At 68.9% G+C, this 56,102-nt stretch carries 49 protein-coding genes and 2 tRNA genes; 19 read left to right on the top strand and 32 right to left on the bottom strand.

The window, feature by feature from the left end:
* Positions 1 to 177: 177 nt before the first annotated feature.
* Both B0F77_RS41315 and B0F77_RS41310 read left to right on the top strand, forming a co-directional pair.
* The gene (locus B0F77_RS41315; protein WP_245849331.1) at positions 178 to 1,308 is read left to right on the top strand and encodes a L,D-transpeptidase; all 1,131 of its coding nucleotides are present in this window, start codon (positions 178 to 180) and stop codon (positions 1,306 to 1,308) included.
* A gap of 74 nt (positions 1,309 to 1,382) precedes the next feature.
* Complete coding sequence (locus tag B0F77_RS41310; RefSeq protein WP_086668516.1) at positions 1,383 to 2,558, top strand: tetratricopeptide repeat protein; 1,176 nt, start codon at positions 1,383 to 1,385, stop codon at positions 2,556 to 2,558.
* On the opposite strand, the gene B0F77_RS41305 is transcribed toward B0F77_RS41310, so the two are convergent.
* The gene (locus B0F77_RS41305) at positions 2,517 to 4,004 is read right to left on the bottom strand and encodes a hypothetical protein (RefSeq protein ID WP_086668515.1); all 1,488 of its coding nucleotides are present in this window, start codon (positions 4,002 to 4,004) and stop codon (positions 2,517 to 2,519) included. The two genes, B0F77_RS41310 and B0F77_RS41305, sit on opposite strands and share 42 nt — an antisense overlap.
* Positions 4,005 to 4,196: 192 nt before the next feature.
* On the opposite strand from B0F77_RS41305, the gene B0F77_RS41300 reads away from it, so the two are divergent.
* Positions 4,197 to 6,185, top strand: a complete 1,989-nt coding sequence (locus B0F77_RS41300; RefSeq protein ID WP_245849329.1) for a PQQ-dependent sugar dehydrogenase — start codon at positions 4,197 to 4,199, stop codon at positions 6,183 to 6,185.
* A gap of 1 nt (position 6,186) precedes the next feature.
* Here the strand turns inward: B0F77_RS41300 and B0F77_RS41295 are convergent, their stop codons facing one another.
* The 3 genes from B0F77_RS41295 to orn all read right to left on the bottom strand — a co-directional run bounded on the left by B0F77_RS41295 (position 6,187) and on the right by orn (position 8,710).
* Positions 6,187 to 7,812, bottom strand: a complete 1,626-nt coding sequence (locus B0F77_RS41295) for an ABC-F family ATP-binding cassette domain-containing protein (protein ID WP_086668514.1) — start codon at positions 7,810 to 7,812, stop codon at positions 6,187 to 6,189.
* 153 nt (positions 7,813 to 7,965) lie between these two features.
* Positions 7,966 to 8,038, bottom strand: a tRNA-His gene (locus B0F77_RS41290).
* A gap of 66 nt (positions 8,039 to 8,104) precedes the next feature.
* A complete protein-coding gene (orn, locus tag B0F77_RS41285; protein ID WP_086668513.1) occupies positions 8,105 to 8,710 on the bottom strand; it encodes an oligoribonuclease in 606 nt (201 codons plus the stop codon).
* A gap of 72 nt (positions 8,711 to 8,782) precedes the next feature.
* Between orn and B0F77_RS41280 the strand changes: the two genes are divergently transcribed.
* Positions 8,783 to 10,303 (top strand): helicase HerA-like domain-containing protein, encoded by a 1,521-nt coding sequence (locus B0F77_RS41280; protein WP_086668512.1) that lies wholly within the window; start codon positions 8,783 to 8,785, stop codon positions 10,301 to 10,303.
* Here B0F77_RS41280 and B0F77_RS41275 read toward each other — a convergent pair.
* A complete protein-coding gene (locus tag B0F77_RS41275; protein ID WP_086668525.1) occupies positions 10,235 to 11,494 on the bottom strand; it encodes an MFS transporter in 1,260 nt (419 codons plus the stop codon). The two genes, B0F77_RS41280 and B0F77_RS41275, sit on opposite strands and share 69 nt — an antisense overlap.
* A 77-nt stretch (positions 11,495 to 11,571) precedes the next feature.
* On the opposite strand from B0F77_RS41275, the gene B0F77_RS41270 reads away from it, so the two are divergent.
* Positions 11,572 to 12,507, top strand: coding sequence for a GlxA family transcriptional regulator (locus B0F77_RS41270; protein WP_086668511.1), 936 nt, complete (start codon positions 11,572 to 11,574; stop codon positions 12,505 to 12,507).
* Here B0F77_RS41270 and B0F77_RS41265 read toward each other — a convergent pair.
* The 3 genes from B0F77_RS41265 to B0F77_RS48335 form a co-directional block, all read right to left on the bottom strand.
* On the bottom strand, positions 12,486 to 14,039 hold the full coding sequence (locus B0F77_RS41265; protein WP_245849327.1) for a PH domain-containing protein: 1,554 nt from the start codon (positions 14,037 to 14,039) through the stop codon (positions 12,486 to 12,488). The two genes, B0F77_RS41270 and B0F77_RS41265, sit on opposite strands and share 22 nt — an antisense overlap.
* Positions 14,036 to 14,518 (bottom strand): PH domain-containing protein, encoded by a 483-nt coding sequence (locus B0F77_RS41260; protein ID WP_425435800.1) that lies wholly within the window; start codon positions 14,516 to 14,518, stop codon positions 14,036 to 14,038. Before B0F77_RS41260 ends, B0F77_RS41265 begins: the two co-directional genes overlap by 4 nt.
* Before the next feature lie 123 nt (positions 14,519 to 14,641).
* Positions 14,642 to 14,797, bottom strand: coding sequence for a hypothetical protein (locus tag B0F77_RS48335; RefSeq protein WP_158102972.1), 156 nt, complete (start codon positions 14,795 to 14,797; stop codon positions 14,642 to 14,644).
* 28 nt (positions 14,798 to 14,825) lie between these two features.
* Here B0F77_RS48335 and B0F77_RS41255 point away from each other — a divergent pair, with 28 nt between their 5' ends.
* The gene (locus B0F77_RS41255) at positions 14,826 to 16,064 is read left to right on the top strand and encodes a helix-turn-helix domain-containing protein (protein ID WP_158102971.1); all 1,239 of its coding nucleotides are present in this window, start codon (positions 14,826 to 14,828) and stop codon (positions 16,062 to 16,064) included.
* 237 nt (positions 16,065 to 16,301) lie between these two features.
* Here B0F77_RS41255 and B0F77_RS49420 read toward each other — a convergent pair whose 3' ends face one another.
* From B0F77_RS49420 to B0F77_RS41240, 3 genes are read right to left on the bottom strand one after another with little or no spacing between them, the layout of a single operon-like run.
* Positions 16,302 to 17,630, bottom strand: a complete 1,329-nt coding sequence (locus tag B0F77_RS49420; RefSeq protein ID WP_211294289.1) for a helix-turn-helix domain-containing protein — start codon at positions 17,628 to 17,630, stop codon at positions 16,302 to 16,304.
* A 29-nt stretch (positions 17,631 to 17,659) separates the two neighbouring features.
* Positions 17,660 to 19,159 carry an AMP-binding protein gene (locus B0F77_RS41245; RefSeq protein ID WP_169731059.1) on the bottom strand — a complete coding sequence of 500 codons (1,500 nt, stop codon included), beginning with the start codon at positions 19,157 to 19,159 and terminating at the stop codon, positions 17,660 to 17,662.
* A 53-nt stretch (positions 19,160 to 19,212) separates the two neighbouring features.
* On the bottom strand, positions 19,213 to 19,413 hold the full coding sequence (locus B0F77_RS41240) for a hypothetical protein (protein WP_086668509.1): 201 nt from the start codon (positions 19,411 to 19,413) through the stop codon (positions 19,213 to 19,215).
* Between the two features lie 176 nt (positions 19,414 to 19,589).
* Between B0F77_RS41240 and B0F77_RS41235 the strand changes: the two genes are divergently transcribed.
* Positions 19,590 to 20,777, top strand: a complete 1,188-nt coding sequence (locus tag B0F77_RS41235; protein ID WP_086668508.1) for an NAD(P)/FAD-dependent oxidoreductase — start codon at positions 19,590 to 19,592, stop codon at positions 20,775 to 20,777.
* Here the strand turns inward: B0F77_RS41235 and B0F77_RS41230 are convergent.
* Positions 20,774 to 21,247 carry a MarR family winged helix-turn-helix transcriptional regulator gene (locus B0F77_RS41230; protein ID WP_245849326.1) on the bottom strand — a complete coding sequence of 158 codons (474 nt, stop codon included), beginning with the start codon at positions 21,245 to 21,247 and terminating at the stop codon, positions 20,774 to 20,776. The two genes, B0F77_RS41235 and B0F77_RS41230, sit on opposite strands and share 4 nt — an antisense overlap.
* An 82-nt stretch (positions 21,248 to 21,329) precedes the next feature.
* Here B0F77_RS41230 and B0F77_RS41225 point away from each other — a divergent pair, with 82 nt between their 5' ends.
* From B0F77_RS41225 to B0F77_RS41215, 3 genes are all read left to right on the top strand, one after another.
* The gene (locus B0F77_RS41225; RefSeq protein ID WP_086668506.1) at positions 21,330 to 21,911 is read left to right on the top strand and encodes an FMN-dependent NADH-azoreductase; all 582 of its coding nucleotides are present in this window, start codon (positions 21,330 to 21,332) and stop codon (positions 21,909 to 21,911) included.
* A gap of 10 nt (positions 21,912 to 21,921) precedes the next feature.
* Positions 21,922 to 22,314, top strand: a complete 393-nt coding sequence (locus B0F77_RS41220; protein ID WP_086668505.1) for an NUDIX hydrolase — start codon at positions 21,922 to 21,924, stop codon at positions 22,312 to 22,314.
* A 62-nt stretch (positions 22,315 to 22,376) separates the two neighbouring features.
* Positions 22,377 to 24,227, top strand: coding sequence for a glycoside hydrolase family 97 protein (locus B0F77_RS41215; RefSeq protein ID WP_086668504.1), 1,851 nt, complete (start codon positions 22,377 to 22,379; stop codon positions 24,225 to 24,227).
* On the opposite strand, the gene B0F77_RS41210 is transcribed toward B0F77_RS41215, so the two are convergent.
* Positions 24,228 to 25,364 carry an MFS transporter gene (locus B0F77_RS41210; RefSeq protein WP_086668503.1) on the bottom strand — a complete coding sequence of 379 codons (1,137 nt, stop codon included), beginning with the start codon at positions 25,362 to 25,364 and terminating at the stop codon, positions 24,228 to 24,230. It lies immediately after the preceding gene.
* Between the two features lie 149 nt (positions 25,365 to 25,513).
* On the opposite strand from B0F77_RS41210, the gene rox reads away from it, so the two are divergent.
* From rox to B0F77_RS41185, 5 genes are all read left to right on the top strand, one after another.
* On the top strand, positions 25,514 to 26,941 hold the full coding sequence (gene rox, locus B0F77_RS41205; RefSeq protein WP_086668502.1) for a rifampin monooxygenase: 1,428 nt from the start codon (positions 25,514 to 25,516) through the stop codon (positions 26,939 to 26,941).
* 119 nt (positions 26,942 to 27,060) lie between these two features.
* Positions 27,061 to 28,011, top strand: coding sequence for a tetratricopeptide repeat protein (locus tag B0F77_RS41200; RefSeq protein ID WP_086668501.1), 951 nt, complete (start codon positions 27,061 to 27,063; stop codon positions 28,009 to 28,011).
* A complete protein-coding gene (locus B0F77_RS41195; RefSeq protein WP_086668500.1) occupies positions 28,011 to 28,337 on the top strand; it encodes a hypothetical protein in 327 nt (108 codons plus the stop codon). Before B0F77_RS41200 ends, B0F77_RS41195 begins: the two co-directional genes overlap by 1 nt.
* Positions 28,338 to 28,417: 80 nt before the next feature.
* On the top strand, positions 28,418 to 30,538 hold the full coding sequence (gene secD / locus B0F77_RS41190) for a protein translocase subunit SecD (RefSeq protein WP_342746900.1): 2,121 nt from the start codon (positions 28,418 to 28,420) through the stop codon (positions 30,536 to 30,538).
* An 86-nt stretch (positions 30,539 to 30,624) separates the two neighbouring features.
* Positions 30,625 to 31,788, top strand: a complete 1,164-nt coding sequence (locus B0F77_RS41185) for a lactate 2-monooxygenase (RefSeq protein ID WP_086668498.1) — start codon at positions 30,625 to 30,627, stop codon at positions 31,786 to 31,788.
* On the opposite strand, the gene B0F77_RS41180 is transcribed toward B0F77_RS41185, so the two are convergent.
* From B0F77_RS41180 to B0F77_RS41165, 4 genes are read right to left on the bottom strand one after another with little or no spacing between them, the layout of a single operon-like run.
* Positions 31,785 to 32,564: an ESX secretion-associated protein EspG gene (locus tag B0F77_RS41180; RefSeq protein ID WP_086668497.1), complete on the bottom strand. Its 780-nt coding sequence runs from the start codon at positions 32,562 to 32,564 to the stop codon at positions 31,785 to 31,787. The genes B0F77_RS41185 and B0F77_RS41180 overlap by 4 nt on opposite strands.
* Before the next feature lie 9 nt (positions 32,565 to 32,573).
* The gene (locus B0F77_RS41175; protein WP_086668496.1) at positions 32,574 to 33,863 is read right to left on the bottom strand and encodes a PPE domain-containing protein; all 1,290 of its coding nucleotides are present in this window, start codon (positions 33,861 to 33,863) and stop codon (positions 32,574 to 32,576) included.
* A gap of 5 nt (positions 33,864 to 33,868) precedes the next feature.
* On the bottom strand, positions 33,869 to 34,441 hold the full coding sequence (locus B0F77_RS41170; protein ID WP_086668495.1) for a DUF3558 family protein: 573 nt from the start codon (positions 34,439 to 34,441) through the stop codon (positions 33,869 to 33,871).
* A gap of 16 nt (positions 34,442 to 34,457) precedes the next feature.
* Positions 34,458 to 34,877 (bottom strand): hypothetical protein, encoded by a 420-nt coding sequence (locus tag B0F77_RS41165; protein WP_086668494.1) that lies wholly within the window; start codon positions 34,875 to 34,877, stop codon positions 34,458 to 34,460.
* Positions 34,878 to 35,025: 148 nt separating this feature from the next.
* On the opposite strand from B0F77_RS41165, the gene B0F77_RS41160 reads away from it, so the two are divergent.
* Positions 35,026 to 35,853 carry a prenyltransferase/squalene oxidase repeat-containing protein gene (locus tag B0F77_RS41160; protein ID WP_086668493.1) on the top strand — a complete coding sequence of 276 codons (828 nt, stop codon included), beginning with the start codon at positions 35,026 to 35,028 and terminating at the stop codon, positions 35,851 to 35,853.
* Here B0F77_RS41160 and B0F77_RS41155 read toward each other — a convergent pair.
* From B0F77_RS41155 to B0F77_RS41140, 4 genes are all read right to left on the bottom strand, one after another.
* Entirely contained in the window at positions 35,835 to 36,476 is a 642-nt protein-coding gene (locus B0F77_RS41155; protein ID WP_245849324.1) for a helix-turn-helix domain-containing protein, read from the bottom strand. The two genes, B0F77_RS41160 and B0F77_RS41155, sit on opposite strands and share 19 nt — an antisense overlap.
* A 49-nt stretch (positions 36,477 to 36,525) precedes the next feature.
* Positions 36,526 to 36,597 (bottom strand) — tRNA-Val (locus B0F77_RS41150).
* Positions 36,598 to 36,652: 55 nt separating this feature from the next.
* Positions 36,653 to 38,029 carry a carbohydrate-binding protein gene (locus B0F77_RS41145; RefSeq protein WP_086668492.1) on the bottom strand — a complete coding sequence of 459 codons (1,377 nt, stop codon included), beginning with the start codon at positions 38,027 to 38,029 and terminating at the stop codon, positions 36,653 to 36,655.
* Between the two features lie 124 nt (positions 38,030 to 38,153).
* Positions 38,154 to 39,794: a bifunctional 3'-5' exonuclease/DNA polymerase gene (locus B0F77_RS41140; RefSeq protein WP_425435799.1), complete on the bottom strand. Its 1,641-nt coding sequence runs from the start codon at positions 39,792 to 39,794 to the stop codon at positions 38,154 to 38,156.
* A gap of 195 nt (positions 39,795 to 39,989) precedes the next feature.
* Between B0F77_RS41140 and B0F77_RS41135 the strand changes: the two genes are divergently transcribed.
* Complete coding sequence (locus B0F77_RS41135; RefSeq protein WP_086668490.1) at positions 39,990 to 42,392, top strand: tetratricopeptide repeat protein; 2,403 nt, start codon at positions 39,990 to 39,992, stop codon at positions 42,390 to 42,392.
* Here the strand turns inward: B0F77_RS41135 and B0F77_RS41130 are convergent.
* Positions 42,379 to 43,302, bottom strand: a complete 924-nt coding sequence (locus B0F77_RS41130; RefSeq protein WP_086668489.1) for a proline dehydrogenase family protein — start codon at positions 43,300 to 43,302, stop codon at positions 42,379 to 42,381. The genes B0F77_RS41135 and B0F77_RS41130 overlap by 14 nt on opposite strands.
* Before the next feature lie 83 nt (positions 43,303 to 43,385).
* Positions 43,386 to 45,011 carry an L-glutamate gamma-semialdehyde dehydrogenase gene (pruA, locus tag B0F77_RS41125; RefSeq protein ID WP_086668488.1) on the bottom strand — a complete coding sequence of 542 codons (1,626 nt, stop codon included), beginning with the start codon at positions 45,009 to 45,011 and terminating at the stop codon, positions 43,386 to 43,388.
* A 163-nt stretch (positions 45,012 to 45,174) separates the two neighbouring features.
* Here pruA and B0F77_RS41120 point away from each other — a divergent pair, with 163 nt between their 5' ends.
* The gene (locus B0F77_RS41120; protein WP_245849322.1) at positions 45,175 to 46,704 is read left to right on the top strand and encodes a PucR family transcriptional regulator; all 1,530 of its coding nucleotides are present in this window, start codon (positions 45,175 to 45,177) and stop codon (positions 46,702 to 46,704) included.
* Here B0F77_RS41120 and B0F77_RS41115 read toward each other — a convergent pair.
* The 8 genes from B0F77_RS41115 to B0F77_RS41080 are packed head-to-tail and all read right to left on the bottom strand — an operon-like array spanning position 46,686 to position 52,681.
* Positions 46,686 to 47,303 carry a YidC/Oxa1 family membrane protein insertase gene (locus B0F77_RS41115; protein ID WP_086668487.1) on the bottom strand — a complete coding sequence of 206 codons (618 nt, stop codon included), beginning with the start codon at positions 47,301 to 47,303 and terminating at the stop codon, positions 46,686 to 46,688. The two genes, B0F77_RS41120 and B0F77_RS41115, sit on opposite strands and share 19 nt — an antisense overlap.
* Positions 47,304 to 47,342: 39 nt before the next feature.
* The gene (locus B0F77_RS41110) at positions 47,343 to 47,627 is read right to left on the bottom strand and encodes a DUF6412 domain-containing protein (protein WP_086668486.1); all 285 of its coding nucleotides are present in this window, start codon (positions 47,625 to 47,627) and stop codon (positions 47,343 to 47,345) included.
* 10 nt (positions 47,628 to 47,637) lie between these two features.
* Positions 47,638 to 48,282 (bottom strand): hypothetical protein, encoded by a 645-nt coding sequence (locus tag B0F77_RS41105; protein WP_086668485.1) that lies wholly within the window; start codon positions 48,280 to 48,282, stop codon positions 47,638 to 47,640.
* Positions 48,279 to 48,824: an RNA polymerase sigma factor gene (locus tag B0F77_RS41100; RefSeq protein ID WP_086668484.1), complete on the bottom strand. Its 546-nt coding sequence runs from the start codon at positions 48,822 to 48,824 to the stop codon at positions 48,279 to 48,281. The genes B0F77_RS41105 and B0F77_RS41100 overlap by 4 nt, the downstream gene beginning before the upstream one ends.
* A 46-nt stretch (positions 48,825 to 48,870) precedes the next feature.
* Positions 48,871 to 49,458: a nucleoside/nucleotide kinase family protein gene (locus B0F77_RS41095; protein WP_086668518.1), complete on the bottom strand. Its 588-nt coding sequence runs from the start codon at positions 49,456 to 49,458 to the stop codon at positions 48,871 to 48,873.
* Positions 49,455 to 49,997 (bottom strand): ribonuclease FAU-1 family protein, encoded by a 543-nt coding sequence (locus tag B0F77_RS41090; RefSeq protein ID WP_086668483.1) that lies wholly within the window; start codon positions 49,995 to 49,997, stop codon positions 49,455 to 49,457. Before B0F77_RS41090 ends, B0F77_RS41095 begins: the two co-directional genes overlap by 4 nt.
* Positions 49,975 to 51,249, bottom strand: coding sequence for an FAD-dependent oxidoreductase (locus tag B0F77_RS41085; RefSeq protein ID WP_086668482.1), 1,275 nt, complete (start codon positions 51,247 to 51,249; stop codon positions 49,975 to 49,977). Before B0F77_RS41085 ends, B0F77_RS41090 begins: the two co-directional genes overlap by 23 nt.
* Positions 51,250 to 51,307: 58 nt before the next feature.
* Positions 51,308 to 52,681 carry a GAF domain-containing protein gene (locus B0F77_RS41080; RefSeq protein ID WP_245849321.1) on the bottom strand — a complete coding sequence of 458 codons (1,374 nt, stop codon included), beginning with the start codon at positions 52,679 to 52,681 and terminating at the stop codon, positions 51,308 to 51,310.
* A 179-nt stretch (positions 52,682 to 52,860) separates the two neighbouring features.
* Between B0F77_RS41080 and B0F77_RS41075 the strand changes: the two genes are divergently transcribed.
* Complete coding sequence (locus B0F77_RS41075; RefSeq protein WP_086668480.1) at positions 52,861 to 54,198, top strand: aldehyde dehydrogenase family protein; 1,338 nt, start codon at positions 52,861 to 52,863, stop codon at positions 54,196 to 54,198.
* Between the two features lie 36 nt (positions 54,199 to 54,234).
* Here the strand turns inward: B0F77_RS41075 and B0F77_RS41070 are convergent, their stop codons facing one another.
* The gene (locus tag B0F77_RS41070; RefSeq protein WP_281252613.1) at positions 54,235 to 55,737 is read right to left on the bottom strand and encodes a beta-N-acetylhexosaminidase; all 1,503 of its coding nucleotides are present in this window, start codon (positions 55,735 to 55,737) and stop codon (positions 54,235 to 54,237) included.
* Positions 55,738 to 56,102 lie beyond the last annotated feature (365 nt).

Below are 56,102 nucleotides of genomic sequence, written 5' to 3'. Positions count from 1 at the left end.
CGTAACGATCCGGCCACTTGAGCAACTTCGGGGCACCTCCTGTCGTCACCTAGACGGGGGACGCCAAAACGACTTCGTGCAGGCAGTCTCGGGACGGGCGACAAGCAGATCGGAAGTACGTCGATGGGGATGTGGGGCAGGCGCGGTCGTGGGGTGGTCACAGCGGGAATCGCTGTGATGCTGATCGCAGGCTGTTCGGGGGGCGGCGGGAACGCGGGCGGGAGCGGGGGTCCTTCGTCCAGTGCTCCTCCTCCGCCCAAGCCCGTCACGCTGACGCTGGCGTTGAACAACGGCGTGGCCGACGTGTCGCCGGGGTTGCCGGTCATCGCGACGGCGGCGGACGGGAAGCTGACCGAGGTCAAGCTGACCAACCCCGACGGCAAGGTCGTCGAGGGCAAGATGAACGCCGAGTCGACGCAGTGGACCAACACCGAGCCGCTCGGGTACGCGAAGACGTACAAGCTGAGCGCCACGGCGACCGGTGCGGACGGCAAGGCGGAGACCAAGGAGTCGACCTTCACCACGGTGAAGCCGCGGACGCTGACCTACGTGTCGACGAACCCGATGGACGGCAGCACGATCGGTGTGGGGCAGCCGCTCGCCTTCTACTTCGACGAGCCGGTGGCCGACAAGGTCGCGGCCGAGAAGATGCTGGAGATCACCACCGAGCCCAAGGTCGAGGGCGCCTTCTACTGGTTCAACAAGAAGGAGGTGCACTGGCGGCCGCAGGAGTTCTGGAAGCCGGGCACCAAGATCACGATGAACATCAAGGTCTACGGCAAGCACATCGGTGACGGCATCTACGGCCAGGAAGACCGCACCATCACGACCACGGTCGGCGACTCGGTGATCTACGAGGCGGACGGTCAGACGCACCAGGTCAGCGTCAAGGTCAACGGCCAGGTCGTGCGGACCATGCCGACCTCGATGGGCAACGCGGCCAACACCACTCCCATCGGCACGTACGTGCTGATGGAGAAGCACGACCGCATGATCATGGACTCGACCACGTACGGCCTGGCGCTGGAGAACGGTGGCTACAAGACGCCGGTCAGCTGGGCGTACCGGATGTCGAACAGCGGCATCTTCTTCCACCAGGCCGAGTGGTCCATCGGTGACCAGGGCCGCCGCAACGTGAGCCACGGCTGCCTCAACCTCTCGCCGGAGAACGCCAAGTGGGTGTTCGACAACAGCAAGCAGGGTGACGTGGTCGTCGTCACCAACTCCGGTGGCCCGCCCCTGGAGGCGTGGGACGGCTTCGGCGACTGGCAGGTGCCGTGGGCGCAGTGGGTCCAGGGCAACCGGTGATCTCTTCCGCCGCGTACAGTTGACCACTCGTCACTGTGCGCGGCGGGCCTGCGGGCTCCCACCGGGAGGCGGGGGTGCCCGTGAACCTCTTGGACAAGACCTACGCGAAGCTTCCTGATCCTGTCGCACAGCTCTACCGCCGGCTGGGTGCCGCGGGACTGCAGGACTTCGAACTTGATCTGGCGTCGAAGTTGTTCGGAGAGCCCGCGAAAGCGGCTCTGAGCGTGCTCGTCGGCGCCCACCTCCTGACAGAGCAGGGCACGCGGTACCGGTTCGGCCGGCTCATCGCCGAGCACGCGCAGAACGCCGCGACTGCCGGCGACGCGAACGCTCCCGATGTGGCGCTGCAATGGTTCCTCGAACGGATGGCGTTCGCCGACCTCGCCATCACCGGGGGAACGAGACTTCTGCTCGGCGGTCAGCCGGCGACCGGGAGCAACCCCTTCACCTCCAGCGCCGATGCGATCGAGTGGGTGGAGGCCGAGCGTCAGAACCTGCTCCCGCTCCTGCGCGGCTCCTCCCACCACGAGGTGGTGTGGAAGGTCGCGGAGCTGATGACCTCCTTCTACTACAACCGCAGATACGTTCTCGAGTGGGCGACCGTCACCCAGCTCGGCCTCCACGCCGCACGCAGATGCGGACACGTGGACGCGACGGCGCGCCTCATGACCACCTTCTCCCGGCCGTTGCTGGAACTTGGTGAGCTGTCGCTGGCCAAGGCGGCACTGGACGAGGCGGTCCTGCTGGCGAACGGTGACGAGGTGAAGGCGTCCGCGCACGAGTTCCGCGGCCGCTACTTCGACAAGATCGGGCAGTACTCCGACGCGATCGCCGAGTACCAGTTGGCCCAGCGCCTCAACGGGCCGAACTCGCGCGGGTATGCGGTGGCGACGCTGTTCCTCGGCACCTCGCTCGCCGCCGCGGGCGAACCGGGCGCGGCGGAAATCCTGCGAAAAGCGTTGGCGCTCCTGCAAGACGACCCGCGGTTGCATGCGCGCGCACTGGCAACGCTCGGCACGGTGTTGCGCGCCAAGGCGGTCGCTGCGTTGAAGGAGGCCATCGCGGCGTTCGAGGAGGGCGGCTGGCAGTCGCTGGAGGCGGGCGCCAGGGTGGATCTCGCGAAGATGCTCGACGGGCGGGAGTCGGCAGCACAGCTGAGGCTCGCGCAGAGCCTGTACGCGCAGTTCGGCAGCCCCAAAGCCGCTGAACTAGAAGCGTTGCTCGCGGAGATGGGAGGCGTGGACGGCTGACGCCGCACGTGACACGTCGTGGTCTCGTGACGTGATGCGGCGACCGTCGCGCAGCGCGATCAGGCAGCCGGACTCCGTCGCTACCGCGATGACGGCCGCGTTGTGCGTCTGCAACGCGTGTTCCAGCCACGCCTCGGGTGAGGCAATGGGGCGTGAACGCACGAACACGGCCGCACCGTGCCGCAGATGGAGGTCGAGTTCCTCCTCGTCCACGGCGAGGAACCGGATGGTGCTCCCAGATCCGCCCGCCGGTCCGGTGTGAGCCGCCGCGGGAAACCTGATCAGCTCATCGTCCTCCACGTGCACGACGTGGCTGCGCACCGCGACGTGTTCGGCATCGGGCATGGGCAACGCTTTCGCCGGAAGTGCTTGCTCGCCGGTCGCCGGAAGCCCGAGAAGGCTGTGCAGCAGGCCTCGCAGCCGAACTCCCCAGGTTCCGGTCGTCGCGAAGAGACGGCGTGTGATGTCGAACGTCTCCGCTTTCGCGAGCTGTGGCAGGAGGTCATGGTCGTGGTCGAGGCGAGGGGCCACCTCACCGAAGCCGGCCAGTGCCGTGCCGGGCGCCACCTCGGACGTGCCGAACGCGCCGAGGAGAATCGGCACACCGTGCGCCGCCGCGTACAGGGTCACCGAACCGTGGTCGCCGATCACCACGTCGCTCGCGACCACGGCCTGCTGCCAGCCGTTCTCCGGCGCGAGCAGGATCAGGCCCGCGTGGAGGGCTCGCCGCAGTCTGCGCCGGACCTCGTGTGCGCCGTCCTCGGCCCAGATCGCCGGATGCAGAGCGCACGCCACGCGATAGTGGTCGTACGGCAGTTCGGCGAGGAGACGCTCCGGCAGGTGGGGATCTTCCCCGAACAGCGAATGCTCCCCCCAGGTCGAGGTGACCAGCACAAGACGTTCGGTGACACCGAGTTCCTCGCGGTAGCGAGGCCGGAGTTCTCTGCTCGCGGACATCGCGTCGTGGCACGGGTCGCCGGCGAGGAACGTTTCAACGCTGCTGAGGTGGTGGGCCGGATGCGAGACGACGTGGAGCACACGGTGACGGTCGCGGCGTGCCGCGGGTACGAGACCGGAAAGGCGGGTGCCTGAACTCGTCGAGTCGGGAACCTGTTTGTGGAAACCGATACCGTGAGGAATCACGACCACCGGGACGTCGCGCAACTGGGTGAGGTCCACGTTCTCGCTCGCGGTGAGGACCGCGTGGTACTCCTCGCGGATCGCGATGTGCCAAGGCGTCACGCGGATGCCCAGCCGATCGAGCAGCGACGTCGCCCCGGGGCTGACGGAGGTCGGGTCGGTCGTGTAGATCACCCGGATGCGGTCGTCGAGGAGGGCTGTGGCGTCCAGCAGACGAATCGCCGACGTGAGGGTGCGGGAGACAGCGAGGATCACGCGGTCGGGCCGCGTTGTCCGCCAGCGGGTGGCGTCGTAGTCCGTGCTCATTCGGGCGTTGCCACGATTCGAGGGCTGCCGGAAACCGGAGGCGAGTTCGAACCGGGGGAGTATGGCCGCACGATCATCGCGCTTCTTCCCATCAGTACGCGTGCGGTGGCCATGCTACCTGGCTCTGGCGGCCTGAAAACGTTTGTGAAAGGCTGATGCCGCCACCGCCGCCCGACCCATCCGGGAGGCATCGTGGCAACGCTGCGAAGACTGCTCGCGGTCGTCAGCGCCCTGGCGCTGACGGCGGTGGCGGCACCATCAGCCCAGGCAGACGACGTGCTGCTGTCGTTCGCCAGACCCGCGACGGCGTCGAGCGAGAGCAACGCCCGGCACGTCGCCGGCAAAGCGACCGACCTCGACCGCAGGACCACCTGGCGCAGCGAGAACGGCGGCCGGCAGTGGATCTCGATCGACCTCGGCTCGATGTCCACGATCAACCGGGTCGTGTTGCGCTGGGGCTGGCTCTGCGCGCGGAAGTACGCCGTCCAGACGTCGCCGGAAGGCGTGTACTGGCGTGACGTGTTCAGCACCGAGAAGGGCGACGGCGGCGACGACAACCTTGAGTTCACCGGTTTCGGCCGCTGGGTCCGGGTGTCGCTGACCAAGCCGTGCTTCCGGGACTACGAGCTCAGGGAGTTCGAGGTCCACGGCACGCCCGGCGTCGTCGACACCGCACCGCCCAGCGCCCCCGGAACGCTTTCGGTGAAGTCCTTCACCGCCACCTCGGTGAACCTGCAGTGGGGCCCGGCGAGCGACAACGTGGCCGTCACGAGCTACGAGATCTACCAGTCCGGCCAGTACGTGAAGACGGTCGACGGGCTCTCCAACAACGTCACGCGCCTCAGCCCGAGCACCACGTACTCCTTCTACGTCAACGCGAAGGACGCCGCGGGCAACATTTCGCAGGCGAGCAACTCGATCACGGTCACCACGCCGGCCGCCGTCGTCGACACCGAGCCGCCGACCGCGCCCGTCGACGCGATCGTCCAGAAGGTCACCGCCAACAGCGTCTCGCTCGCCTGGGGAGCGGCGAGCGACAACGTCGGCGTCGCGAGCTACGCGGTCTTCTCGAACGGCGTCCAGGTCGGCACCACGACCGGCCGGCAGACCACGATCGCCGGCCTCAAGCAGCAGACGGACTACGAGTTCACGGTGAAGGCGGTCGACACCTCCGGCCGGAGCGGGCCGTTCACCGCGCCGGTCAAAGCCAGTACCCGCAAGGGACACGACACCGTCGGCGAGGTCACCAAGATCGCGGACGACACGGATGTCCCGTGGGGCCTGGAGTTCCTGAGGGACGGCACGGCGTTCTACGCCCAGCGCGACACCGGCGACATCATCCAGATCGCCAAGGACGGCACCAAATCCGTCGCCGGACGCGTCCCCAACGTGGTCAGCACCGACGGTGAGGGCGGCCTGCTCGGCATCGAGCAGAAGGACGGCTGGCTCTACGCCTACCACACCAGTCCGACCGACAACCGGCTCGTGAGGTTCAAGCTGGTCAACGGAAAGCTGGACGCGCATCAGGTCCTGCTGACCGGCGCGCCCCGCAACAAGTTCCACAACGGCGGCCGGCTCCGGTTCGGCCCGGACGGCAAGCTCTACATCGCCACCGGCGACGGGCAGGTCGGCGCCAACGCCCAGGACCTGAACTCGTTGGGCGGCAAGGTGTTGCGCGTCAACCCGGACGGCAGCGTGCCGCGTGACAACCCGTTCCCCGGCAAGTACGTCCACAGCTACGGTCACCGCAACGTGCAGGGTCTCGCGTTCGACTCGAAGGGCCGCCTGTGGGAGGCCGAGCTCGGCAACTCGGTGATGGACGAGATCAACCTGATCAAGCCCGGCGGCAACTACGGCTGGCCCGCCTGTGAAGGCACGTCCGGCGAGTGCGGCGAACCATCGTTCATCGCGCCCAAACACACCTGGGCGGTGTCCCAGGCTTCGCCCAGCGGACTGGCCATTGTGGACGATGTGTTGTATCTGGCGGCGTTGCGCGGCCAGCGGCTGTACCGAATCCCGATCGGCGGTGAGCCCCAGGTGTTCTTCGAGGGCGCCTACGGACGCCTGAGAACGGTCGAGAGGACACCACAAGGCGACCTCTGGCTCACGACGTCCAACGGGGACAAGGACTCCATCCCCAACAACAGCACGACCCAGCTCTACCGGATCGACCTCAGATAGCTCAGGACACCGTCACCTGGCCGCCGGAAACGGTCAGGCGACGGTTCACCTGCACGGCCTCCAGCATCCGCCGGTCGTGCGTCACCAGCAGCAACGTGCCGGGGTAGTTCTCCAGCGCCTGCTCCAGCTGCTCGATCGCCGGCAGGTCGAGGTGGTTCGTCGGCTCGTCCAGCACCAGCAGGTTCACCCCGCGGCCCTGCAGCAACGCCAACGCCGCCCGCGTCCGTTCACCCGGGGACAACGACGCCGCCGGGCGCATCACGTGCGCGGCCTTCAGCCCGAACTTGGCCAGCAACGTCCGCACGTCGGCCGGGTTCATCTCCGGCACGGCCTCCTCGAACGCGTCCACCAGCGGCAGGTCGCCCAGGAACAGGCCGCGGGCCTGGTCCACCTCGCCGACCACGACGCCGGAGCCCAGAGTCGCGTAGCCGGAGGACAACTCCGCCCTTCCGAGCAGTGCGGCGAGCAGCGTCGACTTGCCAGCGCCGTTCGCGCCGGTGATCGCGACCCGGTCCGCCCAGTCGATCTGCAGGTCGACCGGGCCGAGCGTGAACGAACCGCGTGACACCACCGCTGCCCGCAGGGACGCCACCACCGCGCCGGAACGCGGGGCCGCGGCGATCTCCATCCGCAGCTCCCACTCCTTGCGGGGCTCGTCGACCACGTCGAGGCGTTCGATCATGCGGTCGGTCTGACGGGCCTTCGACGCCTGCTTCTCGGTCGCGTCGGCACGGAACTTGCGGGCGTTCTTGTCGTTGTCGCCCGCCTTGCGCCGGGCGTTCATCACGCCCTTCTCCATCCACGACCGCTGCATGCGCGCACGGGCCTCCAGCGAGGCCTTGGTGTCCGCGAACTCCTCGTAGTCGTCACGGGCGTGCTGACGGGCCCGCGCGCGCTCTTCGAGGTACGACTCGTAGCCGCCGCCGTACAGCTTCACCTGGTTCTGGTGCAGGTCGAGCTCCAGCACACTGGTGACCGTGCGGGCCAGGAACTCGCGGTCGTGCGACACGAGCACCGTGCCCGCGCGCAGCCCTGTGACGAACTTCTCCAGCCGCTCCAGGCCGTCGAGGTCCAGGTCGTTGGTCGGCTCGTCGAGCAGGAAGATGTCGTAGCGGCTGAGCAGCAACGACGCCATGCCCGCCCGCGCCGCCTGGCCACCGGACAGCGAGGTCATCAACGCGTCGAGGCCCACGGTCAGGCCGAGGTCGGCGACGACCTCCAGCGACCGTTCCTCCAGGTCGGCGCCACCCAGCGCGAGCCACTGGTCCAACGCTTCCGAGTAGCCCTCGTCGTTGCCGGCGGTCAGTGCCTCGGTAGCGACGTCCAGCGCGGTCTGAGCTGCCGCGACACCCGTGCGGCGAGCCAGGAAGTCCCGCACGGTCTCGCCTTCGAGACGCTCCGGCTCCTGCGCGAGGTGGCCCACGTTCGCGGACGGCGGTGACAACGAGACACGGCCGGACTCGGCGGGGATCAGGCGGGCCAACGTCTTCAAAAGCGTCGACTTGCCGGCGCCGTTCACTCCCACGAGCCCGATGACGTCGCCGGGAGCGACCACGAGATCGAGTCCGGAGAACAGGACACGATCACCGTGACCTGCGGCGAGATCCTTGGCGACGAGCGTGGTCATGAGCACTCACTCCGGCAGGCAGGCGTGGGCCGTGGTGGATCAGATCGGGGGTCCGGGGGCGTCCCCCGGCTGGGGTCTGGGGGCTTGGCCCCCAGAAAATAGACGAAGCCGGATTATGTCTGCGCTTTTTGCAGACATAATCCGGCTGTCCAGGGTGAGTGACGGGACTTGAACCCGCGACACCTGGGATCACAACCCAGTGCTCTGCCAGCTGAGCTACACCCACCATCACCGGTCCGTGACCGGCGAGGAAAGCATAGCAACGAGAGCTACCGATATTGAAATCGGGGGTTCAGTCGGCCTTTTTGAGCAGCTCAGCGGCCACGGCCTGGGCCTGTTCCGTCGACGGACCTGGCTGCGGCACGAACGCCGTGCGCCGGTAGTACGCGAGCTCCCGGATCGACTCGATGATGTCCGCGAGCGCCCGGTGCGCGAGTCCCTTGCCCGGCTGCGCGTAGTAGATGCGCGGGTACCAGCGCCGGCACAGCTCCTTGATCGACGACACGTCGACCATGCGGTAGTGCAGGTGCGCGTCCAACGCCGGCATGTCGCGGGCGATGAAGCCCCGGTCGGTCGCGATGGAGTTGCCGGCCAGGGGCGCGGTCCGGGGATCCGGGACCCACTCCTTGATGTAGGCCAGCACGGCGGACTCGGCCTCCTCCAGCGACACCGCGGAGGCGCGCACCTCCTCGGTCAGGCCCGACTTGGCGTGCATCTCCATGACGACCTCAGGCATCGAGGCGAGCACGTCGTCGGAGGCGTGGATCACTATGTCCACGCCCTCGCCGAGCACGTTGAGCTCGGCATCCGTGACCAGTGCCGCGATCTCGATCAGAGCGTCCTTGCCCAAGTCGAGTCCGGTCATCTCGCAGTCGATCCACACCAGACGATCCATCACGCCCCGAACATTACTGCGCGAGGCCTCAACTTCGAGTGGCGGCGTGCAGCAACCTGGTTACGCTCCTCGTGCATGACGGCTCAAGCTGAGATCGCTGCTGGATACGCCTCCGAGAGCGCGGCCATCGAACTTGGGTCCGTCCTGGTCGACGGAACCGTGGAGTCGACCGCGCACGTCCGCATCCCGTTGTCCATGGTCAACCGGCACGGACTTGTCGCCGGCGCAACGGGAACCGGCAAGACGAAGACGCTGCAGCTGCTCGCCGAACAGCTGTCGAACAACGGCGTGCCGGTGCTGATGGCGGACGTCAAGGGCGACCTGTCCGGTCTGTCACGCGAGGGCCAGCGCAGCGACCGCACGGACACCCGCGCGAAGGACACCGGCGACGACTGGCAGCCGCAGGGCTACCCGACGCAGTTCCTGTCGATCGGCACCGGCGGCATCGGCGTGCCGCTGCGGGCGTCGGTCACCAGCTTCGGGCCGATCCTGTTGTCGAAGGTGCTGGGCCTGAACGACACCCAGGAGTCGACCCTCGGCCTGATCTTCCACTGGGCGGACTCGAAAGGTCTGCCGCTGCTCGACACCAAGGACCTGCGCAGCGTCATCCAGCACCTCACCAGCGACGAGGGCAAGGAGGACCTCAAGGGCATCGGCGGCGTCTCCAGCTCGACGGCGGGCGTGATCCTGCGGGCCCTGGTGAACCTGGAGGCGCAGGGCGGCGACAGGTTCTTCGGCGAGCCCGAGCTCGACCCGGCCGACCTGATGCGGGAACGCGACGGCAAGGGCGTCATCAGCCTGCTCGAACTCGCGGAACTGCAGGGCAACCCGCAGCTGTTCTCGACGTTCCTGATGTGGTTGCTGGCCGAACTGTTCGAGACGCTGCCGGAGGAGGGCGACGTCGAGAAGCCCAAGCTCGTCTTCTTCTTCGACGAGGCGCATTTGCTGTTCGCCAACGCGTCCAAGGCGTTCCTCGACCAGATCACCCAGACCGTGAAGCTCATCCGGTCCAAGGGAATCGGCGTCTTCTTCTGCACGCAGCTGCCGACCGACATCCCGAACGACGTGCTGTCGCAGCTCGGCGCGCGCGTCCAGCACGCACTGCGCGCGTTCACCCCGGACGACCAGAAGGCGTTGTCCCGCACGGTGAAGACGTATCCGAACACCCCGCACTACGACCTGGAGAAGGCGCTCACGTCACTCGGCATCGGCGAGGCGATCATCACCGTGCTGAGCGAGAAGGGCGCGCCGACGCCGGTCGCGTGGACCAGGCTCCGGGCGCCGCGGTCGTTGATGGACACGATCGGCAACGACGCGATCAAACAAGCCGCACAAAGCTCGGATCTCCACGGCAAGTACGCGGAGACCGTCGACCGCGAGTCGGCCTACGAGCAGCTGATGCGGAAAGTCGCGCCACCGCAAGAAGAACAACAAGCCCCGGAAGCTCCTCCGCAAAGGCACGAGAAGGAGGAACCGGGGCTCGTCGAGAAGGTGCTCGGCAACAGCGCCGTGAAGTCGTTCCTGCGGTCAGCCGGCAGCGCCCTGGCTCGCGAGATCACGCGGGGCATCTTCGGGACGTCGCGCAAGCGACGCTGACAGCACGGCCGCGCCGAGGCAGAGGGCGCCCGCGACGTACCAGGCCAGGTCGTAGCTGCCCAGGTGGTCGCGGGTGAGCCCGGCCGCGGACGCCGCCAGGGCCGCCCCGAGCTGGTGCGACGCGAACACCCAGCCGAACACGACGGGCCCGGACATGCCGAAGTACTGCCGGCACAACGCCACCGTGGGCGGCACGGTCGCGACCCAGTCCAGGCCGTAGAAGATGATGAACACCAGCATCGACGGGTGCGCGGACGCACCGAACAGCTGAGGCAGCAGCATCAGCGAGAGGCCGCGCAACGCGTAGTACGCCGCCAGCAGCAGCCGCGAGTCGACTTTGTCGGTCAGCCAGCCGGACACGATCGTGCCCACGATGTCGAACACGCCCACCAACGCCAGCAGCCCGGCCGCGGTCGTCGTCGGCATGCCGTGGTCGTGCGCGGCGGGGATGAAGTGCGTGCCCACCAGGCCGTTCGTGGACGCACCGCAGATGGCGAACCCACCGGCCAGCAGCCAGAACGGCCGGGTGCGCGCGGCCGAACCCAACGCCGTCAGAGCGCGACGGGCCGCACCACCGGACGGCGGCGGGGGAGTGTCCTCGGTCGCGCCGAGCGGCAACAACCCCACGTCACGCGGGTACTCGCGCAGGAAGAACGCCGCCAACGGCACCACGGCCAGCGCGGCGATGCAGATGACCAGCGAAGCGGGCCGCCAGCCGTAGCTCTCGGACAGCCACGCCACCGTCGGCAGGAACACCAGCTGGCCCGCCGCGCCACCCGCCGTCAGCACGCCCGTGACCAGGCCGCGGTGCCGCACGAACCACCGTCCGGTGATCGTCGCGACGAACGCCAGCGCCATCGAGCCCGTGCCGAGACCGACCACGACACCCCACAGCAGCACCAGCTGCCACGAGGCCGTCATGAACACCGTGAGCCCGCTGCCGATGGCGACCATCGTCAACGCGCAGGTCACCACGACCCGCACGCCGAACTTGTCCATCAGCGCGGCCGCGAACGGCGCGGTCAACCCGTACAGCAACAGGTTGATCGAGATCGCGAGCGAGATCGTGCCGGTCGTCCAGCCGAACTCCGCCCGCAACGGCTCGATCAACGCACCAGGTGCCGCGCGGAACGACGCGGCACCCACCAAGGCGATGAAGGACACCCCAGCGACAACCCAGGCCCAATGCAGTCTCACGGCGACAAGCCTCCGTGATGTCGCATTCGCCGACCAGTGGCCCGATGGCCAACATGTGAAAGAATCGGGCCATGCACCGGATCGCCGTGCTCGCCCTCGAACAGTCCGTCGCGTTCGACATCGGCAGCTCCACGCACATGTTCGCCCGGCTCGCGGACCGCTACGAGGTCGTCGTCTGCTCGCCGGACCGCCGCCCGATCCCCACGACCGGCGGCTTCACCATCACGCCCGAGCACGGCTTGGAGGCGCTCCAAGACGCGGACACGGTCCTCGTGCCGGGCACCCACTACCGGCCGGCGCGCGAGGGCAGGCTCGAACCCGCCGTCCTGGAGGCGCTGACGACGACGAACGCCCGGCGGATCATGTCGATCTGCACCGGAGCGTTCGTGCTCGCCGCGGCCGGGCTGCTCGACGGCCGGCCGGCGACCACGCACTGGGGCACCACCGACCAGTTCCGCGCGCTGTACCCGAAGGTGCGGCTCAACCCGGACGTGCTGTTCATCGACGACGGCGACATCCTCACCTCGGCGGGGGTCGCCGCCGGCATCGACCTGTGCCTGCACGTCATCAGGTCCGACCACGGCAGCGAGGTGGCGAACTGGATCGCCCGCTACTGCGTGGTCCCGGCGTGGCGGCAGGGCGGCCAGTCCCAGTTCGTCGACCGCCCGGTGCCGAGCTACCCGGACACCTCCACCGCACTCGCCCGCGAATGGGCCTTGGAGCGCCTCCAAGAACCGCTCGACCTCTCCGCGATGGCCGGTCAGGTGCGGATGAGCGTGCGCACGTTCACCCGCCGGTTCCGCGCGGAAACCGGCATGTCCCCGGGCCAGTGGCTGACGCAGCAGCGCGTCGACCGCGCCCGGCACCTGCTGGAGTCCACGGACCTGCCGATCGACCAGGTCGCGCGGCACGCGGGGTTCGGGACGGGAGCGGCACTGAGGCAGCAGCTGGCGGCGTCGATCGGGGTGTCGCCGAGCGCCTACCGTCAGACGTTCCGCTCCGCCTGACCGTCCACAGTGGATTTTTCTGGGGACTCGATCAGGAACGGCCGCAGCAGGTCCGGCACGGCCTCGTCGGCCAGCGCCAGGCCGTCGGACTCGCCGACGTCCGTCACGTGGTAGACGCCCGCGCCCGCCGCGGTGGTCGCGCCGATCGTCATCAACCCGCTGCGGCGCTGGAAGAACGACCGCTGGATGCGCCAGCCGATGATGCCGGTGCGCTGCAACGCCACGGTGGACCGGACGAGGGAGTTGTTGCGCGTCACCAGGTAGCGGTCGTCGAGCGCGTTGCCGAGCGAGCGGTAGTTGTCCCAGCCGACCAGCGCGGCGAACGGCAGGATCACCACCGGGATCGGCCACGCCCACGACGGTGCCCAGATCGCGAGGCCGACCGCGATCACCACCCACGGCACCACGTGCCGGATCACGCTGCGGCGCAACGCGGCGAACGGGTGCTTGCGGAGCTTGCGCAGGGTCGGGTCGTCGTGCACCTTCAGCACGTCCTGCGAGACCTGGTGCGCCACGGACAACGGCGCGGGCGGCAGCAGGAGGTTGCTCTCGCCCTTCGAACCCAGGCCCGTCGTCACCGCGGCCAGCTTCGCGCCCTTGCCGGCCCGCACCAGCAGCGGTTCCTGGATGTCGACGCCGCGCAGCCGTTGCTCCTCCACCGAGACCGACCGGGTGGTGAGCAGACCCCGTTGCACGCGCAGGGTTCCGTCCGGCTCACGGGTCAGCCGGTAGTTCCAGAACTGCAGGATGTAGAGCGGGATCGAGAGGATCAGCCCGAGCACCACCAGGGCGATCACGAACGCGCCGATCAGCGTGAAGCTCGGGTGCTCGAACAACCACTCCGACAGGTCCTGGATCGGGTGCAGGCCCAGGTCGTCCGCGTAGTTGGACAGCACGCCGAACACGGCACCGATCGCGACCAGTCCCGACAACGAGAGCGGCGCGAACTTCAGCCACTTCAGGTCGAGCTGCGAGATGACCTCGGACTCCGCGACCACCGGTTCCGCGTGCGGCTCGTCGGGCGAGGCCGACTTCGGCGTGACTGTCTTCTGCAGCAACAACAACCGCAGCCGCTCCGCCTCCTCCGACGTCACCGCGTCGAGCGTGAGGCCGTCGGTGCCGGGGACGTCCTGCTGCCCGGTGCCGATCCGCACCGCCGACAGCCCGAAGATCCGGTGGCCCGGCTTCGAGGTGAGGTCGACCGTCCTGATGCGATCACGCGGCACCGCGAGCTGCTTGCGGGTCAGCAGGCCGGTGTGCAGCTCGACCTGGTCGTCGGTGATGCGGTACTTCGTGGTGCGCCAGATGAGATAGCTGAACGCGAGGATCGCCGCGACCGTGACACTGCTGGCGATGAGGCGCCACTTCTCGCCGTTGCCGGTGAACAGCAGCACGAGAATCGGCACCAGCATCGCGATGCTCTCGTTGAGCGGCCGCACGATCAGCATGCGCACGTGCAGGCGGTGCCACTCCGACAGCGGCTCGGTGAACTCCGGTGCGGCGGGCAGGCCGGCGGGGACTTCGGCGGTCACGTGGCATCACCCGGCGTGGCCTGCGTGGTGTTGGTCAGCTCGACCACGAGCCGTTGTGCGACCTCGTGGTCCAGTCCCTCGATCTCCACCGGACCGGCGGCCGACGCGGTCGTCACCGTGACCGTCGCGAGGCCGAGCAACTGCTGGAACGGCCCGCGTTTGGTGTCGATGGTCTGGATCCGCGACACCGGGGCGACCCGCCACTCCTGGTTCAGCCAGCCAGAGAGGGTGTAGACGGCGTCCGGCGTGGTCTCCCAGCGGTGCACGCGGTAGCGCCAGCTCGGCTCGACCGCGGTGTGCACGAGGCCGACGACGAGCGTGGCGATCATGAGTGCGAGCTCCCACGTGGGCGGCTCGGGCACCAGCAGGAACACGACGAGTTGGGGCACGAACAGCACGAGCCAGAACACGGCGGCCTGCATCGTCCACAGCAGGACCGACTTCGGACTCACCTGGTGACGAGGCGTGCGCAGTTGCAGAGTCACCCCACAAGGGTGCCTCACCTGCGACCGGAGATGTGGCCAGGTGTGCCAATTGGTGGGCCGGTGGCGAGGTGGTCCTGCTTGCGAGGGAGGCAGGACCACCTCAACCGGGCAGAACGATCAGCGTCCGGCGCAGGGCGCCACGTACGGCGGTGTGAACGGCATCGGGCCGCTGTTGTTGTGCTCACCGGCCGACGCGGGTGCCACCGCGATCGCCACAGCGGCCAAACTGAGGATCACTGCGGCGACGGTTCGAGCGATAGTGTTCAACTTCATTAAGGGGCTCCTTCGATAGGTGGCGGCCGTGGATGAGGGCAGGAAGTCGTTGACCAGGTTCGGTGCGCGCCTGCGGGCGGTTCGGCTGCAACGCGGTTTGTCGCAAAAGGACCTGGCGTGCCCCGGTGTCTCCATGAGCTACGTGTCGCGGCTCGAATCCGGCGAACGGGTGCCGTCGCCCACCGTCGTGCGCAGGCTCGCCGAGGTGCTCGGCGTCGACCCGTCCGAGCTGATGGTCGACGAGGATCGCACCGCGATGCAGGACGAGGCGCTGGCGTGGTGCGAGGCGCTGCTCGCCTACCACGACGGCGACCTGGTGATGGCCGTCGACCTGCTGGAAACGCTGGGAAAGCGGTCGGACGAGGAGATGTTCGGCTGGTGCGTGCGCTGGACGCGCCTGGTGATGCTCGCGAGGCACCGAGACCACGAGGGTCTGCTGCTGGCGGCGGCGAAGCTGCGCAAGTCGTGGTCTCCCGGTCCGGCGGTGGACGCGCTCGTGGAGATCCTGCGCGCTTCCTCGTTGCGGCGCCTCGGCCGGACGGCCGAATCCGTCAGGGCGGCGAGTGAAGCCGTTGAGCTGGCAAGCGGTGACGGCGAACGGGTGCGCCGCGTCAACACCCGCGCGCTCATCGCGTTGTGCGCGGAGCTGACCGCGGCGGGACGTCTGGCGGACGCCGAACAGGTCGTGGACCAGCTTTCCCTGCGGCTGCCCGAACTCGGGCGCGACCGGCTCGCGATTTCCACGTGGTGGGCGCGGGCCAAGGTCGCGGACCGCCTGGGCGACCGGACCGAAGCGGCGCACTGCATCCGGGAAGCCGTCGAGATGCTCGACGACTTCGACGGCGATCCCGAGTACCGCTGCCGCGTTCGCCTTGCCGGTGCGTCCATCGCGTTGCGCACGCCCGGCGCGAACCTCGACGACGTCGTTTCGTTGCTGGACAAGGTGGAGACGACGGTCGCGGCGATGCGCCGGCAGGACGGTCTTCTCGCGCACGCTCGCGCGTTGCGCGCGGAACTCGCTCTGCGAGACGGAGAAGTCGACCGGGCACGGGAACTCGCGGAGAGCGCGCTCGCGACCGGGCAGCTGGACGCCGAGCAGCAGCTGCGGTGCCACCTGCTGCTCGTGCGGGCGGCGGACGAGGCCGACCCGGACGGCAGCGTCAGCGCGCGCACCGCGCTGGCCGCGCTGCTGGAGCACATCAACCCCGAGGGCGTTGATCCGCTCCTGTGGCGGGACGTGGCCCGGATCGCGCTGCGCAAGCACTGAGCGTGCTCGCGCTGGGCGCGCGGCAGCAGGCGCTGGGCGACGTTGCCCGCTCATGACCGCCCCTCGCTCGTTAACTGGACACCTTGTTAACGGAGCATGACACAGACCAGTTACCCGTCACATCACCCAATTCCACTTCGCCGATGTGGGTAAAACACCCAAGAACCGGCAGTACCCCGTCGGCGGCAAGCGGCCGAACGGGCGATGGAAAGCCGGTCTGGTCGGAGCAGTTGTCAATCAGTTGACAATAGATGACTCGGTGTTGGTCAAGCTCATCCACCACACGATGGCTCCGGCCCGCCCGTTGACGTCAAGGGTCGTGTAGATCCGCTGGAGGTGGTTCTGCACGGTTTTGGGGGACAGTCCGAGCGTCTCCGCGATCATCGCGGTGCTCGCTCCGGCGGCCACGAGCCGCAACACCTCGATGCCGCGCTTGGTGAGCCCCGCCCGCAACGCGCGGGCGATCCGGGTGTTCGTGTGCTCGGCGGTTCCGGTGTCGTGCAACTCGCCGGGGTGCGGGACACGCACCACGGCGTTCTCGCGCTTGGGCTCGAAACGCCTGTGCGCCAACTGTTCCACGAGCCGCGACGACAGGTCGTGCTCGCGCATGCGCAGGAGATCACGGCCCTCCTGCAACTCCCACAAGCGGTACTGCTCCAACTGGAGCCGCGCGTGCCGCAACGCCCGTTCGAGGTCCCCGGATCGTTCGTACGCCTCGCTCAGCTGTTGGTGGGCGTCCACGGCCACTTCCCGCGCCAGGCAGCTCATGGCGAGTTCGGCGGCCTGGGTCAGCTGGCCGATCTGCTCCGGGTAGCGCCCCCGTGCCCCGCTCAGCCTGGCGCGCGCCATCAGCGCCTCCGCCCTCGCCACCGGGCGGTTCCTTCCGGCAAGCAACTGGTCAGCGCGCTGCCAGCTGCGGTGCGCACGGTCAAGTTCACCCAGATCGATGCGCACGTGTGTCAGCAGTACGTTGACCATCGCCATCCGCACCGGATCGCCGACCTGCTTCCACCGGTCGCGCACCTGTGCGCACAAGGCTTCCGCGCGCCGGAGCTTGCGCACGCAGGGTTCGCCGTCGAGGCTGCAGCGGCTCTCCTGAGTGCGGATCATGCAATGCTCGTGGTACTGCATGCGCATCACTCGTGCCTGTTCGAACAGCACCGAGCCGATCAGTTCGTTGTCCCCGGTGAGCTCGGCCAGCCCGAGGGCTCTGGCGAACGAGTTGAAGCTGCGTTCCCGCGAGTCGAGCCGCAGTTCCACCACAGCACGGGAAAAGCTGCACCGCGCCTGCAGTCCGATGTGGCGGTTCGCCGCCGCGATCTCCTGCACGCGGTCGATGGTGTCGAGGGCGCTGGGCCACAGTCCGCGCTTGCCGAGCGCCACGGACTGCGCCAGCACGCCTTCCGCCACGCCCTCGACGTCGTCCAGCCAGGCGAACGCGGCGACGGCTTTCTCGGCGTGCTCCAGAGCTTCGCCTGGTCTGCCTTCGTCCAGAGCGATACGTGCCTCGCGCAGGTTGTGCACGGCGTTGGACCGAGGATCGGTGGTCCGGCCGGGAACCGTCATGTGCTCAAGCCCCTCTTCCAGGGCCGAGCCTACTGCTGTTCGCGCAATTGGCGTTTCAACACTTTTCCGGCCGCGTTGCGCGGCAACTCGTTGACGAAGAAAACATCCCGGGGAACGGAGAACCGCGCGAGGTTCGCCTTCACGTGTTCACGTACGTGTTCCGCCGTCAGGGTTTTTGCGCCGACAACGAACGCGACGAGGCGCTGGCCGAACTCGTCGTCCTCCACGCCGAGCACCGCGACCTCGGTGACGCCGTCCAGGTTCGAGAGGAGGTCCTCGACCTCGCGGGGGTAGACGTTCTCGCCGCCGGAGATGATCATTTCGTCGTCCCGGCCGGCCACGAACAGCAGGCCGTCGCGCAGGTAGCCGAGATCACCGGTGGACATCAGGCCGTTCAACGACTCCTTGCTGGTGCCGTTGGTGTAGCCGTCGAACAGCATCTCGTTGCCGACGAAGATCCGCCCGATCTCGCCGGGGGCGACCGGCTCGCCTCGATCGTCCACAATGGCCAGCCGGGTGCCGAGCGGTGGTCGTCCCGCCGTGCCGGGTTCCCTGAGCATCTCCTCGGGCGTCGCGATGCTCGCCCAGCTCACTTCCGTTGAGCCGTACAGGTTGTAGAGCACCGGGCCGAACTCCTCCAAAGTCCGGGCGGCGACCCGTGGCGGCAGGGAGGAGCCGCTGGACGCGATGATCCGCAGCTTCGGCCGGTGCGGGGTCTCCAGCATGCGTTGCAGCATCACGGGAACCACGAACATGGCCGTGCACTTCTCGGCGTCCTTCAGCGTCTGCGCCGGGTCGAACTTCCGGCGCAGCACCAGGGTGGCGCCGAGCACGAGCCCGAGCTGGAACGCGGCGAGGCCCCAGGCGTGGAACAGCGGGGAGGTGATCGCGATGACGTCGCCGTGCCTGAGCGGGATCCGGGACAGCAGCGCGGCGGCGGGGGCGAGGCTCGCGGGTTCCGGCCTGCGCGCGCCCTTCGGGGCGCCGGTGGTGCCGGAGGTGAGGATGATCAGCCGGCCGCGCGGAGGCCGGCGGGGCAGCGGCGTCGTCGGTCCGTTGGCGATCAGCGACTCGAGCTCGTCGCTGAAGTAGGTGGGGACGTCGGGCAACACGTCGGCGAACTCGCGGTCGGCGACGATCCGGTCGATCTTCTGGTCCTGCGCGACCTGGGCCAGTTGTCCTTTGCTCAGACCGGTGTTGAGCAGGACGGCGTCGGCGCCGATCTTGGTGCAGGCCGTCATCGTCTCGATGAAGCCGCGGTGGTTGCGGCACAGCAGGCCGACGCGCTCCTTGGCGCGGAAGGCGTGCGCGAGCCGGCTGGTCCGCTCGTTCACCTCGGCGTAGGTCAGCACACCGTCGTCGTCGATGATCGCCGCGCGGTCCGGGTGCCGTCCGGCTCCGGTCTGGTAACCCCACGCGAGCGTGATGTTCCAGTGCAGATATCCGCGCACGGTCCCGGAGAGCCCTCGCGGGCCCAACGGCCGGATCACTCCGGCTTTGACCAGGGTCAGCAGCACGCGGGTCACCATGCGGCTCACTCTGCCATCTACCTACTTGCGAGTAGGTAACGCTGTGACGGCGGTCACATGTTCGTGTCGGATGCGGCGACGACGGCTTCCCTCAGCGCGGCCCGCAGACGGCCGACCTCCAGTGGTGTCAGCACAGCGGCTTCGCCCGGCGGCACGTTGATCACGATGTGCCCCTGGCTGACGAACACCGTCAAGTCCCGTCGGCGCGAAGCGATGTCGCGGCAGCTCACCTGCCACTCCTCTTTGGCTCCCACGGGTTTCTTCCTCCAGCTCGCTCGGCGCACCGGCCCGGTGGTCCCGGTGCTCACATCGGAGAGACGTGGGTCACCGGCGGTCATGACGAAGGTTTGGCGTTCTCCATCGGGCGACCGTGCCGAGCTGCGGATAGCGTCGCACGTGGGACGAGACTTGGTCACCTGGAGGGGTGAAAATGGCGGAACCGCAACGCATCGTGATCGTCGGGACTGGCCTCGCCGGTGCCTCCGCGGCAAGCGCGCTCCGAGACCGCGGCTACGGCGGCAGGATCACCATGTTCGGCACCGAGAACCGTCGCCCGTACGAGCTTCCCGCGCTGTCCAAGGACATCTTGCTGGACAAGACCAACGAACCCGCGTGGGTGCACGAGGCGAGTTTCTACGCGGACAACGAGATCGACCTCGAACTCGGCGTGTCGGTGCTGGAGGTGCGGCCCGGCGATCACACGGTGGTTGACTCCAACGGAGCAGTGCGTTCCTACGATCGGCTCTTGCTCGCGACCGGATCGCGCCCGCGCGTTCTGCCTGGCGCGCAAGGACATGTGCTGCGCACGCTGACCGACTCGCTGACGTTGAAGTCGGAGCTGCGCGAGGGCAGGCACGTCGTGATCGTCGGCGCCGGCTGGATCGGCTGCGAGGTGGCCTCCGCCGCCCGCACGCACGGCTGCCGCGTCACCGTGGTCGACCCGCTGGCGGAACCGCTGGTCCGCGTCCTGGGCGCCGAGATGGGCGTGATGTTCCGCGGCCTGCACGAGGAACACGGCGTCGAGTTCAAGCTGAACACCGGCGTGGCGGGCTTCTCGCCGTCGGGCGTGCGGCTGGACGACGGCACCGAGCTGATCCCGGACGTCACGGTGCTGGCCGTCGGCGCGACCCCGCGACTCGAACTCGCCGAGGCCGCCGGACTGGACCTCGCGGACGGCGGTGTGGCCGTCGACGCCGCGTTGCGCACGTCGGCGCCCGATGTGTTCGCGGCCGGCGACATCGCGGCGCACGACCACCCCCGCTACGGCCACCGGGTCCGGGTCGAGCACTGGGCGAACGCGAAGGACCAGGGCACGCACGTCGCGGGCTCGCTGATCGGGCTGGACGAGCCGTACCAGAAGTCGCCGTACTTCTTCACCGACCAGTACGACCTGGGCATGGAGTACCGGGGTCTGGCGGATCCTTCCGATGAACTGGTCGTGCGCGGCGATGTGGCGTCACGGCAGTTCATCGCGTTCTGGCTGCGCGACGGACGGTTGCGGGCGGCCATGAACGTCAACGTCTGGGACGACGGCACGGCGCTGAGTGCGTTGGTGGACGCGCAGGCGACCGTGACGCCGGCCCAGTTGCGCGAGGAGGATCTCGGCTCGCTGGCCTAGATGCAAGAGCCGTGCATCGGGCCTTCGCCGTTGGCGAGGTCGCCCAAGGCCTTGCGGATGATCGCCATCTCCTGATCGGTGAAGCGGGCGCGGAAGCCGCGTTCGACCTCGGCGAGCGCGGCTCCCGCCTGCTTCTGCAGCTCGCGGCCCTTGTCGGTGATCACCGGCGTGCGCACCCTGCGGTCGTTGGGGTCGGGCACCCGCATGATCAGGCCGGCCCGCTCCAGCTTGTCGAGCTCGCTCATCAGCGTGGTCTTGTCCAGGCCGAGCATCGCCCCGAGCTTGAGCTGGGTGCGCGCGGCCTCCTCGTCGCTGGCGAGTGCCTGCAGGACCAGCTGGCCGCGCAGCGTGATGCCGAACTTCGTGATCTCTTCGGCGAAGGCGGCCCCGACCCGCTGGGTGGCGCGGTGCAGCAGCCAGTTGAAGTCCCACTTCTCGACGCACGCGGCGATCGGTTGCTGCACCTCCATGTGGTCCATCCTACATCCCGTCGAAGATGTTCTCGACTAAGAACATCTTGACGCGGAAGTTCTTCACTCGTATGTTCTGGGTATGACCAATCTGCTGCACATCGACACGAGCATTCGCTACGAGGGATCCGTGACCAGGGAGATCTCTGGTCAGTTCGCTGACGTCTGGCGGTCGGTGAACCCCGAGGGTGGCTACACCTACCGCGACCTGCACGCGTCGCCGATCCCGCACAAGGACGGCACGGACCAGGGCATCGAGGCCGGTCTGATCGCCGAGGTCGACGCCGCGGACGTGATCCTCATCGGCGCGCCGATGTACAACTTCTCGATCCCGTCGACCCTGAAGGCCTGGATCGACCAGGTCGCGACCTCCGCGCACTTCGCCCGCGAGGACGGCACGTTCGCGTGGGGCGGCAAGCGCGTTGTCGTCGTCACGGCTCGTGGTGGCTCGTACAAAGCGGGCACGCCGCGCGAGGGTTTCGACTTCCAGGAGCCCTACCTGCGCGCCGTGCTGTCGATGGTCGGGCTCGACCAGAACCTGGAGTTCGTGCACGCCGAACTGACGCTGGCGGACGTGGTGCCGCAGATGCACCAGTTCCGCGAGCTCGCGGTCGAGTCGCTGGCCGACGCACACCGCGTGGTGAAGGAACTCGCGTCCGCCTAGTCTCGGCCAGATGATCGACAAGGTTGCCTGGATTCAGCTGGAGGGCGGCAGGGTGCTCGGCACCCGATCGGCCGGCAAGGACACGTACTACCTGCCCGGTGGCAAGCGGGAGCCGGGGGAGAGCGACGTCGAGACGCTCGTGCGCGAGATCCGCGAGGAGCTGTCCGTCGAGATCGACGCGGCGTCGGCGCGGCACATCGGGACGTTCGAGGCGCAGGCGCACGGTCACTCGTCGGGGGTGACGGTGCGGATGACCTGTTACACCGCGTCGTTCACGGGGGAACCGGTGGCGTCGGCCGAGATCGAGGAACTCGCCTGGCTCACCACCGCCGATGTGGACCGGATCTCTCCGGTCGATCGCATCATCTTCGCTCACCTGCACGAAGCCGGGTTGCTGGCCTAAGCTGGTAAGCGCTTTCCCAACCCTGTCCACCTACCGCCGCCACGCTGTAGGGAGTGACAAGCATGGGGTCTCGCAACAGATCGGTCGTGCTGGCGGCAGTGTGTGCGACCGCCGCCGGCGCGCTGGCCGGAACGACTCCCGCCATCGCGGAATCCGGAGAGTGGCGCGTCGCTGCGCCGGTCAGCTCTCAATCGGTTGCACCAGAAGCATTCGTCCGGCTCGACAAGGGGAGGTTGAGCCTTTCGGTCCGGCGCGGCGGCTCCACGGTGCTGGAGCCGTCCGCGCTGGGCATCCGCACCGCCGACGCCGACCTGACCTCTGGGCTGAAGTTCGTCGGGTCGTCGTCGCGGCTCGTCCAGGACTCGTACACGACCGTTTCCGGCAAGAAGCGTCAGCACACCTACGTCGGCACCGAGACGACGTTCCACCTCCAACGGCTGGGCGCGCGGTTGGACGTCGTGGTGCGCACGTCCGCGGACGGCGTTGCGTACCGGTACGTGCTGCCGTCGGACAAGTGGGCGACCGTGCTCGGTGAGGCGTCCGAGTTCGCGGTGCCGTCATCGGCTGACAAGTTCCTTCTGCCGTACGACAACGGGCGTGGCGACTACGAGTCCGCGCACGTTCGCGTTGCCGAGAAGGACGTCGAGTACGGCTATCCGGCGCTGTTCCACGTCGGTGACGCATGGCTGTTGCTCGCGGAATCCGATCTCGACGGCCGCTACGGCGGTTCGCGGGTCGTCTACGACGGTTCGCGCTATCGGCTCGTGCTGCCCGATCCGGCCGAGACTTCCACCGGACCGCTGGCCACGCCGTGGCGCGTGCTCGGCGTCGGCTCGCTCGCCGACGTCGTGGAGAGTTCGCTGATCACGTCGTTGGCGCCACCGTCGAAGATCGCCGACACCTCGTGGATCAAACCCGGTACCGCGGTGTGGTCGTGGTGGGGTGACGGCACGGGGAACCTGGCTCTGCAGAAGCAGTACGCCGACTACGCGGCCAAGCAGGGCTACCGGTACAACCTCGTCGACTCCGGGTGGAGCGCCGACTGGATCCCCGAGCTGATCGCGTACTCGAAGGCGCGCGGTGTGGAGACCTGGCTGTGGGTGCGGTGGCAGACCATCGACACCGACAGCGAACGGGAGCGGCTCTTCGCCCAGTACCGCTCGTGGGGCGCGGCCGGGCTGAAGATCGACTTCGTGGAGTCCGACGGACAGGACCGCATGCGCTGGTACGACGCCGTCTACGCGGCGGCCGCGAAATACCAGCTGATGCTGAACTTCCACGGCGCCCCGATCCCGCGCGGCGTCGAACGCACCTGGCCGCACGTGCTGTCGGTGGAGGCGGTGAAGGGCGCGGAGGGCACCAAACCGCGTCCGGGCCGCGAGCCGTTCCCGATCGAGCACTACCTGACATTGCCGTTCACCAGGAACCTGACCGGCCCGATGGACTTCACGCCGGTGACGTTCTCCGGCGTCCGCCCCAACTCGGACGCGGCCGAGCTCGCGCTGAGTGTGCTGTACGAATCCGGTGTCCAGCACTTCGCGGACAAGATCTCCAGCTACGCCGCGTACCCGGTGGCCGAGCAGTTCCTGCGCACCGTGCCGGCCGCGTGGGACGAGACCAGGCTGGTCGCAGGTGATCCGGGCAAGCTCGCGGTGCTGGCCCGGCGGTCCGACGCCACGTGGTTCCTCGGCGCCGGGGTGGCGGGTGATCCGCGTGACCTTTCGGTCGGAACGGGATTTCTCGGCGCCGGCTCCTGGTTGGTCGAGCTGTACCACGACGGCCCGGCGGGCAAGATCACGTTCGACACCAAACGTGTTGCGGCGAGAGACTCCCTGACGGTGCCCGTGGCTCGCGACGGTGGCTACGCGGCCCGGCTCTGCCAGGCGCCGCCGACCGCCACGACCTGCGGCTGATCACTCCATCTGGTCGGTCGCCCGCCACGCGGGGGTCTGGTGCGCAGTGAAGCGGCGCGCCCGGCCCCCGCGTGCCCAGACGGCGGCGGCCGTCGTCACGACGGTGATGATCACGTAGATCGCCGAGAAGCTGAGGTGCGCGACGAGCGCCGCGCCCACGGCGAGTCCCAGCGGTACCGCGCCGAACACGATGCTCATCGCGGTCGCACTGACCCTGCCGAGGACGGCCGCGGGAGTGCGTTGCTGCACCAGCGTGGCCACCGAGATGACGGTCCACGCGAGCCCGACGCCGGTCACGAAACCGGAGACGAGCACCGCCGGAAGCCACGCGACCGTCCTGGCCAGCGCGCCCACGGCCATGAGCAGGAGTCCCGCCCGCACGTCGGCGCGTTTGCCCAGCAGACCGGCGAGGACCGAACCGGCACCCTGGGCGGCGGCCAGCACGCCGAGCAGTTCCGGTCCGTGGTGCAGGCCCTTCTCCACGAGCTGGAACTGGGCGGCGCTGTTGAGCGAGCTCGCGAACAACGCCGTGGCCGTGCCGGCGATCGGCCAGGTCAGTGCCCTCAGGTGCGGCCAGCTCGGTGCCTCGCGGGGTGCGGGCGGTGGTTCGTCGACTCTGATCATGCTGGTGGCCGCGGCGGCGAGCACGAACGAGAACGCGTCGATGGCGATGACCGGCCACGCGCCGTGCGCCGCGAACAGTGCGGCACCGGCGAGTGGCGCCACGAGCTTCATGCCTTCCTGCAACGACATGCGCAGGCCGTTGACCCTGGCGAGCTGGTCCTGGGGGAGCATCGCCACGAGGAGGGCGGGTTCCGCGGCGCTGACCAGCACGGACTTCGTGCCGTAGAGCAGCAGGACCGCGAAGATCACCCACGGTTCGTCGGTGAAGAAGAGCAGTGCCAGTGCCGGGACGATCGCGAGGTCCGTCCAGATCAGCAGTGGCTTGCGGCGGTAGGAGTCGGCGAACCGGCCGATCCACGGAGAGAGCACGCCGGGCGCGTAGACGCACAGGAGCGCCAGCGTGGCGAGCGCGTCGCTGCCCGTGAGCGACTTCACCCAGATCCCGGCGACCAGCAACATCGCGCTCGTCCCGAAGAACGACAGCACGAGGCCGGCGAAGTACCAGCGCACCACGGTCGTACCCCCAGATACGACGAAAGAGAAGAGCGGCGCTCTCCTCCCACTTCAACATATAGCGCACCCGGGGCCTTGCCACAAGACCCCGGGCATGCTTCATCATTGCCCGGCCAACGTCATCTACCTGGGGAAATGGGGAACACTCCATGATCGACGTCATCATCGCCGGCGGTGGACCGACCGGCATGATGCTGGCTGGCGAACTTCGGCTGCACGGCGTGAACGTGGTTCTGCTGGAACGGGACCTGGAGCCCACCAAGGTGGTCAGGGCGCTCGGCCTGCACGCGCGCAGCATCGAGATCCTGGACCAGCGCGGCCTCGCGAACCTGGTCCTGGAGCCCGGCACGACGCACCCGCTCGCCGGGTTCTTCGCCGGCATCGACAAGCCGGCGCCGGAACGGCTCGACACGAAGTACCCGCACGTCCTCGGCCTGCCGCAGCCGATCATCGAACGCGTGCTGGCCGAGCACGCCACCGCGATCGGTGCCGAGATCCGGCGCGGCGCGGAGGTGACCGGGCTGGCGCAGGACGACGAGGGGGTGACCGTCGAGCTGGCCGACGGCACGTCGTTGCGGTCGCGGTACCTGGTCGGGTGCGACGGCGGCCGCAGCACCGTCCGCAAGCTCGTCGGCATCGACTTCCCCGGCGAGCCCACGCGGGTGGAGACGCTGCTGGGCGAGATGGAGATCGGCATGCCCTGGGAGGAGGCGATGCCGTTGATGCTGGAGATCCGCAAGACGCACAAGCGGTTCGGCATCGGCCCGATCGGGGGCCTGGGGACCTACCGGGTCATCGTGCCGGCCGAGGGCGTGAGCGAGGACCGCGCGATCATGCCGACGCTGGACGACTTCAAGCAGCAGCTGGTCCGGATCGCCGGCACCGACTTCGGCGTGCACGACCCGCGCTGGATGTCCCGCTTCGGTGACGCCACCCGGCAGGCCGAGCGCTACCGGTCCGGCCGGGTGTTCCTCGCGGGCGACGCCGCGCACATCCACCCGCCGACCGGCGGTCAGGGCCTCAACCTGGGCGTGCAGGACTCGTTCAACCTGGGCTGGAAGCTCGCCGCGGCCGTGCACGGCTGGGCGCCCGCGGACCTGTTGGACAGCTACGAGGCCGAACGGCACCCGGTGGCCGAGGAGGTGCTGAACAACACCCGTGCGCAGATCGAGCTGATGAAGGTCGAGCCCGGCCCGCAGGCGGTGCGGCGGCTGCTCACCGAGCTGGTTTCGTTCGAGCAGGTCAACAAGTACCTGGTGGAGAAGATCATCGCGGTCGCGATCCGGTACGACTTCGGCTCGTCGGACGACCTGGTCGGGCGGCGGATCGGGGACCTCGCGCTGAAGCGGGGCGGGCTCTACGACCAGATGCACGCCGGTCGCGGGATCCTGCTCGACCAGACCGGAACGCTCTCCGCCGGCGGCTGGGCGGACCGGGTCGACCACCTCGTCGACGTCAGCGAGGAGCTGGACGTGCCCGCCCTGCTGATCCGTCCGGACGGGCACGTGGCGTGGGCAGGTGACGACCAGCAGAGTCTCGACGACCAGCTGGCCCGCTGGTTCGGCACCGCCCGCTGAGCCTTCATGGCGTCTGCAAGTACCACCAGCCACCCGGCTGGTGGTACTTGCAGACGCTCCAACACCCAGAGCCTGGTCACCCGTTCGGGGCTCGGAGACGCTTTGTCACACTGTGCGGCGTGTCCGAGCCGACGACCGCCGTGCTGCTCCGTGCAGCCGAGCTCACCGCCTCGGGGAAACCGCGGCAGGCCATCGACCTGCTGCGGCCCCTCGTGGCGGCGAACCCTCGGCACGCCGAGGCGTGGTGCCGGCTCGCGGCCGCCCACCTCGATCTCGGTGAGGCGGACCAGGCGCTCGACTCGGCCAAGCGCGCGATGATCCTCGACGGCGAGCCCGCGTGGCCGCAGCGGTTGGCCGCGCTGGCGTTGAGCGACCTCGGCCGGCACGCCGAAGCCGCTGTCGCCGCGCGGGAGTCCGTGCGCCGCAAGCCGGGCGACTGGCGTTGCTACGTCGTGCTCGCCGAGGTCCTCGCGGACTCCCCGGACGGCGCCGTGGAGGCGTTCGACGCGGCCCTGCACGCCTCCCAGCTCGCGTCCACCGAGGCGCGGGCGTTCCAGGTGCTCGGCGACGCGGCGCTGCGCATGCGCGACTGGGGCACCGCGGAGCACGCGTACCGGTCGGCGATCAAGCTCGACCCGTCCGACGCCGACTCCAGGGCGAACCTCGCGACCGTGCAACGGCGGCGTTCCGCCAAGCCGGCACCGCTGCAGTTGAACAAGCTGCAAGTGTGGCGTTCGCTGCGCACGCTGTCGTTGCTGCTCGTCGGCGGCGGTTTACTGGCGTTGGTCGCCGGCATGCCGCGACCGACGCCCTACCTGGGGTTCTTCACCGGTGCGCTGGTGCTGTGCTGCGCCGTTGTGGCGTTGCGGCTGCGCCCGTACAAGCTGCTGTTCGGCCTGCGCAAGCTCGCGGTGACGGTGTGGCTGCTCGCCGCGTCAGCACTGATCCTGACCGGCTGGACGGTCGCGTTGTTCATCGGCGCCACCACGATGCAGCCGCTTGTGCTTTCCTGGTTGTGCGCTGTCGTCGGTGGCGCGCTCGTGTACGTCGGGGGAGGCAGGAAGCGGTGATGCGTCGCAACGCGGTCGCGCTCGCGTTCCTGCTGTTCCTCGGACAGCTGTTCATCGTCGCCGCGCCCGCCGAACCGGCGCTCGGTGACGGTTCGGTCATCCGGCACGGCCACGACTTCGCGAACCTGCCGGTCACCGCACCGAAACCGCACAACCTCCAGGCAGCCCAGGTGCCGCAGGCCCAGCTGCCGATGGACGTGCCGCCGGTCGCGAAGCCCGCGGTGCCCAGGCGGTTCGTCGTCGCCTACACCCGGCACACGCACCACCTGCCGCACGGCGTCCACTGGACCCCGCAGCGGGATCGTTCACCGCCTTCCGGTCGCTGAAACCCGTTTCTCAGCAACCACTTTCATCCCGGAAGGCTCTCTCACCCATGTCGCGCGACAACGCGCGACGAGGGCTCCTCGTGCGCGGTCTCATAGCGCTCGGGGTCCTTGTCGCATCTGCTTTTCTGCTGCTCACCACAGATCCCCGCCTCGGCCTCGACCTGCGCGGTGGAACCCAGATCGTCCTGGAGGCCAAGGGCGACTCCGACGCCGCCGACCGATCGCTGGAGGTCCTGCGCCGCCGCGTCGACGCACTCGGCGTCGCGGAACCGGTGATCGCCCGCTCCGGCGAGAACCGCATCGTCGTCGAACTGCCCGGCGTCCAGGACCCGGAAGAGGCGGTGAAGGTCCTCGGCCGCACCGCGCAGCTGACCGTGCAGCGGGGCGGCCAGACCGTCATGACCGGCGAAGGCATCTCGGACGCGCAGTCCGCCCGCAACCCGCAGGGTGCGGGCTTCGTGGTCAACATCCAGTTCCAGGGCGACGCACCGTCGAAGTGGCAGAAGGTCACCGGCGAGGCGGCCTGCGAACCGTCCGGCACCCCCGGTCGGCAGATCGCGTTCGTGCTGGACGGCAAGCCCATCTCGTCGCCTGAAGTAAGCCTCGACACGCCTTGCGGTGCCGGTCAGGCAGGCGGCGCCACCACGATCACCGGCCGGTTCGCTCAAGCCGAAGCGAAGGAACTGGCCCTGGTCATCCGTTCCGGCGCGCTGCCCGTGCCGGTCGAGGTGATCGAACAGCGCACCGTCGGGGCGACCCTGGGCGCGGAGGCGATCGAGGCCAGTGCTCGGGCCGCGATCATCGGCATCGCGCTGACCTCGGTGTTCCTCATCTTCGCCTACCGGCTGGCCGGATTCCTCGCCGTGCTGGCCCTGGTCGGTTACGCGGGCGTCGCCTACGCGGGCCTGCTGGCCATCGGCGCCACCCTGACGTTGCCGGGCCTCGCCGGTTTCGTGCTGGCGATCGGCATGGCGGTCGACGCGAACGTCCTGATCTTCGAACGAGCACGCGAGGAGTACGCCAGAAAACCGAACCTGCGCCGAGCCGCGGAGGGTGGCTTCCGCGGGGCGTTGAGCGCGATCGCCGACTCGAACGTGACGACGCTGCTGGCGGCCGGGTTGCTGTTCTGGCTGGCCACGGGCCCGGTCCGGGGTTTCGGCGTCACCCTGACCATCGGTGTGCTGGCGTCGATGTTCAGCGCTCTGGTGCTGTCGCGCGTGCTGGTGCTGTGGGTGTTCGGCCTGCGGTTCGTGTCGAAGCGCCCACGTCTGAGCGGCCTGCACACCCTGGGCTGGGTCCGGCAGCGGTTGTCGGTCGTGCTGTACCGGCGGCCTTCCCGGTGGCTGATCACCGCCGGCGTGCTGGTGCTCGTGGCGTTCGCCGGCCTGTTCGTGCGCGGCCTGAACCTGGGCGTCGAGTTCACCGGCGGCCGCATGCTCGACTTCACCGCGGGCGGCCCGATCGACGCCGGCCGGGTCCGGAGCGCGTTGTCCGGCGCGGGTTTCTCCGACGTGGTCGTGTCCTCCTCCGGCAACGAGGTCTCGCTGCGCACCGGCCCGATCGACGACGCTGCCTCTTCGCGGCTGGGCGAGGTCGTGTCCTCGGCCGTCGACGGCGGCGTCCGCCAGTCCAGCAACGAGCTGATCGGCCCGTCGCTGTCGTCCGAACTGCGCCGCAACGCCGTGATCGGCCTGGCCATCGCCGTGATCGCCCAGCTCGGCTACCTGGCCGTGCGCTTCGACTGGCGCCTCGGCCTCGCGACGGTCGCCGCCCTGCTCAGCGACGTGGTGGTGCTGGTCGGCGTGTTCGCCTGGATGGGCAAAACCGCCGACGGGGTGTTCCTCGCGGCCCTGCTGACCGTGATCGGCTACTCGGTCAACGACTCCGTGGTCGTGTTCGACCGTCTACGCGAACTGCGCGGCTCTCGTTTCAAAGCGTCTTACGCCGACGTGGTGTCCGACGCGGTCGTGCAGACCGTGCCGCGCACCGTGAACACCGGAATCGGCGTGTTGTTCGTGCTGGCGGCGCTGCTGGTGCTGGGCGACGGCTCGCTGGCCAACTTCGCGACGGCGTTGCTGATCGGCCTGATCGCCGGCACGGCGTCCACAGTGGTCACCGCGGCCCCGGTGGCGCTGTGGCTGGAGTCCCGCTGGCCGCGCCGAGCAGTTTCGAAGAAGCGCCCGGTGGGGGTGCACGCCTAGCTCCTCCCCGCCTTCGCGCTTGGTTCAGCGACCCGTTCGGCAACGAGCTCTTCCTGGTGCGGCCGGCTTCGTAGCAAGCTGGACGCATGACCTCATTCGCCGCGTACCAGAACGAGATTTACCTGCAGGGGCTCGGCGGCGCGGTGCCGCCGTTCACCACCGATCCGAACGCGCTGGAGCAGTCCGCGCGCGACCGGCTGGGACCGGGGCCGTTCTGGTACGTGGCGGGAGGTGCGGGCTCGGGCGCCACCGTGAAGGCGAACCGGGACGCTTTCGAACGCGTGCAGATCGTGCCGCGGATGCTGACCAACGCCACCGAGCGGCACCTCGGTGTTTCCGTGCTGGGCACCGAGCTGCCGGCGCCGGTGATGCTCGCACCCGTTGGTGTGCAGTCGATTCTGCACCCGGACGGCGAGCTGGCGACCGCGCGGGCGGCGGCCGAGCTCGGGGTGCCGATGGTGTTGTCGACCGCGTCCTCGCACACCATCGAGGAGGTCGCGGAGGCTTCCGGCGACGGGCCGCGCTGGTACCAGCTGTACTGGCCGAACGACCCGGACGTGTGCGCGTCGCTGCTGGAGCGGGCTCGCAAGGCCGGGTACACCGCGTTGGTCGTCACGCTCGACACGTGGACGCTGGCGTGGCGGCCGCACGATCTGGACCAGGCGTACCTGCCGTTCCTGCGCGGAGTGGGCACGGCGATTCCGTTCAGCGACCCGGTTTTCCGCGCTGGGCTGCAGAAGTCGCCGGAGGAGGACCTGCCGATGGCGATCCTGCGCTGGGTGCAGCTGTTCACCGGCACCGACAAGTCGTGGGACCAGCTGGCGTTCCTGCGCGAGCACTGGGACGGGCCGATCGTCCTGAAAGGAATCCAGCACGCGGACGACGCGCGCAAGGCCGTCGAGTTCGGAATGGACGGTGTCGTCGTGTCCAACCACGGCGGGCGTCAGGTCGACGGCGCGGTGGGGTCGCTGGACGCGCTGCCGTCGATCGTCGAGGCGGTGGGGGAGCAGGTCGACGTGCTGTTCGACTCCGGCATCCGGACCGGCGCGGACATCGTGAAGGCGTTGGCGCTGGGGGCCAAGGCCGTGATGGTCGGACGGCCGTTCGCGTACGGGTTGGCGCACGGCGGTCAGGTCGGGGTGCGGCACGTGTTGCGCAGCCTGCTCGCGGACTTCGACCTGACGCTCGGGCTGTCGGGTCACCGCAGCCCGGCCGAGCTGGGCCCGGACGCGCTGCGGTTCACCCCTTAAGGCATCGTCGCGGTCATCCGCGCCAACGTGCCGAAGTCGGCTGGCTGCACCCGCAGCCAGCCTTCGCTCTTGGCCGCGAGGTACCGGCCGTTCGGCGTGTCGATGAACGTGAGCGGCGCGATGCAACGCTGCTTGCGTCCCAGGTGGTCGCGCTTGGCCGAGTAGACCTGACCGCCGCCGGTGCGCGGCTGGCTCATGATCTCCTTGAGCTGCGCGACCAGGTGGTCGTTCGGCGTGCTCGTCGGCCGGCTCTGCTGCATGAACGAGCCGGTGTCCTCGTACGACTGCCGCGGCTTCGGCTTCATCGCGTCCTCGGGCAGCGTGATCGGACCGCCCTTGCCCGCCGGCACCGGAGGCAGCGCGCCGACCAGTGCCTGCGGTGCCTCGTCCGGGCGGACCGGTTCGAGCACGAACTGCTGGTCCGGCGTCAGCACGATCCGCAGCGCGTCCTGGCCGTTCGTCACGACCAGCACGCTCTGTTGCGGGCCGTCCTTCAAGCTGAAGAACGCCCAGTACTCCACGCCCGCCTCGACCACGAGCCGCAGCGCGGCAGCCAGGTCCGGGTGGACCTGGCTGCCGCGCGCGAGCCCGTACTGCTCGAGCTGCGCCCAGGCCGACCGCTGCAGCCGTTCGAGCTCACTCACGTCGCCCGACTCGAGGAGGTCCTCGTCGAAGTCGACCTGGGTGAGCAGCGCACGGTGCAGCGACGGCAGACCCGCGGCCTGCCACGCCTGGTAGAGCGCGGTGACAGGGATGGCGACCCTGCTTCTCAGCACGTTCTCTCCTTATCCGCCGATGACCGGCGGAGCCACCATCGTTCCGTCACCGAAGATGTCCTCGGTCTCCTGCAGGTAGGACGCGGACTTGTGCTCCTTGTCCTCCTCGCCCTCACCGCGACCGGCACCGGCACCCATGCCGCCGGCCCCCATGCCCGCACCGCCCCGGCCACCAGCACCGGCCGCACCGGACCCGGCCGGCCCGAAGCCACCGGCACCGCCGCGCCCTTCACCGGCCACACCGGCAGCGCCACCGAACCCGCTGCCCATGCCGCCGGGCCCACCGAGCCCGGCCCCGCGAGCCGCCGCGGCGCCACCAAGCCCACCGCCGCCGCCACCGCGACCACCACCGGTACCGCCGCCGGGCCCGCCGAGCCCACGTCCGCCGGGTCCACCGGGACCGCCGGTCCGGTTGCGCGGGTCGTTGGGGTCGAACCGGCCGCGGTTGCGCGGGTCGTTCGGGTTGTTCGGATCCCAGCGGCCGCCGGGCGGGATGTTGGGATCACCCGTGGGAGGCCGGTTGCGGGGGTCGTTCGGGTCGCCGGGCGGGAACTGCGTCTGCGGCGCACCGGGCTCGAGCCAGGCCGGGTTCGTGCTGTCCGTGGGCGGCTTCCACCCGGACAGGTTGGTCTGGTCCTGGGAGCCGCTCCGGTCGCCGGAGCCGGTCGGCTGGTCGATGCCGTCGGGGGGAAGACCGGTCTTGGGCGGTGTCGTCTTCACGGGCCCGATGTTGGGGTCCCCGCCGTTCTCTTCGATGCTGACGTCACCCGTGGTCGGCGCAATGAACGTGGGCATGCTGTTCGCGCTCGCGGTGACGGCGCTCCCGTACTGGTTGAACGCCCGCATGTTCGCTTCGTTGACCTGCTGGTTCTTCTCGACCGCCTCGTCGTAGTCGGTCTCCCAGAACGCGAGGTCGTTGAGGAACGGCTTGTCCGGCACCGACGGCGGCTTCTGCATCGCGTACTTGGCGTTGACGTACGCCTCGCCGACCGTGTCGGACGTCGTGGCCGCTGAGGTCGCGGATGCTCCCGTGACATCCGCCCAGGTGGCGAGTGGCGAGGTGTTGCCGCGGGCGGAGTCGGCCGCCGCACCTTCCCACGACGCGCCGGAGTCGCTCACAGCCTTGTTGATCAGATCGGCGACGTCGGTGTGCCCCGACGAGAGGTCACGCCAGCCCTGCGCGGTCGGGGCCGTGCTCTGGCTCGGCCCCTTCCCCTTCTCGAACCACTTGTAGACCGTGTCGCCGCCCGCGAGGGGCAGCATCAAGAACCCGCCGATGTTCGGCTCATCCCCAGCCATGTCTGCTACCCCTTCAGTGTCTGGACGACTAGCTTGGCGAATTCCTCGGACTCGGTGCAGGGCTTCTTGGTCGCCCGTTCGGCGGAAGCGACGCTCACCGAAGAGGTGACCGAGTCGGTGTCGGACACCTGGATGATCGTGCGGCAGTCGATGGACGCGTCGGTGCCGTCGTAGGTGACGAAGCGGATGCCGTCGACCTTGTGGTCGGTGAAGACCGGGCTGTTCTTGACGTTGGCGATCATGTCGTCCACCGACTTGTCAGGCGTGACGGCGACCCTGTACGTCGAGTTCTTGATGACGTCCTGCCCCTTCCACGCACACTGCTGGCCAATCGTGGTGGAGGTGGTTTCCGGCGCGCGGACGCTTCCGAGCTTTGCCAGTTGAGCGGCCGGGACGACGTCGCACGGCTTCTCCACGAACTTGGCGATGCTGAGCCCGGAAGACGAGCCATTGCTCGTGGGTGAGCTGCTGGTCTGGTCCCCGCCGGTCGGCGCCGTCGTGTTGGGGTTTCCGCCGGTCTTCTCCGAGCATCCGGCGAGGACACCGATGGCGATGACGGCGGTCAACAGAGCGGTCATTCGCTTCAAGGTCGTGTCAGCCCTTCATCGCGGCCTTCGCCGCGTCGTCGGTGCCCCGGTACTCGGCCAGAGCCTTCTCGATGTTCTCGATCGTCTTCTCGAGCGCTTTCCGGGCCAAGTCATTGGCCCAGAGATAGCCGCCGGGCTCCTCACCCGCTGCCTGGCGCATCGCGAGCGTGGCCCAGCCGCTGTAGGGGTCGGGGCCAGGGGCGCCTGACTGCTTGAGGTTTGTGGCTGTGTTCCTCAGGTCGTTCAGATGCTCGACAGCCGCTTTCAGGCCGTCGATCATCTTCTGCGCCTGACTCGGCTCGACGCTGAACCTCTTCACCCCAGCGCCGCCGGCTCCCGCTGCCGTGGCGCCCGCCGCTGCGGCAGCACCCGCAACGGCCCCAGCCGCGGCGCTGACCGCCGGCACGATCGCGTCGAACATCAGCATCTCAGCCAGCTCCCCTCAGAACTCCACACCCCTGTTAGAGGATATTCGCATAGGTCCGGTTCCAAGCGTGGGTGAACGAGCGACGCCGACCAGGTCACATGGCCGTTTCGTGCAAGACCCGGCGCGTCGGGCGGCCTACGTTCGAGACATGATCGAACAAGCGAGGAACTTCATCTGGCACAACGCCCGCACGCTGGAACAACGCTGGTTCGAGCACGCCTTCGACGGCGGCAGTGCGGAGCACGTGGTCCAGGCCGTGCTGGCCTACCGCAACGACGACGGCGGATACGGCTATGCCCTCGAACCCGACCACCGCGGTCCCACCAGCCAGCCGCTGCACGCCCTGCGCGCCCTTCAGCTGTTCGGCGAGGTCAACGCCCCGGAGCAGGCCGAATCGGTCCTGACCTGGCTCGAGCGCACCTGCCCCGACGGCAGTGTCCCGTTCGGAATGTCCACTTCGAAGGACCACCCCAAGGCACCCTGGGTCGCCGCCGACGACCAGGGCGGACTTCTCCTCACCGCCCAGATCGCCGCCGCACTGCACGCGATGAACATCACCAGCCCGTGGCTCGCGAGGGCGACCGACTACTGCTGGCAGGAGATCGAAAAGCTCGCCGAGACCCACCCGTACGAGTTGCGCGCCGCGGCGATGTTCCTGGACGAGGTCCCCGACCGCGCCCGCGCCGAACTGGCCGCCGAAAAGCTCAAGCATCTCAAGCCGAGCACCGAGGGATATGCGGACGGCGAGGCACTGGAACCGCACCAGTACGCGCGGAAACCCACCAGCGTCGCCCGCAGGTGGTTCACCGACGACGAATTCGGCAAGGACCTCGACGAACTCCAGAACGGCCAGCAGGAAGACGGCGGCTGGAACTTCGGCTTTCCCGCCTTCACCCCGATAACCCACTTCGAATGGCGCTCGATCGCCACGATCGACGCGCTGCTGACCCTGAAACGCTACGGCCGGATCAGCTGACCCAACGACACGCCGGCCAGAGCACGGACCTCGCGGGCCAGGTGCGCCTGGTCCGCGTAACCGGCTTCGGCGGCGACCGAGGCGAACGGCACACCGTCCCACGCCAGGCGCAGCGCGGCGTCGAACCGCAGCACCCGCTGCAGCACCTTGGGCGGATATCCGAACGCGTCGAGGCATCGGCGGCGCAGCTGACGTGAGCTCAGCCCGATCTCCCACGCGGCCGAGCGCACGTCGCAGGTCCGCAGCAACGAAGCGGTGCCGCTCAGAACCGGATCCACGACGACCCGCGAGGCGCAGAAGTCCACCATCTCCGAGAACGACGACAGCCGGGCCGAAGGCACCAGCTCCGCCAACGGCACCCGCAGGTCTCGCACGGCATGCGCGGGCACACCGAACACCGACGGGAACGCGCCGGGCGGCAACCGCACCCCGTACAACGTCCCCGGCGCCACCACGGCGAGCTGCGCGGCGGTGTCCGGACCGGCCACGAACAACGCACCACTCGCCGGTGTCCACATCAGATCGGTGCACCCGTCCGGCACCACGCGTTGCACGGTCGACGCGGAGACCGTGCGCGTCCACAGGCAAGCCAGGCCCGCGGGAGCAGGACGTTCGGCGTACACCTGTCCATCAAAGCAAATGGCGCCGCATCCCGAAGGACGCGGCGCCAGATGGACGATACTGGGATTGAACCAGTGACCCCTACCGTGTCAAGGTAGTGCTCTCCCGCTGAGCTAATCATCCGTGTCGTGCGGATGACATTCTAGCGGACGAACCCACCTCGGCGCGCACCCAGGGGTCAGGTCCCGAACTTCACCCAGTTCACGCTGACGTACGGCGCGGGCTGACCGGACGTGAAGGTCACGTACACGTCGTGCACCCCGCTGATGTTGGAGATGTTGGCGGGAATGGTTCTCCACGCGTCCCAGCCCCCGGTGTTGCCGACCGCGAACGAACCGACCGGGGTCGCCGTCCGCGAGCCGAGCCGCACCTCGACCAGCCCGCTCACGCCGCCACCGGCACCCGAGGCGACACGAGCGTAGAACTGCCGCGCCGGGCCCGCGCCGAAGTCGACGCCCGAGAACTTCAGGTAGCCGCCGTTCGCGATCTGGTGCACGCCCGAGCCGCCGTCACCCGGTGCCACCGAACCGCCCGAACGCTCGGCCGCGCTCTCCGCCTGCAGCTCGGTGTAGGCCGAGCCACCGCCACCGGGCGGGGGAGTGGTCGTCGTCGTGGTGGTCGGAGGAGTGCCGCCAGCCGAGTAGACGGCCACGTAGTCCACGACCAGCGAGTGCCCGGACTGAGTGGCCGCGACAGGGGTCGGCTGGTTGTTGTTCAGCGCGTTCGGGAACGCCCCGCCCATCGCGAGGTTCAGCAGGATGAAGTACCCCGCGTGCGACGTCATCTGGTTCCAGACCGTCGCGCCGACGCGGGCCTGGGTGACCTGGTGGTACGACTGGCCGTCGACGAACCAGGTGAAGGTCTTCGCGGCGTCGTCCCACTCGAAGCGGTAGGTGTGGAACGCGGACTGGCAGGACGCGCCGGGGCACGTCCGCGAGTTGCCGATGCCGGTGAACTCGCCGCAGGCACCGCCGGGAGCCACGTCGCAGTGCAGCACACCCCAGACGGAGTTGATGCCGTTGACGTTCTCCATGATGTCGAACTCGCCGATGCCCGGCCAGTTCCAGTAGTTGCCGCGGAACGGCGAGCCCAGCGCCCAGAACGCGGGCCAGTAGCCCAGCGCGGCCTGACCGGTGACGTTCGGCATCTGGATGCGGCCCTCGATGGCGAGCTTGCCGCCGGGCGCCGGCTTGAAGTTGGCGCGCTGGGTCTCGATACGTGACGACGTCCAGTTGCCCGCGCCGTCCTTCAGCGCGGTGATCCGCAGGTTGCCGGAGCCGTCGAGTTTGATGTTCTGCGTGCTGTTCGTGTAGTTCTGGATCTCGCCAGTGCCCCAGTTGGCGGGGCCGCCGGGGTAGGCGTGACCGAGGTCGAAGATCCAGTTGGAGCTGGACGGCAAGGATCCGTTCGGACCGTTGAAGTCGTCACCCCACACCTGCGTCCATCCCGCTGCAGGGGGTGGGATCGAAGCGTTGGCGGACATGGCGGCGATCGCCAGGGGTACCGCGGCAATAAGAGCTGTCGTGGCCGCGAGAATGCGGCGGCGTTGCCTCATGCGCGAGTGACCTCCTTGTCACGGGTGCAGTCCATTTATGAGAGCGCTCTCACGGCGCAAGAACAAGCGGCCAATCGGAGCAACGACCACGAACGCACCAGGTCGCGCAGCGTCTCGTTTGGACTTATTTCGCGTCCGCGTAGCACGTCACGGGCACCGCGTTCATCGGGAACCGCACCGCCGTGTCGCCGAACAGCAACCGCGTCGCCTCGCGACCGGCCTCGGCGATCGCCTCGATCACCGCGTCGGCGTCCGCCCGTGGGCAGTGCACGAGCACCTCGTCGTGTTGGAAGAACACCAGATGCGCCTCGGCCGGCAACCGATTGCGCAGCACGGCCAACAACGCCGCCGTCCAGTCCGCCGCGCTGCCCTGCACCACGAAGTTGCGGGTGAACCGGCCCCAGTTCCGCGCCGCCTGCCGCGACGAGCGCGACACCTCACCGGAGTCGTCGGCGCCACCGGTGAGTTCGCGCCACGCCTCCGACGGTTCGGGTGACGTGCGCCCGAGCCGGGTGCGCACCATGCGGCCTTGCTCACCGGCCTGCGCGGCGGCTTCCACATAGCCGACGGCTTCGGGAAACCTCTTGCGCAGCACGGCGAGCAGCGGTCCGGCCTCACCCGAGGTGCCGCCGTACATCGCCGACAACATCGCGATCTTCGCGCGCGGCCGCTCGCCCTTGAACGAGTCCTCGGCCAGTGCGGAGTACAGGTCGTCGTCCGTGCACACCTCGATCAGCCGCTGATCGCCGGACAGCGCGGCCAGAATCCGCGGTTCGAGCTGCGACGCGTCGGCCGCGACGAGGCACCAGCCGTCGTCCGCGATCACGGCCTGCCGCATCAGCTTCGGAATCTGCAGTGCCGCACCACCCCGCGACGCCCACCGCCCCGACACCACCCCGCCGACCACGTAGTCGGGCCGGAACCGCCCGTCCTGCACCCACGCGTCGAGCCACGTCCAGCCGTGCGCCACCCACAGCCGTGCGCGCTCTTTGTAGTCCAGCAACGGTTCCACCGCGGGGTGGTCGACCTGCTTCAACACCCACCGGCGCGCCGACGGCACCTCGATGCCCGCCCGCGCGAACGCCCGCACGATGCTGGCGGGGGCGTCCGGGTTGATCTCCTTGCCGCCGAACGCCTCCTGGATCTGATCGGCCAGCGCCTGCAACTGCTTCGGCCGCGCACCCGGCGCCGGGCGCGGGCCGAGCACCTCCTCCAGAAGCCTGTTGTGCACGTCCGCCCGCCACGGCAACCCGTGGTGCGTCATCTCCGCCGCCACCAACGCCGACGCCGACTCCGCCGCGATCAGCAGCCCCAGTGCCGGATTCCGTTGCTGCGCCCGGAAAACCAGCGACAACGCGGCCAACGCGTCCGTGTCGCCCGGCAGCACCACCGGTTCCGGTTCGAACAACGTCAGCTCGACGTCCTTTTTGCGATGCCCCAGATCGGCCGGTGCGGGCAGGCCCAGCGCCCGTGCCAGCGCCGCCGGCAGTTCGCGCGGCTCCCGGTGCCTGCCCTCGGCACCGAGCAGCAACGCCTCGGTCAGGAACAGGTCCCAGCACCGGTCGACCCGCACCCCCGCGGCGAGCAGCAGCGGATAGATCTCCGAGGTGTCCGCCCACACCCACCGCGGTTTGTGGGCGCGCTCCAGCGACGCGACGGCGGAGGCGACGGAAGAGGCTGACATCGCGGGACCGGCGGGCGTCCCGTCGTCGTGCAGCTTCTGCCACCGCCCAGCGCCGTCCGGGTCGAGGACGAGGGCAACCAGCACACCCCAGATTGTGCAGCGAGGGTCTGACAGTTTCAGTGTGGGCTGAAACCGAGGCCGGTTTCGGACCAGGAACACGCCTAGTGGTTGGAGCCTCTCCAAGCCAGACAGCAATGGAGTGAAGGAAAAACGGGAAAAGACCACGATGGTGTGGTCTTCCTACCCCTGGCCTGACCACGCGCCGACTATGAGGCTGTGGACCGAGCACTCAGCGTCGCCGCATTGCTGGACCCCACCCATCAGGTGGTCCCCTTTCACGGCAGAGAATCCGAACTGCACGCCCTCACGCTCTGGCGCGACAGCCCAGCGCCACGGGCGTCTCTGCTGCTGCACGCTCCGGCGGGCGCGGGCAAGACCAGGCTGCTCCAGCACTTCCAGGACCAGTGGGACGACGACGCCCACGGCGGGCTGCTGCTGATCGACGACGCCGACCGGCTCGACTGGCCGGACGTCTTCGGGAGGCTGCAGGACACGCTCCGGCACGGACCGGCGCGCAGGCGGGTGCTGCTGGCGGCGCGGACCACGGGCTGGTGGTGGTCCTCCACCCGCCAGCGCATCGCGGACTTCGACCACGAGGTCACCGACCTGGCGCTCGCCCCGACGGTGCAGGACCGCGCCGGGTCGTTCACCCTCGCCTGCCAGCACTTCGCCAAGCAGCTCAACGTCACCGCGCCGGACGAACCGCCGCCGAACATCGCCGGCGAGACGGTGCTCGACCTGCACATGGCCGCGCTGACCACGGTCCACGGCGACCCGTGCGACGTGAACCGCACCCAGCTCGTCCGCCAGCTCCTCCAGCGCGACGACGGTCCCCGCAGCGGCCGCATCGCCGAGGACTACCTCGCCGTCGCCACCCCGGAGAACCCGGACCCTGACCTGCTCGCCCGCGCCGCGCTGCGGTGGCCGAACCTGCGGTCGGGGCTCGACCAGCTGATCGCGGACGACCCCGGGATCGCGCGCGACATGGCCCGCGACAGCCTCCGCATCACCGCCGAGATCGGCTCGTGCGCGACCGCCGAGCACCTCGCCCGGCAGATCTTCCGCGACGAGCGCTTCGCCGTGGACGCGATTCCGTCGATGCTTACCCTGCGCCTGATCGACCGCGCCCAGGACGTCCTCGAACGCGCCGAGATGTACGGGATGCTCAGCGCGCGCACGATGTTGTGCGGCCTGCGCCAGGAGTCCGTCGAGGCCTCCCGGCAGGAGGTCGAGTGCTACCGCGAGCTCGTGCGGCAGGACCAGGAGAACCGGCCGTTGCTCGCGGACGCGCTCGGAGACCTGGGACTGCGGCTCATCAACGCCCAGCGGCGCGACGAGGTGCTCGCGGTCTCGGAGGAGGCGATCGCGCTGTGGCACGAGATCGCGCTCGACGACCCGGAGACCACCCCGCAGCTCGCCTCCGCCCTCGAACAGATCAGCTACCGCTACCAGGCGCTCGGCCAGGACGAGGCGGCGATGACCGCGCTGAGCCGGGCCACCCTGCTCTTCCAGGAGCTCTCGAAGAACCACCCCGCGTTGTTCCGCGTCGACTTCGCGCGCGTCGCCGCCGCCATGGCCCGCCGCTATCACGTCGAGGGCGAGAAACAGCACGCCGCCGACTCGATGCAGCTCTCCATCGCGAACTGGCGGGTGCTCGCCCGTGAGGACCCGCGCTTCGAACCCGAGCTCGCCCGCAACCTCGTCGTGGCCGGCACCATGCTCGTCGACCTGGGCAGGGCCGAAGCCGCCGCCGACACGTTGAAGGAAGCGGTCGACCTCTTCCGCCGGCTCGCGATCGTCAACCCCGACACGTTCCGCGGCGAGCTCGCCGACGCGTTGATGCGGTACAGCCAGGCGCTGGGCGAAGGCCTGGACGCGGAGCTCACCGCGCGGGAAGCCGTGATGGCGTGGCGGGAAACGGGGGACCAGAAGGGTCTCGGCAACGCGTTGCTCAACGTCGCCCGGCTCGCCCGCGATCTCGGTGCGGTCGAGGAAGCCGTCGAGGTGTACCGGGAACTGGTCGAGCAGGACCTCGTCTGGAACCAGGTCGACCTCGTGATCGCCCTGGCGGCCCTCGTCGAGCAGCAACTTCGCCACGACCTGGACGAGCAGGCGCTGCGCACCGCCGACGAGTGCCTGGAGCTGTGCCACCGCCTGCCGTCCCAGCTCGTCGAGTTCTTCGGCGCGAAGCTGGCTCCGGCACTGGAATGCGCGGCTCGGGCACTGTCCGAATCGGACCATCACGTGCGGGCGCTGCGGATGTCCGAGTTCACGGTCGAGGTCTGCCGTGCGCTGATCCCGAGGACACCGCCGACCACCTATCTCTCGGCCGTGCAACAGCACGCGTGCAGGCTACGTGGCGCGGAACGGAAGGACGAGGCGAGGAACACCGCGCACACGGCCGTGGTGCTGTGGCACATGACCGGGCTGGACCTCGATCGGCAGGCCGGGTACGCCGACGCGCTCACGATCTACGCACGGCTGTGCGGGGAGACGAAGCACGAGGTGGGTAAAGCACTTCGGCTCACCCACCGCGCGGTGGAGATCCTCCGCGAGGCGGGTGAGCCGGTGAAGCTGGAGTTCGCCCTCGAAACGGCCGAGGAGCTCAGCTCTTCGTGAGCAGCGACCGCACGAAGAACGCGACGTTGGCCGGACGCTCGGCGAGACGACGCATGAAGTAGCCGTACCACTCGTCGCCGTACGGGACGTACACGCGCATGCGGTTGCCCTCGGTGGCGATGCGGCGCTGCTCCTCGGGCCGGATGCCGTACAGCATCTGGAACTCGTAGGAGTCCTTCGAACGCGCGGACGCCAGGTCGGCGGCGATCGCGATCAGGCGCGGGTCGTGCGAGGCCACCATCGGGTAGCCCTGACCCTCCATCAGCACCTTCAGGCACCGCACGTACGACCGGTCGACGTCGTGCTTGTCCTGGTACGCAACGGAAGCAGGCTCCTGGTACGCGCCCTTGCACAGTCGCACCCGAGAACCGGAGTGCGCGAGGTCGCGGCAGTCCTGTTCGGTGCGCCTGAGGTACGCCTGGAGCACCGCGCCGACCCACGGGAAGTCCACCCGCAGCTCACGCAGGATGCCCAGCGTGGAGTCCGTGGTGGTGTGGTCCTCCATGTCGAGCGTCACGGTCGTGCCGACGACCGCGGCCGCCGCACAGATCCGCCGTGCGTTCTCCAGCGCGATCTTCTCGCCGTCGATGGCCAGCGACTGGCCGACCGCGGACAGCTTGACCGACACCTCGGCGCCGTTCGTGAGCCCGTGCGACTCCAGCCGCCCCAGCAACGTCAGGTAAGCCTCGACGGTGTAGTTGGCCTGCGACTCCTCGAACGTGTCCTCACCAAGGTGGTCGAGAGTCACCAACCGTCCGTCGCCGAGCACCTCGGCGGTAACGCGGATGGCCGCGTCGACCCCGTCACCGGCGACGAACCGCTCGACGACCGGCCGGGTCAGCGGCGTCGACTCGACGAGCTTCCGCGCCCCCGCACTCCGGGACGCGGCAAGAAGACTGGATCGCAACATTTCACGTCCTAGGGGTGCGGGATGAAGGGCTCCTTCATCCACTTGTGGTGGATGAAGGAGCCCTTCATCGACTTCGGGCTTGGTCAGCCCTGGTGCGGGTGGAGGTGGGAGGTGGGTGCCGCGAAGGTCTCCTTGATGGAGCGCGGGCTGACCCAGCGGAGCAGGTTGTGGACCGACCCCGCCTTGTCGTTCGTGCCGGACGCGCGGCCGCCGCCGAACGGCTGCTGGCCCACGACGGCACCGGTGGGCTTGTCGTTGACGTAGAAGTTGCCGGCGGCGAACCGCAACTCCTCCTGCGCGTGCGCCACGGCGGCGCGGTCGCGGGAGATGATCGAGCCGGTCAGGCCGTACGGCGCCGCGCTCTCCATCTGCTTGAGCACGGCCAGGTAGTCGGCGTCCTCGAACACGTGGACCGCGAGCACCGGGCCGAAGAACTCGGTGGTGAACACGGAGTTCGTCGGATCCGAGCCGACGAGCACGGTCGGCCGCACGAAGAAGCCGTCCGAGTCGTCCGCGGTGCCACCGGCGGCGATCTCCAACGTGGCGTCGGCGCGAGCGGCCTGCAGCACGCCCGAGAGCTTGTCGAACGAACGGCGGTCGATCACCGCGCCACCGAAGTTCGAGAAGTCGGTGACGTCGCCGTAGGTCAGCGCCTCGACCTCGGCCAGGAACTGGTCCTTGATCTTGTTCCACACCGAGCGCGGCACGTAGGCGCGCGACGCGGCGGAGCACTTCTGGCCCTGGTACTCGAACGCACCGCGGATCATGGCGACGCGCAGCACGTCCGGGTCGGCAGACGGGTGCGCCAGGATGAAGTCCTTGCCACCGGTCTCGCCGACGATCCGCGGGTACGAGCGGTAGTTCGCGATGTTCGAGCCGACCTGCGCCCACAACTTCTGGAACGTCGCGGTGGAACCGGTGAAGTGGATGCCCGCGAGGTCGGGGGAGTTCAGCGCCACCTCGGACACGGCGAGGCCGTCACCGGGCAGCAGGTTGATCACGCCGGGCGGCATGCCGGCCTCTTCGAGCAGCCGCATGGTGAGGTGCGCCGCGAACGACTGCGTCGGCGACGGCTTCCACAGCACCACGTTGCCCATCAGCGCGGGCGCGGTCGGCAGGTTGCCGGCGATCGCGGTGAAGTTGAACGGCGTGATCGCGTAGACGAAGCCCTCGAGCGGACGGTGGTCCGTGCGGTTCCACACACCGGGGGAGGAGATCGGCTGCTCGGCCAGCAGGTTGCGGGCGAACTGCACGTTGAAACGCCAGAAGTCGATCAGCTCGCACGCGGAGTCGATCTCGGCCTGGATCGCGGTCTTCGACTGGCCGAGCATCGTCGCGGCGTTGAGCGTCTGGCGCCACGGGCCGGCGAGCAGGTCGGCGGCGCGCAGGATGATCGCCGCGCGGTCGTCGAACGACATCGCGCGCCACGCAGGGGCGGCCTCGCGGGCGGCCCGCAACGCGTCGGTGGTGTCCTGCTGGGTCGCGCCGGCGAGGGTGCCGAGGACCGAGCGGTGGTTGTGCGGCTGGACGACGTCGAAACGCTCACCGCCACCCATGCGCTGTTCGCCACCGATGGTCAACGTCAGCTCGAGCGGCTCCTTCTGCAGCTCGGCCAGCTTGGCCTGCAGCTCAGCACGCTCCGGGCTACCGGGGGCGTACTGCAGGACCGGCTCGTTGACCGGGGCGGGAACCTGGGTGACCGCGTCCACTCGCAACTCCTTCTGGGCTTGTTCGGTGGCTAAACCGTAAGACCGCCCAACCCCGCCCCCGTTGTGCAACCGGCCAAGATTCACCGGTTCAGATGTACGATCAGCCAACATTTTGGACACGCGGGGCCCCCGCGTGTCGCAAGTGGGTACGCGGGGGCCCCGCGTGCCGAAAGGCGGGGTGGCGGTGAGTCTGCGGCACATCTTGATCGCGCTCGGCGATCCCCTCGTCGAACTGCAGGTCGCCCCCAACGGCCTGGAGGTCGACGTGCGCGATGTCGTGATCATGGATCCGGACGACCCGCCGGACGTCGCCGCCGGCGACCTGGCGTTGCTGATCGGGGCACGTGGCCGGGCCGCGCTGCCGCTGATCAGGGCGGCCGGACGCGCGAAAGCCGCCGCCGTCGCGGTCAAGGAGTCGTCCCAGGCGCTCTCGCAGGCGGCCGTGGACGCGGGGGTGGCGTTGCTGGAAGTCCGCCCCGAGGTGCGCTGGGGACACCTGGAGTCGCTGGCCAAGGGCGTGCTGACGACCACGACCGACGACGGCGAGGTCCTCGGCGACCTGTTCGCGCTCGCGCAAACGATTGCGACCCTGACCGGCGGCATCGTCAGCATCGAGGACACCGCGAGCCGCGTGCTCGCCTACTCCCGGTCGTCCGACGAGGTCGACGAACTGCGCCGGCTCTCCATCCTCGGCCGCCAGGGCCCCGAGCCGTACCTGAAGATGCTGCGCGAGTGGGGCGTCTACAACCTCCTCCGCTCGTCCGAAGAGGTGGTGCGGATCGACGAACGCCCGGAGCTCGGCATCCGCCGCCGCATCGCCGTCGGCATCCACGCGGGCGCCCAGCCGCTCGGCACGATCTGGGTGCAGGAGGGCGACCAGCCGCTGACCGAACAGGCGGAACGTGCGCTGCTCGGCGCGGCCCGCGTCACCGCCCCGCACCTGATCCAGCAGCGCAACCAGCCCACGTCGAGGTTCCGCGAGAACCTCCTGGCCGCCCTGCTGACCGGCCGGATGGACGCCACGACGGTCGCCGGCCAGATCGGTGCCGACCCCGGGAAACCCGCCGCGGTGGTGGTTTTCGCGTTGCGCGGCGGCGAGGGCGACCGCAGCGAACACGAGCTGCGCCGCGCCGAGATGACCGGCCTGATCTCCGTGCACGCCGCCGCGTACCGGCGCAGCGCGCTGGTCAGCGAGTCCGGTGGCCGCACCTACGTGCTGCTCCCGGACCTCGCCCCGAACGCCCAACTCCTCAACCTGACCCGGGAGATCGTCACCACCGCCCGGCGGCACCTGCACACGTCCGTGCAGGCGGCGGTCGGCTCCACGGTGTCCACTTTGGACGAGGTGCGGATCTCCCGGCAGGAGGCCGAACGCGTGCTGGACGCGATGGCCCGCGACCTCGACGCCGAGGTGGCGACGCTCGCGGACGTTCGTTCCCAGGTGCTGGTGAGCGAGATCCTGGCGCTGCTGCAGGACAATCCCCGGATCCGCGATCCCCGGATCGAGGCGCTCGACCCGGAGCTCGCGAAGTCGTTGCTGGCGTACCTGGACGCGTTGGGTGACGTGCGCGCCGCCGCGGAACGGCTGCACGTCCACCCGAACACGTTGCGGTACCGGTTGAAGCGGATCGACCTGGACCTGGACGACCCGCTGGTCCGGCTGATCGCGCAGCTTCAGCTCAGGATGCGGTAGAGCAGCGCGCGTTCCGCGATCGTCCACGTCGTCGTGGTGAGCAGGTACAGCCCGGCGGCCAGCGGCAGGTACGCGGCCACCAGGATCGTCCCGAACGGCAGCACCTTGACCAGCCCGGTCATGAACCCCGGCGTGGGCGTGGTCGTCATGCGCGACTGCTGCCACTTGACGGTCAGATAGGCCACCACCGCGAGCAGGCCGAACAGCACGAAGAAGGCCCAGCTGAAAGTGCTCGTGAAATGAGCACTTAGCGGAACCCCGAAAATCGTCCCCGCCAGCAGGGGGTTGGGGGTCGTGACGACCTGGTACATGACCATGAAGAACGGTGCGGTGGCGAGCATCGGCAGGATGCCCGCGAACATCGAGACGCCGTTTTTCTTGTAGACCTTCTGCGACTCCTCCGAGAGCCGCATCAGGTCCTTGCCGTACTTCTTCTGCAGCTTCTGGATCTCCGGCGCGAGCTTGGCCTTGGCCTTCTCACCGCGCACGGCGGCGCGGGCCAGCGGGTGCAGCATCAGCCGCACCGCCATGGTGAACACGATGATGGCGAGCGCGGGCATGCCGAAGCTCGCCAGGGCGGCGCCCAGGTCAGCGAACAAGGGTTGGTTCTCCGTATCGAGTTGGGGATTTCGCGGACGTCAGAACGTCCGGCATCCCGGTGCTCGAGGACGGGGCCTGCCTGCTGCGTCTGGATTGCGCAGCCGCAGTTGAGCTGATCGTTGTGCTCGTTCCCGGATCGACAGCGACCGCGCTGGTGCTGCTGTCCGCGGCAGCAGCGCGACCACGACGATCAGTGCGAGGGCGAGCGCGGTCACGGCCGCGACGACCTCGGTCGGTGAGGAGAACAACGTGAAGGCGTAGAGGGCAGGCAGGAAGACCGCGAGCATCAGCATCGCTCGGTTCCTGGTCTCCGGCCGCCACATGCTCAGGAGGTTACCTGTTCTCGGGCACGACGGTCTCGAGAACGTGACCAGCCTCGTCGTACAACGTGAGGAGCTTCGCCTCGGCGCTGGACGGCCACCAGGTGACCGCCCAGCCCTGGTCGAGCAGCACGGGCACCTTCCTGCCGTCCGCGATCTCCAGGGTGGCGGTGCGCGCGTCGGGACGAACCCGTCCGTACGCCATGCCTGTGCGCTTTCCCTCGATGACGTCGCCCAGGTAGGCCACGAACTCCACGTTCGTCGAGATGAGTCGGGGGAACTTGTGGGCGCTGGTCCAGGACTCCCCTTCGAAGATGCAGAACCACATGCTCTCCGGGCCGGTCAGCATGACGAGGACGACGTCGCCGCGCCGGTCGGCGACCGAGGAGTTCACCTCGCCGGGGCCGGGCACGGGCATTCTCATTCTGCCGAGGGCGTCCTGACACCGGTCGACGGCCGCGCCGTCGGTGAGCGTGATCGGCGCGGGCGACATCCACCACACCGCACCGATCACCACCACTGCCGCCAACGCCGTCGCGGGCATGGCGTGGCGCCACCCGCGGCGTGCGGGCTGCTGACCGATCTCGTTCAGCAGCGCGTGCTTGCGGGCCTGCACGCGGATCGGGTCGAGCTGCGGGATCTCGGGCGTGATGTTCACCGGACCTCCTCCACGAGTGCGCCGCGCACGATGCGCTGGGCGCGGGCCAGCCGGGACTTCACGGTGCCGACGGGAATGCCGAGCACCTGGGCGATCTGCGTCTGGGTCAGGTCCGACCACGCGGCCATCTCCAGCACCTCGCGGTCCCTGCGCGGCAACCGTGACAGCTCCTCGATCACCGCCCTGGTCCGCGTCTCGGCGTCCACCTTCCGCGCCACGTCGTCCGCGTGATCGCCGTGCGCTTCGGCCGGAGGCACCCGATTCAAGGCGGCTCGGTACCGCGTGCGGGATCTTCGGTGGTTGCGGGTGACGCCGAGTGCGACGCCGTACAGCCACGGCAACAACGACCCCTCAACCGTCACTGTTGTGCGTTTGCGCCAGGTTTCCAGGAACACCACGGACATCAGGTCCTCGGCGACGGCCCAGCTGCCGGTGCGGCGCAGGCAGTACGCGAAGACGGCCTGCGAGTGTTGTTCGAACAGCTCGCCGAAAGCGTGCTCGTCCCCGCTGCGGACCCGGTCCCAGAGTTCTTCGTCGGTCACGGTTCCTCCCCTCTGCCCCGTTCATGTCCGCAGCGGGAAGACCGGTTCACGACTCGACGACGCCTGGCCGTTCGGGGTGGTCGTAGCGGACGAAGAGGTCCGCCACCGGTTCGTAGTCCTCGAAGGCGGGCAGCGTCCACTGTTCGGTGGTTTTGCGCTTCAACGCGCCAGGGGAGAGCCACAGGTGCACGGTGAGTTCGGCCGGCAGCCAGCGGTCGAGCAACAGGGTGCCGTCGACGATCACGACGCCGTTCTCCGGCAGGTCGACGTACTCGGCGCGGCTGGCCCGGTCGGTGGCCGCGTTCCACAGCGACGGCAGCACCTTGCCGTCCAGCGCCGGGTCGAGGACCTCGCGTTGCAGACCGCCCAGGTCGAACCAGTCGTGCCGGTACGAGTACGGGTCGGTGCGGCCGTGTTCCAGCCGCACCGACGCCGGTCGCAAGAAGTCCTCAGTGGACACCCGCTGCACCGCACGGCCCAAGGCGCGCAACGGTTCTACAACAGCGTCCGCGAGTTTGCCCGGCTCGGACGCGGGCGCGCCGTCGATCAGCACCCGCACCCGGCCGTCCAGCGCGCTGATGCGGCCGACGATCTCGGCGACGAGCGTGTCGAACGTGAGCGGACGTACTTTCAAGGCTTCCAGTCCGCCCAGGCCGTGTCCCACCAGATCTCGCCGGACGCCAGCATCTTCTCGATCTTGAGGCCCTCCGCCCTGATCGCCTCGGCCTCCTCCGCCGAGTACTTGCCGGAAGCGACCTGCTCCTCGAACTCGTCGAGGTCGCGCTGTGCCCAGGTGCCGTCCGGTGCCAGCGTGTAGTCCAGCGCGTGGTCGAGGGTCTCGAAGCCGTCCTCGACGCGGCGGTAGGGCGCCTGCAGGTTCAGGTAGTAGTTGCCGAACACCCGGTCGTCGCCCTTCCAGAACAGGTCGACGGAGTAGGCGTCCTGCGGGCGGTGCAGCATGAGCTTGCCGTGACCGCGCCAGAAGCCGCGTTCGGGCTTGTCCCACGGGTGCGGGTGGTGATGGTCGGGATAGGTGAGCCGGGTGCCCGGTTCCACGAACACCGCGAGCAGCCCCGGCTCGTCGACGATCACCCTGGTCGGCATCTCCGACCAGACCTTGCCGTGCAGCACCTCACGCCGCACGACCACCTCACCCGGCGTGAACGACCTCATGCGCTGAATTTACGTGATCACGGCGGGCCGCGTCCTGGGCCATCATCCGGCGCTTGAGCGCGGGCACGGAGTTGGTGACGCGCAGGAACGTCCGCATGAACGCCAGCACGATCCGGCCGATCACGGGCTTGTGGATCGCGCCGTTGCCGTCCATCTGCTCGCGCGACGCCAGCACGGCCTCGAACCCGTACTCGACCATCTCCCGTTCGTACTCGGCGATCGCCTGCACGACCTCCTTGCCGTGGTGGGCTTCGGTCAGCTTGCGGGTGAGCAGTTCGGCGTCCCGCAGCGCGGTGTTCGCGCCGATGCCGCGGCCGGGCGTCATGAGGTGCACCGAGTCGCCGATCATCGTGATGTTGCTCGCCTTCCACGGCGGCAGCGGCTCGGACGTACGGACCTTGATCTGGAACAGCGTCTCGGGGTCGCCGCGGCGGAAGAGCTCCCGCAGGTTCGGGTGCACCTTCGGCGTCATGTCCAGCACGACCTGCCTGAGCTGTTCCTGGGTCTTGCCCTTGAGGTCCGGGAACTTGTCGTGCGAGGCCGCGTAACCCCACATGATGTAGTCGTCCTCGGCACTCGTTCCGTCGAAGCGCATCACGTGGATGATCACGAACATGCCCTTCGGGCCGTAGAGCAGCGTGACGGCGCCGTCGGCCTGCGGTGGCAGCAGTGCCTCGGTCTCCGGCGTGATCGGCAGCTTGGCCGCGATCGTGGTGATGCCGGTGTCCACGATCTTCGCGTGTGGCAGGTACTGCTTGCGAACCTTGGACTGCGCGCCGTCCGCGCCGACCAGCACGTCACCGGTCTCGGACGTGCCGTCGTCGAAGAACGCGGTGACCGAGCCGTCGTCGTTGCGGCTGAAGTGCGTGAACGTCTTGTCGAACCGGACGACGTCCTCCAGGCCGTTGAGCAGGGCCGTGCGCATCGCGATGCGGCTGACCGAGTTCTCGTTGTGGGCCGGATCCGCGCTCCGGGGGAGCTCGGCGACCAGCAGTTCCTTGTACTTCTCGGTCCGCATGTTGATCCGCACGGCAGGCCGTGCGGTGGTGCGGACGAACTCGGCGAACACGTCGGGCGGTAAGCAGTTGTGCAGCGCCCTGCTGCCGTCCGGGCTGATCCCCACCCGGTAGCCGATCAGCATGCTGCGCGGCGTGCGGTCGCGTTCGAACAACGCCACGTCCACGCCGGCCTTCTGCAGCCCGTGCGCAAGGCACAGGCCCCCGGTCCCCGCTCCAATGATCAATACACGCATGACAGCCTCCCCAACTGAATCTCTTAGTTGGGAAGATATTCAGTTGTTGAGACTCTTGTCAATCGTCCTGACTGAGCCGTCTCAGCCGGGCGGTCGCGATGGCGAGCCGCACGTCGTTCGCCGGAAGCAGCCTGACCAGCTGTTCCAGTGCTTCGACGTCGTGTTCGCCGGAGTCGGTCTGGGTGAACGTCCACAGCGCGTTCGCGTCTCCGCGGGCCAGGACGGCCTTCCGCACACCGGTCGCGAGGTTGTCCCGTTCGTCCCGGACGACCGGAGCCTCGGAGCGGCGCAGCAGGGAACCGCGATACCGGGAGGCCGCCAGCGGCACGTCGCCGGCCTGGAGCGCGGCCCGCACGGCCAGGAAGTCCGCCTCGACGTCGGCGGTGAGCCGGTACGGCCTGGTCGACAACACGTCGGTGCCGAGCTGGGCGCGCAGCCGGTGCAGTTCGGCGCGCACGGTCGTCGGGTTGCCGCGCTCGCCGTAGAGCCGCAGCGCGAGCTGGTCGGCGGACAGCCTGCCGTCCAGCGCCAGCGCGCCCAGGATCTCCGCGTGCCGCAACGAGATCGGCACCTCGCGGCCGTCCAGCACGACCTTGGGTTCAGGGAGCAGGAACGACAGCGAGAGAACGCTGCGTCTGACGTGGCGTTGCCGTGGCACGCGCAGCAGGTAGCCCTGGGCGAGCGGTTCCAGCACCGCCTCGCGGCCGTCCGGCAGCTGGACGCGGTCGCCGGAGACGTCGACGCGGGACGGCAGCAGGCCGTACGGCTCGACCGCGACGACCCGGCCGGTCGGGCTGAGCAGGGCACCGGGCTCGCCGCGCAACGCCATCAGGTGCCGCATGTTGCGTGCGCGCAGCTCTTCGTCCTGCGCGTGCATCCGCGCGAGCATCTCCGACTCGGCGAGCCGGGCCGACGCCGACACCAGGGCCACCATCGAGGGATGGACGGTCTCGAGCGGGCCGCTCAGGTCGACGACCCCGATCGTGGAGCCACTGTCGGGGTCGCGGATCGGGCTCGCCGCGCACGTCCAGCGGTGGTAGGTCCGCACGAGGTGCTCGGCCGAGTGCACCGTGACGGCGGAGTTCACCGCCAGCGCGGTGCCCATCCCGTTCGTGCCCGCCGCGTCCTCCGACCAGAGCGTTCCCTCCGCGAGGCCGACGTCCTCGGCGCTGCCGCGGGTGTCGCGCGAGCCCTCGCACCACAGGATGTGGCCCTGCGCGTCCGCGACGATCATGATGTGCCTGGCCTCTTCCGCGAAGCCGAGCAGGGTCTCGCGCAGCAACGGCAGGCAGGGATGCAGCGGATGCCGTTCGCGCAGGTCGGGAAGCTCGTCGGCGGCGAAGACCGTGGGCGCGGTGTGCAGGTCGGGATCCACGTTGGCGGCAAGTGACCGTTGCCACGACGCAGAAATTACCGAGCGTGGCGAATCCACCGTGCGAGTACCACTCAACACGGCATCTCTGACTCGACTCAGCAACAGTGCGTGTTGCCCGGGTTCGTGGGTCACTGATCCATCCACGGCTTGCAACGAGCATGCAACGTTCTGCTGCCTATTTTCTCATTTCCCCTACTCCAGCCAGGCAGCGGGCCGTTCATCCACAGGAGTCGAGCATGACGCAGTACGCGGCACCGGGTCAGCCCGGCAGCGTGGTCGCGTACCGGCCGAGGTACGACCACTTCATCGGCGGCGACTACGTGCCGCCCGTGTCCGGTGAGTACGTCGAGAACGTCACGCCGGTGACCGGTGAGGTCTTCACGGAGGTCGCGCGCGGTACCGACGCCGACCGGGCCCGTGCCCTGCATGCGGCCAGCGGCGCCGCACGAGCGTGGGGGAACACCACGGCACGAGAGCGCGCCACCGTCCTGGGCGAGATCGCGGACCGGGTGGAGGAGCACGCGACCGAGCTCGCGGTCGCCGAGACGTGGGACAACGGCAAGCCGTTGCGTGAGGCCCTGGTGGCCGACGTGCCGATGCTGATCGAGCAGTTCCGCCAGGTCGCCGCCATCATCCGCACCGAGGTGGGCGAGGTCGAGCAGATCGGCCGCGACACCTGCGACTACCGCTCGTTCCAGCCGCTCGGCGTGGTGCACGAACGCCTGTCGTGGACGTTCCCGCTGATGAACGCCGGCCGGGTGCTGGCTCCCGCGCTGGCCGCCGGCAACGCCGTGGTGCTGGAGCCCGCCCTGCAGACGCCCGCGTCGATCCACGTGCTGCTCGGCGTGATCGCGGACCTGCTGCCGCCCGGCGTGGTGAACGTGATCACCGGCTCCGACGACCACCCGGTCGTGTCCGGCCGCTGCCCGAACATCTTCTTCTCCGACGTGGTCGCGCACCGCGACGGCTTCCTGGACAAGGCGCTGGAGGGCTTCGCGATGTTCGCGGCCAACCAGGGCGAGATCTCCACGGCGCCGTCGCGCGCCCTGATCCAGACCGCCGGCTACGAGGAACTGCTGAACCTGGCGACCGCTCGCACCGAGCAGCTGCGGATGGGCGACCCGCTCGACACCGACACGATGGTCGGCGCCGTCGTCAGTCTTGCGCAGCGCGATCGCGTGCTGGCGTACGTCGAACGCGGCAAGGCCGAGGGCGCGCGCCTGGTGACCGGCGGCGAGGCCTCCGGCCACTACGTCCAGCCCACGATCTTCGAGGGTGATCACCGCTCCGCCGTGTTCGCCGACGCCGTGCTCGGCCCGATCGTCTCGGTGACCAGGTTCGACGACCGCGACGACGCGCTGAAGATCGCGAACGAGGCCACCGCCCAGCTCGGCGCCGGCGTCTGGAGCCGCGACGTCGCGCGAGCGCACAACGTCGGCCAAGAACTGCGCGCCGAGCGGGTGTGGGTCAACAACTACTTCGCGTACCCGGCGAACACCGCCGTGCTCGCCGAGTACCGCCGCGTGAAGCACCTGCTGGTCAGCTACTCCGACCGCGCGCAGGGCTACTTCTAGGGCTTACTTCTTCTAGGGCTTAACTTCTTCCGGGGCCTACTTCTTCCAGGGCACCTGGGTGCTCGCGTAGAAGTTGATGCCCTGGACCTTCCAGCGGGGTCCCTGCGTGCCCAGGCGCGGTGCGAAGGTGCCCCAGTTGTGGACGCCGGCCGGTGCCCAGCCGAGCTCGGCGGCCACGGCGAGGCGCGGGAACGCCATGTACTCGATGTCGGCGGAGGTCCTGATGGTCTCCGTCCACAGTGGAGCCTCAACGCCCCGGACGCTGCCTTCGGTCACGCCGTCGAGGTACGCGCCGGGGTTCCAGCCGTAGGCGTCCTTGATCTCGACGAGACCGGCCCAGTCCTGGCCGAGCTTGGTGTTCTTGTTGTACTTCATGTCGAGGTAGATGCGGTTCGCCGGCGACATCAGCACCTTGTTGCCGCGCTGGGCCGCCGCGGCGACGTTCGCATCGGTCCTCTCGGTGCCCCAGAACTGCGGGATCGGCGCGGTGTCCTTGGTGGTCTTGATGAACTCGTGCCAGCCGACCGTGGTCTTGTTGTACTTCTTGACGATCGGCAGCACCCGGTTCATGAACTTGACGAAGTCCGCGTCGGGGGTGCTGAGGGCCTCGTCGCCGCCGATGTGGAAGTACGGGCCGGGGGTGATCGCCGAGACCTCCCTGACCACGTCCTCGACGAACCTGTAGGTGATCTCCTTGCTGATGCACAGGGAGGAGAAGCCCACGTCGGTGCCGGTGTAGAGCGGGCGCTTCTTGCCGTCGCAGTTCAGTTCGGCGTAGCTCGCCAGTGCCGCGTTGGTGTGGCCGGGCATGTCGAACTCGGGGATCACGGTGATGCCGCGGTTCTGCGCGTACTGGACCAGGTCCCTGTACTGGTCCTGGGTGTAGAACAGGTTGCCCTTGCGGCCGCCTACCTCGGTGCTGCCGCCGATCCTGGTCAGCTCGGGCCAGCTCTTGATCTCCAGTCGCCAGCCCTGGTCGTCTGACAGGTGGAAGTGGAAGTAGTTGATTTTGAAGGTGGCGATCTGGTCGATGTAGCGCTTCACCTGGTCCGGGGTGAAGAAGTGCCGGGACACGTCGAGCATGGCGCCGCGGTGCTGGTACCTCGGGTGGTCGAGGATGCTGGCGCCGGGGACGGTCCACGGGCCCGGCTGTTTGGTTTTGGCTTCCGCTTTGGTGGGCAGGAGTTGCCTCAGGGTGGCGATGCCGTTGAAGTGGCCCTGTGGGGTGTTTGCTCGGATGACCACCTGCTTTGGGGTCACGTCGAGTTGGTAGCCCTCTGGACCGGTTTTCGGGTCGGCGTTGGTCAGCAGGACGATGCCTTCGCCGGACACTCCGTCTGTGATCGGGAGTGCGAAACCCGTTGAGGGGCGGAGGATGCCTGCTAGGAGTTCTGCTGGCTTGCGGGCGGTGTCCTGGCCCAGCTGGATCTTGGCTGATGCTGTCAGCGTGAAGGTGATGTCCGGGCGGGGCTGGACCTGGACTGGTTGGGGGACCAGTTCCTGCAGCGGGGTTGCGGCTTCTGCGGCGGGTCCGGTCACCAGTACTCCTGATCCGGCTAGCAGCAGGGCTGTTAGTGCGGAGCGCAGTCTTTGAGGTTTCACGCCATCCTCCAGGGCAAGGGGGGACCTTGTGGTGGCGGCGAAGGGGTTACGGTTTCAGGGGGCGGGTTGGGATGTCAAGGTTTAGACCAATTGAGGGCGTCGCCCAAGCCAAAGCCGCGCTGGCGGCTAGAGGTGTTCCTTGGTCAGTTTCCGCCACAGGGCTGGGAGTTCTGCCTCGGTTTTGTGTGCTAGCTCCACCTCTTTGCCGTAGAGCAGGCCGAAGGTGAAGCCGTTCTCGTCGCCTCGGCCCAGGTCCAGCAGGACGGGGCGGGCTACTACCGAGTCCTGGTGTTCGCCCAGGG

It is taken from the genome of Lentzea kentuckyensis (assembly GCF_002150765.1).
In the GTDB taxonomy this organism is placed as follows: domain Bacteria; phylum Actinomycetota; class Actinomycetes; order Mycobacteriales; family Pseudonocardiaceae; genus Lentzea; species Lentzea kentuckyensis.
This window is presented reverse-complemented; position numbering and strand designations above follow the sequence as displayed.

Coding starts and splice junctions, on each gene's coding strand:
- B0F77_RS41280 (WP_086668512.1), top strand. CDS start 8,783: ATGACGGCTCAAGCTGAGATCGCTGCTGGATACGCCTCCGAGAGCGCG.
- B0F77_RS41090 (WP_086668483.1), bottom strand. CDS start 49,997: ATGAGGTCGTTCACGCCGGGTGAGGTGGTCGTGCGGCGTGAGGTGCTG.
- B0F77_RS41225 (WP_086668506.1), top strand. CDS start 21,330: ATGACCAATCTGCTGCACATCGACACGAGCATTCGCTACGAGGGATCC.
- B0F77_RS49420 (WP_211294289.1), bottom strand. CDS start 17,630: ATGACGGTTCCCGGCCGGACCACCGATCCTCGGTCCAACGCCGTGCAC.
- B0F77_RS41245 (WP_169731059.1), bottom strand. CDS start 19,159: ATGGTGACCCGCGTGCTGCTGACCCTGGTCAAAGCCGGAGTGATCCGG.
- B0F77_RS41235 (WP_086668508.1), top strand. CDS start 19,590: ATGGCGGAACCGCAACGCATCGTGATCGTCGGGACTGGCCTCGCCGGT.
- B0F77_RS41170 (WP_086668495.1), bottom strand. CDS start 34,441: ATGACCGCTCTGTTGACCGCCGTCATCGCCATCGGTGTCCTCGCCGGA.
- B0F77_RS41130 (WP_086668489.1), bottom strand. CDS start 43,302: ATGTTGCGATCCAGTCTTCTTGCCGCGTCCCGGAGTGCGGGGGCGCGG.
- B0F77_RS41215 (WP_086668504.1), top strand. CDS start 22,377: ATGGGGTCTCGCAACAGATCGGTCGTGCTGGCGGCAGTGTGTGCGACC.
- B0F77_RS48335 (WP_158102972.1), bottom strand. CDS start 14,797: ATGAAGTTGAACACTATCGCTCGAACCGTCGCCGCAGTGATCCTCAGT.
- B0F77_RS41185 (WP_086668498.1), top strand. CDS start 30,625: ATGACCTCATTCGCCGCGTACCAGAACGAGATTTACCTGCAGGGGCTC.
- B0F77_RS41230 (WP_245849326.1), bottom strand. CDS start 21,247: ATGGAGGTGCAGCAACCGATCGCCGCGTGCGTCGAGAAGTGGGACTTC.
- B0F77_RS41220 (WP_086668505.1), top strand. CDS start 21,922: ATGATCGACAAGGTTGCCTGGATTCAGCTGGAGGGCGGCAGGGTGCTC.
- B0F77_RS41165 (WP_086668494.1), bottom strand. CDS start 34,877: ATGCTGATGTTCGACGCGATCGTGCCGGCGGTCAGCGCCGCGGCTGGG.
- B0F77_RS41270 (WP_086668511.1), top strand. CDS start 11,572: ATGCACCGGATCGCCGTGCTCGCCCTCGAACAGTCCGTCGCGTTCGAC.
- B0F77_RS41110 (WP_086668486.1), bottom strand. CDS start 47,627: ATGTGGCGGCCGGAGACCAGGAACCGAGCGATGCTGATGCTCGCGGTC.
- B0F77_RS41160 (WP_086668493.1), top strand. CDS start 35,026: ATGATCGAACAAGCGAGGAACTTCATCTGGCACAACGCCCGCACGCTG.
- B0F77_RS41315 (WP_245849331.1), top strand. CDS start 178: ATGCTGATCGCAGGCTGTTCGGGGGGCGGCGGGAACGCGGGCGGGAGC.
- rox (WP_086668502.1), top strand. CDS start 25,514: ATGATCGACGTCATCATCGCCGGCGGTGGACCGACCGGCATGATGCTG.
- B0F77_RS41175 (WP_086668496.1), bottom strand. CDS start 33,863: ATGGCTGGGGATGAGCCGAACATCGGCGGGTTCTTGATGCTGCCCCTC.
- B0F77_RS41305 (WP_086668515.1), bottom strand. CDS start 4,004: ATGAGCACGGACTACGACGCCACCCGCTGGCGGACAACGCGGCCCGAC.
- B0F77_RS41195 (WP_086668500.1), top strand. CDS start 28,011: ATGCGTCGCAACGCGGTCGCGCTCGCGTTCCTGCTGTTCCTCGGACAG.
- B0F77_RS41145 (WP_086668492.1), bottom strand. CDS start 38,029: ATGAGGCAACGCCGCCGCATTCTCGCGGCCACGACAGCTCTTATTGCC.
- B0F77_RS41295 (WP_086668514.1), bottom strand. CDS start 7,812: ATGACCACGCTCGTCGCCAAGGATCTCGCCGCAGGTCACGGTGATCGT.
- B0F77_RS41085 (WP_086668482.1), bottom strand. CDS start 51,249: ATGCGTGTATTGATCATTGGAGCGGGGACCGGGGGCCTGTGCCTTGCG.
- B0F77_RS41075 (WP_086668480.1), top strand. CDS start 52,861: ATGACGCAGTACGCGGCACCGGGTCAGCCCGGCAGCGTGGTCGCGTAC.